This is a genomic window from Pantoea brenneri (assembly GCF_038594305.1).
Lineage (GTDB): Bacteria > Pseudomonadota > Gammaproteobacteria > Enterobacterales > Enterobacteriaceae > Pantoea > Pantoea brenneri.
Genome location: NZ_JBCGBG010000002.1, coordinates 1 through 57,671, shown reverse-complemented (window position 1 = coordinate 57,671; position 57,671 = coordinate 1). Strand labels below are relative to the sequence as shown.

General features: G+C 55.0%; 44 protein-coding genes, 1 pseudogene and 1 riboswitch (1 of these 46 running past the window's edge). Of the genes and pseudogenes, 22 read left to right on the top strand and 23 right to left on the bottom strand.

Translation table 11 applies throughout. The features are described 5' to 3' along the window. Both AABB92_RS11090 and AABB92_RS11085 read left to right on the top strand, forming a co-directional pair. Positions 1 to 59 (top strand): annotated as a pseudogene (locus AABB92_RS11090) (NADH:flavin oxidoreductase/NADH oxidase); it begins 1,036 nt to the left of the window's first position. Between the two features lie 109 nt (positions 60 to 168). Next, complete coding sequence (locus tag AABB92_RS11085; protein ID WP_031377527.1) at positions 169 to 915, top strand: SDR family oxidoreductase; 747 nt, start codon at positions 169 to 171, stop codon at positions 913 to 915. Between the two features lie 268 nt (positions 916 to 1,183). On the opposite strand, the gene AABB92_RS11080 is transcribed toward AABB92_RS11085, so the two are convergent. Continuing rightward, positions 1,184 to 2,233, bottom strand: a complete 1,050-nt coding sequence (locus AABB92_RS11080; RefSeq protein ID WP_031377526.1) for an NAD(P)-dependent alcohol dehydrogenase — start codon at positions 2,231 to 2,233, stop codon at positions 1,184 to 1,186. 110 nt (positions 2,234 to 2,343) lie between these two features. Here AABB92_RS11080 and AABB92_RS11075 point away from each other — a divergent pair, with 110 nt between their 5' ends. Beyond that, on the top strand, positions 2,344 to 2,736 hold the full coding sequence (locus AABB92_RS11075; protein ID WP_031377525.1) for a winged helix-turn-helix transcriptional regulator: 393 nt from the start codon (positions 2,344 to 2,346) through the stop codon (positions 2,734 to 2,736). A gap of 78 nt (positions 2,737 to 2,814) precedes the next feature. Here the strand turns inward: AABB92_RS11075 and AABB92_RS11070 are convergent, their stop codons facing one another. Next, positions 2,815 to 3,636: a Cof-type HAD-IIB family hydrolase gene (locus AABB92_RS11070; RefSeq protein WP_031377524.1), complete on the bottom strand. Its 822-nt coding sequence runs from the start codon at positions 3,634 to 3,636 to the stop codon at positions 2,815 to 2,817. 255 nt (positions 3,637 to 3,891) lie between these two features. Between AABB92_RS11070 and AABB92_RS11065 the strand changes: the two genes are divergently transcribed. Continuing rightward, positions 3,892 to 5,154 carry a DUF1479 domain-containing protein gene (locus AABB92_RS11065; protein WP_031377523.1) on the top strand — a complete coding sequence of 421 codons (1,263 nt, stop codon included), beginning with the start codon at positions 3,892 to 3,894 and terminating at the stop codon, positions 5,152 to 5,154. Between the two features lie 75 nt (positions 5,155 to 5,229). Continuing rightward, complete coding sequence (locus AABB92_RS11060; protein ID WP_031377522.1) at positions 5,230 to 5,979, top strand: DeoR/GlpR family DNA-binding transcription regulator; 750 nt, start codon at positions 5,230 to 5,232, stop codon at positions 5,977 to 5,979. Here AABB92_RS11060 and AABB92_RS11055 read toward each other — a convergent pair. Then, positions 5,976 to 6,995: a LacI family DNA-binding transcriptional regulator gene (locus tag AABB92_RS11055; RefSeq protein WP_031377521.1), complete on the bottom strand. Its 1,020-nt coding sequence runs from the start codon at positions 6,993 to 6,995 to the stop codon at positions 5,976 to 5,978. The two genes, AABB92_RS11060 and AABB92_RS11055, sit on opposite strands and share 4 nt — an antisense overlap. Positions 6,996 to 7,248: 253 nt before the next feature. Here AABB92_RS11055 and ascF point away from each other — a divergent pair, with 253 nt between their 5' ends. The 6 genes from ascF (at position 7,249) to AABB92_RS11025 (ending at position 13,624) form a co-directional block, all read left to right on the top strand. Continuing rightward, a complete protein-coding gene (ascF, locus tag AABB92_RS11050; protein ID WP_031377520.1) occupies positions 7,249 to 8,703 on the top strand; it encodes a PTS cellobiose/arbutin/salicin transporter subunit IIBC in 1,455 nt (484 codons plus the stop codon). Between the two features lie 31 nt (positions 8,704 to 8,734). Beyond that, complete coding sequence (locus tag AABB92_RS11045) at positions 8,735 to 10,165, top strand: 6-phospho-beta-glucosidase (protein WP_031377519.1); 1,431 nt, start codon at positions 8,735 to 8,737, stop codon at positions 10,163 to 10,165. Positions 10,166 to 10,288: 123 nt separating this feature from the next. Beyond that, positions 10,289 to 10,391: riboswitch (TPP riboswitch) on the top strand. An 81-nt stretch (positions 10,392 to 10,472) separates the two neighbouring features. After that, positions 10,473 to 11,168 (top strand): thiaminase II, encoded by a 696-nt coding sequence (tenA, locus tag AABB92_RS11040; protein ID WP_031377518.1) that lies wholly within the window; start codon positions 10,473 to 10,475, stop codon positions 11,166 to 11,168. Continuing rightward, positions 11,165 to 11,905 carry an ABC transporter ATP-binding protein gene (locus AABB92_RS11035; protein WP_046289330.1) on the top strand — a complete coding sequence of 247 codons (741 nt, stop codon included), beginning with the start codon at positions 11,165 to 11,167 and terminating at the stop codon, positions 11,903 to 11,905. The genes tenA and AABB92_RS11035 overlap by 4 nt, the downstream gene beginning before the upstream one ends. Beyond that, entirely contained in the window at positions 11,902 to 12,666 is a 765-nt protein-coding gene (locus tag AABB92_RS11030; RefSeq protein ID WP_031377517.1) for an ABC transporter permease, read from the top strand. The genes AABB92_RS11035 and AABB92_RS11030 overlap by 4 nt, the downstream gene beginning before the upstream one ends. A gap of 22 nt (positions 12,667 to 12,688) precedes the next feature. After that, the gene (locus AABB92_RS11025) at positions 12,689 to 13,624 is read left to right on the top strand and encodes an ABC transporter substrate-binding protein (protein WP_031377516.1); all 936 of its coding nucleotides are present in this window, start codon (positions 12,689 to 12,691) and stop codon (positions 13,622 to 13,624) included. A 36-nt stretch (positions 13,625 to 13,660) separates the two neighbouring features. Here the strand turns inward: AABB92_RS11025 and AABB92_RS11020 are convergent, their stop codons facing one another. Continuing rightward, positions 13,661 to 15,433 carry a sensor domain-containing phosphodiesterase gene (locus AABB92_RS11020; protein ID WP_031377515.1) on the bottom strand — a complete coding sequence of 591 codons (1,773 nt, stop codon included), beginning with the start codon at positions 15,431 to 15,433 and terminating at the stop codon, positions 13,661 to 13,663. Between the two features lie 165 nt (positions 15,434 to 15,598). Further along, positions 15,599 to 16,810, bottom strand: coding sequence for an FAD-dependent oxidoreductase (locus AABB92_RS11015; RefSeq protein WP_046289331.1), 1,212 nt, complete (start codon positions 16,808 to 16,810; stop codon positions 15,599 to 15,601). Between the two features lie 165 nt (positions 16,811 to 16,975). On the opposite strand from AABB92_RS11015, the gene AABB92_RS11010 reads away from it, so the two are divergent. Both AABB92_RS11010 and clcA read left to right on the top strand, forming a co-directional pair. After that, positions 16,976 to 17,275, top strand: a complete 300-nt coding sequence (locus AABB92_RS11010) for a YicS family protein (protein WP_180217262.1) — start codon at positions 16,976 to 16,978, stop codon at positions 17,273 to 17,275. A 107-nt stretch (positions 17,276 to 17,382) separates the two neighbouring features. Beyond that, entirely contained in the window at positions 17,383 to 18,783 is a 1,401-nt protein-coding gene (gene clcA, locus AABB92_RS11005) for a H(+)/Cl(-) exchange transporter ClcA (protein WP_031377514.1), read from the top strand. 9 nt (positions 18,784 to 18,792) lie between these two features. Here clcA and AABB92_RS11000 read toward each other — a convergent pair whose 3' ends face one another. Beyond that, positions 18,793 to 19,317 (bottom strand): phenolic acid decarboxylase, encoded by a 525-nt coding sequence (locus AABB92_RS11000; protein WP_031377513.1) that lies wholly within the window; start codon positions 19,315 to 19,317, stop codon positions 18,793 to 18,795. 449 nt (positions 19,318 to 19,766) lie between these two features. Between AABB92_RS11000 and aspT the strand changes: the two genes are divergently transcribed. Further along, positions 19,767 to 21,458 carry an aspartate-alanine antiporter gene (aspT, locus tag AABB92_RS10995; RefSeq protein ID WP_046289332.1) on the top strand — a complete coding sequence of 564 codons (1,692 nt, stop codon included), beginning with the start codon at positions 19,767 to 19,769 and terminating at the stop codon, positions 21,456 to 21,458. A 45-nt stretch (positions 21,459 to 21,503) separates the two neighbouring features. Then, a complete protein-coding gene (locus tag AABB92_RS10990; RefSeq protein WP_031377496.1) occupies positions 21,504 to 23,108 on the top strand; it encodes a bifunctional aspartate transaminase/aspartate 4-decarboxylase in 1,605 nt (534 codons plus the stop codon). A 59-nt stretch (positions 23,109 to 23,167) separates the two neighbouring features. Here the strand turns inward: AABB92_RS10990 and AABB92_RS10985 are convergent, their stop codons facing one another. Further along, complete coding sequence (locus AABB92_RS10985) at positions 23,168 to 23,683, bottom strand: SRPBCC family protein (RefSeq protein WP_031377497.1); 516 nt, start codon at positions 23,681 to 23,683, stop codon at positions 23,168 to 23,170. Positions 23,684 to 23,851: 168 nt separating this feature from the next. Here AABB92_RS10985 and AABB92_RS10980 point away from each other — a divergent pair, with 168 nt between their 5' ends. Continuing rightward, positions 23,852 to 24,778: a LysR family transcriptional regulator gene (locus AABB92_RS10980; protein ID WP_046289333.1), complete on the top strand. Its 927-nt coding sequence runs from the start codon at positions 23,852 to 23,854 to the stop codon at positions 24,776 to 24,778. Between the two features lie 324 nt (positions 24,779 to 25,102). Here AABB92_RS10980 and AABB92_RS10975 read toward each other — a convergent pair whose 3' ends face one another. Both AABB92_RS10975 and AABB92_RS10970 read right to left on the bottom strand, forming a co-directional pair. Beyond that, the gene (locus AABB92_RS10975; RefSeq protein ID WP_031377499.1) at positions 25,103 to 25,282 is read right to left on the bottom strand and encodes a con-10 family general stress protein; all 180 of its coding nucleotides are present in this window, start codon (positions 25,280 to 25,282) and stop codon (positions 25,103 to 25,105) included. 2,106 nt (positions 25,283 to 27,388) lie between these two features. After that, on the bottom strand, positions 27,389 to 28,069 hold the full coding sequence (locus AABB92_RS10970; protein ID WP_031375547.1) for a type 1 glutamine amidotransferase domain-containing protein: 681 nt from the start codon (positions 28,067 to 28,069) through the stop codon (positions 27,389 to 27,391). 161 nt (positions 28,070 to 28,230) lie between these two features. Here AABB92_RS10970 and AABB92_RS10965 point away from each other — a divergent pair, with 161 nt between their 5' ends. Next, entirely contained in the window at positions 28,231 to 29,148 is a 918-nt protein-coding gene (locus tag AABB92_RS10965) for a LysR family transcriptional regulator (RefSeq protein WP_031375548.1), read from the top strand. A 106-nt stretch (positions 29,149 to 29,254) separates the two neighbouring features. Beyond that, complete coding sequence (locus AABB92_RS10960) at positions 29,255 to 29,470, top strand: YdgH/BhsA/McbA-like domain containing protein (RefSeq protein ID WP_031375549.1); 216 nt, start codon at positions 29,255 to 29,257, stop codon at positions 29,468 to 29,470. 63 nt (positions 29,471 to 29,533) lie between these two features. Here the strand turns inward: AABB92_RS10960 and AABB92_RS10955 are convergent, their stop codons facing one another. The 7 genes from AABB92_RS10955 to pdxR form a co-directional block, all read right to left on the bottom strand. Continuing rightward, complete coding sequence (locus AABB92_RS10955) at positions 29,534 to 30,736, bottom strand: MFS transporter (RefSeq protein ID WP_031375550.1); 1,203 nt, start codon at positions 30,734 to 30,736, stop codon at positions 29,534 to 29,536. Positions 30,737 to 30,915: 179 nt separating this feature from the next. Then, positions 30,916 to 31,656, bottom strand: a complete 741-nt coding sequence (locus AABB92_RS10950; protein ID WP_031375551.1) for a nitroreductase family protein — start codon at positions 31,654 to 31,656, stop codon at positions 30,916 to 30,918. 83 nt (positions 31,657 to 31,739) lie between these two features. After that, positions 31,740 to 33,104 carry a glycoside hydrolase family 10-like protein gene (locus AABB92_RS10945; RefSeq protein WP_425343577.1) on the bottom strand — a complete coding sequence of 455 codons (1,365 nt, stop codon included), beginning with the start codon at positions 33,102 to 33,104 and terminating at the stop codon, positions 31,740 to 31,742. Positions 33,105 to 33,210: 106 nt separating this feature from the next. Continuing rightward, positions 33,211 to 35,358 carry a glycoside hydrolase family 3 C-terminal domain-containing protein gene (locus AABB92_RS10940; protein ID WP_046289334.1) on the bottom strand — a complete coding sequence of 716 codons (2,148 nt, stop codon included), beginning with the start codon at positions 35,356 to 35,358 and terminating at the stop codon, positions 33,211 to 33,213. Positions 35,359 to 35,656: 298 nt separating this feature from the next. Further along, positions 35,657 to 35,881, bottom strand: coding sequence for a hypothetical protein (locus AABB92_RS10935; RefSeq protein WP_152659110.1), 225 nt, complete (start codon positions 35,879 to 35,881; stop codon positions 35,657 to 35,659). Between the two features lie 33 nt (positions 35,882 to 35,914). Next, positions 35,915 to 36,256, bottom strand: a complete 342-nt coding sequence (locus AABB92_RS10930) for a hypothetical protein (protein ID WP_031375554.1) — start codon at positions 36,254 to 36,256, stop codon at positions 35,915 to 35,917. Positions 36,257 to 36,682: 426 nt separating this feature from the next. Then, positions 36,683 to 38,173 carry a MocR-like pyridoxine biosynthesis transcription factor PdxR gene (gene pdxR, locus AABB92_RS10925; RefSeq protein ID WP_031375555.1) on the bottom strand — a complete coding sequence of 497 codons (1,491 nt, stop codon included), beginning with the start codon at positions 38,171 to 38,173 and terminating at the stop codon, positions 36,683 to 36,685. Positions 38,174 to 38,283: 110 nt separating this feature from the next. On the opposite strand from pdxR, the gene gabT reads away from it, so the two are divergent. Together gabT and gabP are read left to right on the top strand one after the other, a co-directional pair. Next, complete coding sequence (gene gabT / locus AABB92_RS10920) at positions 38,284 to 39,570, top strand: 4-aminobutyrate--2-oxoglutarate transaminase (protein WP_046289335.1); 1,287 nt, start codon at positions 38,284 to 38,286, stop codon at positions 39,568 to 39,570. 81 nt (positions 39,571 to 39,651) lie between these two features. After that, positions 39,652 to 41,067 (top strand): GABA permease, encoded by a 1,416-nt coding sequence (gene gabP / locus AABB92_RS10915; protein ID WP_031375556.1) that lies wholly within the window; start codon positions 39,652 to 39,654, stop codon positions 41,065 to 41,067. Positions 41,068 to 41,399: 332 nt separating this feature from the next. Here gabP and AABB92_RS10910 read toward each other — a convergent pair whose 3' ends face one another. Next, positions 41,400 to 41,711 carry a hypothetical protein gene (locus AABB92_RS10910; protein ID WP_031375557.1) on the bottom strand — a complete coding sequence of 104 codons (312 nt, stop codon included), beginning with the start codon at positions 41,709 to 41,711 and terminating at the stop codon, positions 41,400 to 41,402. Positions 41,712 to 42,132: 421 nt separating this feature from the next. Then, a complete protein-coding gene (locus AABB92_RS10905; RefSeq protein ID WP_046289357.1) occupies positions 42,133 to 43,017 on the bottom strand; it encodes a LysR family transcriptional regulator in 885 nt (294 codons plus the stop codon). Positions 43,018 to 43,218: 201 nt separating this feature from the next. Here AABB92_RS10905 and AABB92_RS10900 point away from each other — a divergent pair, with 201 nt between their 5' ends. Then, positions 43,219 to 44,070: a Vmh family MBL fold metallo-hydrolase gene (locus tag AABB92_RS10900; protein ID WP_046289336.1), complete on the top strand. Its 852-nt coding sequence runs from the start codon at positions 43,219 to 43,221 to the stop codon at positions 44,068 to 44,070. An 81-nt stretch (positions 44,071 to 44,151) separates the two neighbouring features. On the opposite strand, the gene AABB92_RS10895 is transcribed toward AABB92_RS10900, so the two are convergent. After that, positions 44,152 to 45,570: an amidase gene (locus AABB92_RS10895; RefSeq protein ID WP_031375558.1), complete on the bottom strand. Its 1,419-nt coding sequence runs from the start codon at positions 45,568 to 45,570 to the stop codon at positions 44,152 to 44,154. Positions 45,571 to 45,679: 109 nt separating this feature from the next. Between AABB92_RS10895 and AABB92_RS10890 the strand changes: the two genes are divergently transcribed. Beyond that, entirely contained in the window at positions 45,680 to 46,243 is a 564-nt protein-coding gene (locus tag AABB92_RS10890; RefSeq protein WP_031375559.1) for a TetR/AcrR family transcriptional regulator, read from the top strand. 88 nt (positions 46,244 to 46,331) lie between these two features. On the opposite strand, the gene AABB92_RS10885 is transcribed toward AABB92_RS10890, so the two are convergent. From AABB92_RS10885 to AABB92_RS10870, 4 genes are all read right to left on the bottom strand, one after another. Beyond that, complete coding sequence (locus tag AABB92_RS10885) at positions 46,332 to 47,522, bottom strand: beta-barrel domain-containing protein (RefSeq protein ID WP_082097619.1); 1,191 nt, start codon at positions 47,520 to 47,522, stop codon at positions 46,332 to 46,334. Continuing rightward, positions 47,519 to 49,729: a type I secretion system permease/ATPase gene (locus tag AABB92_RS10880; protein ID WP_046289337.1), complete on the bottom strand. Its 2,211-nt coding sequence runs from the start codon at positions 49,727 to 49,729 to the stop codon at positions 47,519 to 47,521. The genes AABB92_RS10885 and AABB92_RS10880 overlap by 4 nt, the downstream gene beginning before the upstream one ends. Positions 49,730 to 49,760: 31 nt before the next feature. Continuing rightward, positions 49,761 to 51,083, bottom strand: coding sequence for a TolC family outer membrane protein (locus tag AABB92_RS10875; protein ID WP_238585851.1), 1,323 nt, complete (start codon positions 51,081 to 51,083; stop codon positions 49,761 to 49,763). A 281-nt stretch (positions 51,084 to 51,364) separates the two neighbouring features. After that, a partial coding sequence (locus tag AABB92_RS10870; RefSeq protein ID WP_342560937.1) for a BapA/Bap/LapF family large adhesin occupies positions 51,365 to 57,671 on the bottom strand: 6,307 nt, incomplete at its 5' end.

Here is a 57,671-nt window from a genome sequence, read left to right as displayed (position 1 = left end):
CACCGGAATCAGTTTTACCTGAGCCTTACGCTTACTGGTTAAAGGAGTGGGCAGAATAAGTGATTGCCGCTAAACCTGGTTATAACCAGGAAGTGACAGCGCAAAACACCTGCTCTTTAAACTGCGCCAGCCAATGTGCCCTGTTTTATCTGAAGAAGAGGAAATTCCATGACTGACAATATTAAAGATAAAGTTATCGTTATCACCGGTGCGTCAAGTGGCATGGGTGAAGCTGCCGCGCGTCACCTTGCGCAAAAAGGGGCTCGGGTGGTACTGGCTGCCCGTCGGTCTGATCGCATCGATGCTGTAGCGAATGAAATTAATGAGCTCGGCGGATCGGCGATAGCGATGGCCACCGACGTCACTCTTGAAGAAGATGTTAAGGCTCTGGTTGATGCCGCCGTTAAGCAATGGGGCCGTATTGATGTGCTGATTAATAATGCCGGTGTAATGCCTCTATCTACGCTTGATCAGGCTAAGGTCAGTGAATGGAATCAGATGATTGATGTTAACCTTCGCGGTGTTTTACATGGCATTGCGGCCGCGTTGCCTTATATGAAAGCGCAAAAATCGGGTCAGATTATCAATACCGCTTCTGTCGCCGCCCATCTGGTGTTTCCGGCATCGGCAGTTTACTCGGCGACTAAATATGCCGTTCGTGCGCTGACTGAAGGATTACGTAAAGAAGCCAGTGAGTATAACGTCAGAGCAACCCTCATCTCTCCGGGCGCTGTTTCAACAGAGCTGCTTGACCATATCAGCGACAAAGACGTCCAGTCGGCAAATCAGGCCTACGTGGGTAAAGTCGGCATTCCCGCCGAGACTTTTGCCCGAATGGTCGCATTTGCGATAAACGAGCCTGAAGATGTCGGCGTGAACGAAATTATATTTCGGCCCACCGCTCAGGACCTGTAAGCAGCGGAGCGGGCAAGTCAGGTATGATTTCGCCCGCAGTTGATGTGCTGAATAAATAACAGTGAGCGGCCTGTTGTACTGCTGAAATGATGTCAGCACTGAAGCTGAAGTATGAGTTACTTGATCGATTAAAAGTATGTTGTAACTATTGCTGTTAACGATTTAAACTCATTCACTGCCCCTTCCTTCAGCAGTACTTGTCTGTGACCCACTATGCGAGCTGCCTACCCAAAACTTACGGCCTGCCCACAGGCAGACCGTATTGCCGTTACCAGCCGGTTTTCTGCATATCAATCACAAAGCGATATTTCACATCGCTGGTCAGCATACGCGCGAAGGCGGTTTCAACCTCTTCGCCGGTAATCATCTCGACGTCAGCGGTAATATTGTGCTGACCACAGAAATCGAGCATCTCCTGCGTCTCTTTAATGCTGCCAATCGAGGTGCCGCTGATGCTAAGCCGACGAAATACCATCGGTGTGACGTTCGGTGAGGGGTGCGGTTGATCGGGGATGCCTACCAGCACCAGTTGGCCATTGGTTTTTAACGTCGCCAGATAAGGATCAAGATCGTGCGGAGCCGCAACACAATCCAGAATGATATCCAGTGAAGTCTGGCACTCTGCCATCTGCGCGGCATCACGTGAAACGACGACCTGGCTGGCGCCAAGACGACGCGCATCAGCTCCTTTCTCAGGCGAAGTGGTAAATAAAGTGACCTCTGCGCCCAGCGCGCTGGCCAGTTTAACCGCCATATGCCCTAACCCACCCAGACCGACCACGCCAACCCGATCGCCGGCTTTGACATTGAAATGACGCAGCGGCGACCAGACGGTAACGCCGGCGCAAAGTAACGGAGCCACCGCGTTCAATGCCAGGTTATCGGGCACCGAAACCACAAAATTCTGGTCAGCGATCACCTGTCCGGCATAACCGCCAAAGGTAGACGCGCCGGTATATTTATCGATGCCGTTATAAGTCGGCGTGAAGCCCGCCTCACAATACTGCTCTTCCTGCTGCTGACAAAAATGACATTGCCCGCAGGCGTCAACCATCACACCAACCCCGACAGTCTGCCCCATCGCAAACAGTGTTACATTGTCACCTACTGCGGCTACCCGACCGACAATTTCATGGCCAGCAACTAATGGATAGCGGCTGACGCCCCATTCGTTGCGTGCCATGTGCAGGTCTGAGTGACAAACGCCACAGTAAAGTACCTCAATCATGACGTCGTTCGGCTGTAAATTGCGAATCTCAACCTGCCCTGCTCGTAACGGCTGGCTGGCCTGTGATGCAACCAGTGCATTAATTTTCATCTGTCGCCTCCTGGTGGCTTATAGCGCTAAAGAAAGCGGCACACTATAGACACCAGGTTACCATTTTGGTAGTAGTTACCTTTTGGTAACCATGCTAATGGAGAAAGGTTATGCCGGTCTGGGTTGATGGAAAACTCTGCTTTTATGCCGATTCACCGCCGCGCCGCCTGCTGGAATTGTTTGCGGTAAAATGGAGCACCATGGTGCTGCACGCGCTTTATCACTGGCCAGAAAACCGTGCCAGGACGGGTGAACTGGAACGCAGCCTGCAGGGTATTTCGAAGAAGATGCTGATTCAGACGCTGCGGGAACTGGAGCAACGAGGGCTGGTTTCACGTCAGGTGTATCAGGTGATACCGCCAAAGGTCGAATATAGCCTGACTGCGCTGGGTCGCCGGTTCGCGGAACCGATTGAACAGATGTATCAGTGGGGACTGGAAAATCAGGCAGCGCTGGATGAGATGGAGCGCCATGCGCGAGAAAGTCAGGATACCGCAGGGTAACGATATCGCCGCTACCCTGCCGTTAGTGCAAAGAATCACGACCAGATGCCATGCGTTGATTCTTCGCACTGATGAGAATCAGTCGAAGGGGAATTCGCGAGCCAGTACCCGGGAAATAACGTTCAGCGCGCCTTCGTCATTGTTGCTCTGGGTCTGATAGCGTGCGACGGCAGCCACCGAATCAACCGCATTCGCCATTGAAAAACTGAAGCAGGCCTGTCGCAACATCTCAATGTCGTTAGCGCTGTCACCAATCGCCAGCACTTCGCAATCGCTGATGCCCCATTTTTCCTGCAGCAGCGCAATGCCGTGCGCCTTGTGACAGCCGGGAATAATCAGGTCGATAAAACCAAAGCCACTCGAAACCGGATGCATGATGTTCTCCAGTTCGCCCAGCTGGTTGTGCAGCCGTTGCAGCAGCGCATCCACATCTTCATGCGCCAGGTTAAGGGAGAATTTGAAAATGGTGTCGTCGATGTCATATAAATCATCACGCTTTTCCAGCCGGTGATAATGATTCGCCAGCATCGCCAGCACCTCATCCGAGGCGGATGAATGCACATAGGCACCGTTACGGCCGCAGACCACTACTGCAATATCCGGTTCGTGCGCCAGGATATCGAGGATCTGATGGACTTTTTCATTGGCTAATTCGCCACAAAAAATCTCTTCGTTGCAGTCAGAGACCCACGCCCCGTTTTCCGCCACAAAGGCAATTTCATCTTTAATGTCGGGAAAATAGCGCTGCAACTGGTAATACTGATTCCCGCTTGCGACCACAAAGCGGATCCCCTTCTGCTTCAGCAATGCATACTGACGTGAGAACCGCTGGACATTGTACTGCTTGTTGTCATCCAGAAAGGTGCCATCCATATCCACCGCAATCATCTTAACCGCCATCTTGCCTGCCCCTATACCTGCGCCGTCGTATCCTTTCGGCTGATTGAATTGATTCATAAAGCTTACTCGCTGTGTGGATTATTGAGAATGCTAATAGTGAGATTGTTAACGGCTTTCAGAGCGTTCCGGTTTGGAACATGTGTTACAGCGCACGTTTTTAATGGTTACAAGGATGTTAATCTCAGCCGTAATTTACGAACGAAGGTTAAATAATTTTCACTCGTAACTCAACCCTGACAAGTTAAGGAGCATGAGATGACGGTTAATTCCCGGGCTACCCCTCTGCCTGCTGACGTAAAAGCAGCGATTCGCCAGATGAAACAGCAGTTGCGCAGCCAGATTGGTGATGTGGAAGCGCTGTTCCGCCAGGTGTGTGACAAAATTGAAGCGGCAATTGCCGACGCTAAGGCTGATGAGCAGCGAACAGGCAGTGCCTGGCCCATGGTGGAGATGCAGACTCTGGCCAGAGGTGAGGTTTCAGATGAAACCCGGGCGCAGATCAAACGACGCGGCTGCGTGATCATCAAACAGCATTTTGCCCGCGAGCAGGCTCTGGCGTGGGATAAGTCGATGCTTGATTACCTCGAGCTGAACCACTTCGACCAGCAGTATCGCGGTCCTGGCGACAATTTCTTTGGCAGCCTGGAAGCATCCCGGCCAGAAATCTACCCGATTTACTGGTCGCAGGCGCAGATGCAGGCGCGTCAGAGTGATGCGATGATCAAGGCGCAATCCTTCCTCAATCGCCTGTGGACCTTCGATTCACAGGGACAGCAGTGGTTTGATCCGGATGTCAGCGTGATCTATCCCGACCGTATCCGTCGCCGGCTGCCGGGCACCACCTCAAAAGGGCTGGGTGCGCATACTGATTCCGGCGCGCTTGAACGCTGGCTGCTGCCCGCTTATCAGCAGGTCTTTGCCAGACTGTTCAGCGGTGATTTCGCTGCATACGATCCGTGGGATGCCGCGCATCGTACTGAAGTGGATGAATATGACGTGCCAGATACCACCAAATGCTCGGTGTTCCGCACCTTCCAGGGCTGGACCGCCCTGTCAGATATGATTCCGGGCCAGGGTCTGCTGCATGTGGTGCCGGTACCAGAAGCGATGGCCTATGTGCTGCTGCGTCCGCTGTTATCCGATGTCCCGGAAGATGAGCTGTGCGGCGTAGAGCCAGGCCGGGTTTTGCCGATCAATGAGAAATGGCACCCACACCTGATTGCCGGACTCAGTTCCATCCCCGCTTTAGAGGCGGGCGATTCCGTCTGGTGGCATTGCGATGTGATTCACGCGGTGGCGCCGGTTGAGAATCAACGGGGCTGGGGCAATGTGATGTACATCCCGGCCGCGCCGATGTGCGACAAGAATCGGGCTTATGCCCGGCAGGTTGCCGAGGCGCTGGAACAGGGCCGTTCGCCCGCTGATTTTCCACCTGAAGATTACGAAGCGAACTGGCAGCAGCGCTTCACGCTGGCCGATCTGAATCAGAATGGCCGCCGGGCGCTGGATTTAGCCTGATTTATCACCGCGTCGGCTCCGGCGCGGTCCTTTCCCTGTTAAACTGCGGCGATTATTATTCTGCGAAGCGGGCTTATGAATCCACGTCATCATCAGATTATTCAACTGGTTAATACCCGGGGCACTATTGCTGTCAGCGAACTGGCGCAGCTAACGGGCGTCTCAGAAGTCACGGTGCGTCAGGATCTGACCCTGCTGGAACGCGATCGCTTATTGCGGCGGATCCACGGCTCTGCGCTGGCGATCGACAGTGACAATGTGGGAACCCGGATGAATACCCGCTACCCGATTAAACAGGCGCTGGCCGATCGTGCCGCCAGCCTGGTGAAGGCGGGCGAGTCGGTGTTTATTGAAGGTGGCAGTACAAATGCTTTGCTGGCGCGCGCGCTGGCGGACCGCAGTGATATCACCCTGATTACCGTCAGTCACTACATCGCCCAGTTACTGCGCGATGCCACCTGCGAAGTGATAGTGCTGGGCGGCCTGCTACAAAAAAGCAGTGAGTCGATGGTCGGTCCGCTGACCCGTTACTGTATTCAGCAGACGCATTTTCATAAGGCGTTTGTTGGGGTCGATGGCTGGCACCCGGAAAGCGGCTTTACCGGTCGCAATATGCTGCGCTGCGATGTAGTTGATGCGGTGCTGGCAAAAGGTGTTGAAAGCTATGCACTGACTGACAGCTCGAAATTTGGTCAGATTCAGCCCTATCCGCTGTCGCCGGGTTACCAGGTCCGTCAGGTCATTACCGACGATCAGCTTGATGCCGCCACCCTGTTGCAACTGCAGGAGCAGCAGATTGAGGTGATTCAGGTCAGCACGGGCTAAGCCCTACGCCCAGGGCCGTCAGCAACCGAATCACGCAGTATCAGGCTGCCGTTAAACGGCGGCCGCGGTCGCCACTCACCGCCATCCAGCATGGTGACCAGCCGGCCAATGGTTTCGTTGATCATTTCGGTGACCGGCAGTTTGATGCTCGACAGCGAAGGCGTGATGTAGGGTGCCAGCGGAATATCATCAAAACCCAGCACCGACACCTGCTGCGGAACGGCAATACCGCATTCGGTCAGCCGCTTGATGGCACCGATCGCCATCTCATCGTTGCTGGCAACAATCGCAGTAAACGCCACCTTGCGCGCCAGCAGGCTATCGACCGCCGCCATGCCGCTCTGTGCTGTCCACTTCCCTTGCACGATCCGCTGCGGATCAAGCGCAATCTTCGCATCTTTCAGCGCGGCCTGATAACCCGACAAGCGTTCCATACCGGTCGGTGAATCCAGCGATCCGGTTATAAAGGCGATCTCACGATGTCCACGGGCCAGCAACTGGCTGACAGCATCGGCGCTGGTGGCGTGCTGGTCGATGTAAATGCAGTAGCTGTCGTTAACGCGCAGGCGGCGATTGATCACCAGGATCGGCTGGCGATGCTGGGAGATGATGGCATCAAGCGCATCGATAGAGAGAAAGCGCGGATAGATAATAATCCCGTCACAGCGCAGATCGAGCAGGAACTGGATCGCCGCCCGCTCCTGCTCCGCAGTATGCTTGCCGTCGGCCAGAATAAGCTGACGCCCCTGCTGCTCCATCATCCGCGCCGAGTGGGCCATCAGTTCAGTGAAGTAACTGCCGCTGTAGAGCGTGTTGGTAATCACCAGGCCAATCGTCTGGCTGGATTTGGTCGCCAGGTTACGCGCCAGCAGATTCGGCCGGTAGTCGGTTTCGGCTATCGCCTGCAGTACCCGTTCGCGCTTCTCCTGCCCGACATAGCCGTTGCCGGACAACACCCGCGACACCGTGGCTTTTGAAACGCCTGCCCGCGCGGCTACTTCCTGAATCGTTGCCATTTCACTGCTCCTTCACTGCGTCGGTTTCCAGTCTACCTAAGCCTCTCATTATTGGAAATATTTTCACCGGCACGCCGCCGCTTGTCATCCACTCGCGTGGTGACATCCATCACAAAACCAAAAATTGAGTATTTTTAGCGCTTGTCGCATCCAATAAAGATCTTCATGATTTTGTGAAACCGGTTTCCTATTCGCCGCTTAGTCAGGGCATAAAACATAACACTGACCGATTACCCTACAGAGAAGATCCATCATGCCCAGAAACTATGCCGAGGTTTCACGCGCTATCGTCGACGCGTTAGGTGGCCTCACCAATATTGACGCGCTCACCCACTGCATGACTCGCCTGCGCTTTGTGGTTAAAGATCAGACGCAGGTCGATCTTGTGCGATTAAAAGCCATTGATGGCGTGATGGGCGTGGTGCACAACGACAGCCAGTGCCAGGTGATTATTGGCAACAATGTGTCGCAGGCTTATCAGGCGATAATGCAACTGGGTTCGCCTGGCGGCGGCGCCTCTGCGCCGGTGAAGCGTAAGCTGACCTTAAAAGGGATTGGCGCAGGGATTCTCGATGCGCTGGTGGGCACCATGTCACCGTTAATTCCGGCTATTATCGGCGGATCGATGGTCAAACTGCTGGCGATGATCCTCGACATGGCTGGAGTCTTTGAAAAAGGCTCATCAACCCTGGTGATCCTGAATGTGATTGGCGACGGGGCGTTCTTCTTCCTGCCGGTGATGGTGGCGGCGTCGGCGGCGCTGAAATTTAAAACCAACATGTCGCTGGCGATTGCCATTGCCGGGGTGCTGGTGCACCCCAATTTCATCGAGCTGATGGCTAAAGCGGCGCAGGGCCAGCCGGTAGAATTTGCCTTCATTCCGGTCACCGCGGTGAAATATACCTACACGGTTATTCCGGCGCTGGTGATGACCTGGATCCTGTCGCACATTGAACGCGGCGTCGATCGCATCACCCCGGCGGTGACAAAAAACTTCCTTAAACCGATGCTGATTGTGCTGATTGCTGCACCGATCGCCATCGTCCTGATCGGGCCGATTGGTATCTGGATCGGCAGCGGGATTTCGGCGCTGGTGTATACCGTTCACGGCTATCTCGGCTGGCTGTCGGTGGCAATTATGGGTGCCATCTGGCCGCTGCTGGTGATGACCGGAATGCACCGGGTGTTTACGCCGACCATCATCCAGACCATTGCTGAAACCGGCAAAGAGGGAATGGTGATGCCGTCCGAAATCGGTGCCAACCTGTCACTGGGTGGCTCGTCGCTGGCGGTGGCGTTCAAAACCAAAAACCGTGAACTGCGTCAGACCGCGCTGGCCGCGGCGGCGTCGGCGATTATCGCTGGCATTTCAGAACCGGCGCTGTATGGCGTGGCGGTCCGGCTGAAACGTCCGCTGATAGCCTGTTTAATCAGCGGCTTTATCTGTGGCGCAGTAGCCGGTATTGGCGGCCTGGCCAGTCATTCGATGGCCTCGCCCGGCCTGTTTACCAGCGTACAATTTTTTGATCCCGCTAATCCGATGACTATCGTCTGGGTCGCGGCGGTGATGGTGCTGTCGGTCGTGCTGTCATTTGTGCTGACGCTGATTTTAGGTTTCGAGGACATTCCTGAAACCGAGCCAGCCACAGCGGCCGCATCAGCACCGGCTGCGGTAACCGAGCGAACCAACGCGATTAACGCCAACTAACGGGCAATGCTGACCCGAAACAGAGGATTTCATGTCTGAATCAAGATTCCCGCAAGGATTTTTATGGGGCGGCGCGTTAGCCGCCAATCAGGCTGAGGGTGGCTATCGTGAAGGCGGAAAGGGCTTAACCACCGTTGACATGATCCCCCACGGTCCGCACCGGATGCCGGTAAAGTTAGGCCTGGAGCAGCGCTTCACCCTGCGTGACGATGAGTTTTACCCCAGCCACGACGCAATTGATTTCTATCATCGCTATCCGGAAGACATCGCACTGATGGCGGAAATGGGATTCAGCGTATTTCGTACCTCCATCGCGTGGAGCCGTCTCTATCCGAATGGGGATGAGCTGACGCCTAATCCGCAGGGGATCGCTTTTTACCGCGCGGTGTTTGAAGAGTGCCGGAAATACAATATCGAACCGCTGGTTACGCTCTGTCACTTTGATGTACCGATGCATCTGGTTACTGAATATGGCTCGTGGCGCAACCGCAAGATGATCGACTTTTTTGCCCGCTATGCTCGCAGCTGCTTTGAAGCGTTTGACGGTCTGGTGAAGTACTGGCTGACCTTTAATGAGATCAATATTCTGCTGCACAGTCCGTTCTCGGGCGCCGGGCTGGTGTTTGAAGAAGGTGAAAATCATGAGCAGGTTAAGTATCAGGCAGCCCATCATGAGCTGGTGGCAAGCGCGCTGGTGACCAGAATCGCCCATGAAATAAATCCGGCCAATCAGGTCGGTTGCATGCTGGCAGGCGGCAACTTCTATCCGTGGTCAAGCAAACCGGAAGATGTCTGGGCAGCGCTGGAAAAAGACCGGGAAAACCTGTTCTTCATTGATGTGCAGGCGCGCGGGTACTATCCCGCCTACGCGGCCCGCCTGTTTCGTGAAAAAGGAGTCAGCCTGCAGATTGATGACGGCGATGCGGAGATCCTGAAAAACAGCGTCGATTTTGTTTCGTTCAGCTACTACGCCTCGCGTTGCGCGTCGGCGGAGATGAACGAGCTTAACAGCAGCGCCGCCAACGTGGTGAAATCTCTGACCAACCCGCATCTGACGCGCAGTGAATGGGGCTGGGGCATTGACCCTCTTGGCTTACGCATCACCATGAATATGATGTATGACCGCTACCAGAAGCCGCTGTTTCTGGTCGAAAATGGTCTGGGCGCACGCGATACCTTCAATGATGCCGGTGAGATTGAAGATGATTACCGCATCAGCTATCTGCGTGAACATATCCGGGTGATGGGCGATGCGATTGCCGACGGAGTACCGGTGATGGGTTACACCAGTTGGGGCTGCATCGATCTGGTTGCCGCCTCGACCGGCGAAATGAGTAAACGTTACGGATTTGTTTATGTCGATCGTGACGATCTGGGCAACGGTACGCTGGCGCGCAGCCGGAAAAAATCGTTCTGGTGGTATAAAAAAGTCATCGCCAGCAATGGTGAAGATCTGGAGTGACGCTGTCACCTTGTATCGACAGAACAGGCTATTCTGGTCAGCCGACCCGCAGCAACAAGCGGGCTGCTGGTTGAGCTGGCCTGCGGCCTGCCGTTGTATTCAGCTAACAATTATCGTATAACAAACGTCTCCGAGGGGTGTCCTGTAATGGGCTGAGATGGCGCAAGCCGAACCCTTTGAACCTGATCTGGGTCATGCCAGCGAAGGGACGGGTCGGCAGCGTTTCTGCACCATCTTCTGCGTTTTTGCCTGTTCTTCATCGTATGCCCGGATCTCCTTATGTTAACGAACCGTTAATGGGGATCCTATGTCACTTGCACTTTTCGAGACCGGCTTTTATGGCCGCCTGCGTCAACAGGCTGGCGATCACTGGCACGCCTACGTGTCGCACGATTTTGTGCAGCAACTCGGTCAGGGTCAGTTGCCTCCCGCCGCTTTTCGTCATTACCTCACCCAGGATTATCTGTTTCTGCTGCACTTTGCCCGCGCCTATGGACTGCTGGTCAGTAAACTGCAGGACCCGGCAGCACTGCGCGCGGCTACGGCTTCTCTCAACGCCATCGTCAATGAACTGCCGCTGCATGTGGCTTACTGCCAGCAGTGGGGAATCAGCGAAGCTGCGCTGGCCCGCCAGGCCGAAGCCGTTGAAACAATCAACTACACCCGTTACGTGCTGGATGTCGGCCACAGCGGAGATGCACTTGAATTGATGACCGCGTTAATGCCATGCGTTGCCGGCTATGCTGAAATCGGCCTGACGCTGTTACATCATCCCGCGACGGTGCTCGCAGACAATCCTTACGCCGACTGGATCCGCAATTACGGCGATGCCGATTATCTGGCCGGCGTCAGCGCCGCGCTGAATCTGTTTGAAACCCTGGCCCACCAGCGCGCCGGGGCTGAACGATTCGATCAGCTGGCGACGATATTTACCACCGCCACCCGACTGGAATCTGCCTTCTGGCAGATGGGCCTCGACCCGCAACTGACGTCATCCCAATGAGCCGTTCAACGCTGTTATCACCGCCGGGCATCTCTGTCCGTCAGCTCAGGCTGGATTTGGGATCGCATCGGCTATTCGACTCACTCAACCTGGAGATCCCTGCGGCGGCCTGCACTGCGCTGCTGGGTGCCAGCGGCGTCGGGAAAAGTAGCCTGATGCGGGTCATTGCTGGCCTGACGCCGCCGACTTCCGGCCAGATCAGCGGCAGTGATGGCCTGCCGCTGGCCGGTCGGATCGCCTGGATGGGCCAGCAGGATTTGCTCTATCCGTGGCTGAACGTGGAGCAGAATGTTTGCCTCGCCAGCCGTCTGCATGGCGAAAAACCGGACCGCGACTGGGCGCATCATCTGCTGGCACGGGTCGGTCTGACTCGCTACGCAACGGCGCGGCCCGCCACGCTATCTGGCGGCATGCGGCAGCGGGCTGCGCTGGCGCGCACCTTATATGCACGAAAGCCGATCGTCCTGATGGACGAGCCCTTTTCCGCGCTCGACGCGCTGACCCGCAGCCAGATTCAGACCCTCGCCGCCGGGGTGCTGGCGCAGCATACCGTGTTGCTGATTACCCACGACGCGGCGGAAGCCTGCCGACTCAGCCATCATATGCGGGTGCTTACCGGCTCAGGCATTGAACCCTGCCCGCCATTAGCGGGTCAGCCGCCGCGCGCGCCTGATGATGCTGGCGTGATGCGCAGCCAGGCCGCTTTACTGCAACAGCTGGCTAAGGTGGCGCTATGAAACACCTCAGCCGCTTTGCCCCGCTGTGGCGTGGTATCACTCTGTTCTGCGGCCTGATTGCGCTGTGGTGGCTGGTGACGTTGCTGCCGGTGCCGGCGTTTTTGCTGCCTTCGCCAGCAGCGGTCGCGCAGGCGTTATGGACCAGTAAGAGCTGGCTCGGCTATCACAGCCTGATTACCTTCACTGAAATTCTGAGCGGTATGATGATTGGCGTGGCGCTGGGTTGCCTGCTGGCGCTCGGCATGACTTTTTCGTCGCGTCTGCAGCGCTGGATGATGCCGCTGGTGCTCACCAGTCAGGCGATCCCGGTATTTGCGCTGGCACCGCTGTTAGTACTGTGGTTTGGCTTCGGCATGAGCGCCAAAGTGGCGATGGCGGTACTGGTGATTTTCTTCCCGGTGACCTCGGCATTTTACGATGGCCTGCGCCGCGTCAGTCCGGGTTATCTCGATCTGGCTCGCACGCTGGGTGCCTCGCACGGATCGCAACTGCGTCATGTCCGGTTGCTGGCCGCCCTGCCGGCGCTCGGCTCTGGTCTGCGAATGGCGGCGGCCGTGGCACCGATTGGCGCGATTATTGGCGAATGGGTCGGTTCGGCCGAAGGGCTGGGTTACGTAATGCTTAATGCCAACGCCCGGATGCAGAGTGATATCTGTTTTGCCGCGCTGTTTATTCTGGTGCTGATGACGCTGGCGCTGTGGCTGGCCGTCGATGCCCTGCTTCGCCGCCTGATCGACTGGGCGCCGGAGAGTTCCTCATGACCTCTACCCTGCGAGAAAACTGATGCTTAAACCTTTTCTGTCGACGCTGATCATCAGCGCCGCACTCACCAGCCCGCTTCATGCAGCAGAAAAACTGACGCTGATGCTCGACTGGTATATCAACCCAGACCATGCGCCGATTATGGTGGCGCAGCAAATCGGCGCATTTAAAGCGGAAGGACTGGATGTCACCCTGGTTCCACCGTCCGACCCGGCGCTACCTCCACGGCTGGTGGCGGCGAAGCAGGCAGATTTAGCCATTACCTATCAACCGCAGCTGCATTTCTTTGCTGACCAGGGATTACCGCTGATGCGGGTCGGCACCCTGATAAACACACCGCTGAATACCCTGATTACGCTGGATAAGACGGTAAAAAAACCGGCAGACTTAAAGGGTAAACGGATCGGCTATTCGGTCAGCGGGATTGAGCAGGCCACGCTGGAGGCGATGCTGCAGCATGACGGGGTGAAGGCCAGCGAGGTGAAGCTGATTAACGTCAATTTCCAGCTGACCAGTGCCCTGCTGACCGGCCAGGTGGATGCGGTAATTGGCGGCTATCGGAATATTGAAGCGCTGGAAATCAGGCTGCAGGGTAAAGTTCCGGTGGTGTTTAAGGTCGAGGATTATGGCGTGCCGGCCTATGACGAGCTGATTATTGTCGCTAACCGCGATGAAGCGCACGCAGAGAAAATCAAAAAGTTCCTGCGGGCGCTTAAACGCGGCAACGCGGAATTGCAGGCTCATCCTGAAGCCAGCTGGCAGACTTTTGCCGCCCGGCATCCTGAACTGAATACGCCGCTGAACCATCAGGCGTGGCAGGCTTCGCTGCCGCTGTTTGCTGCCGATCCGGCGAAGCTGGACCGTGCCCGTTATCAGGCCTATGAGCAGTTTTTGTTTGATAACCGGCTGATTAAAAAGATTACACCGGTTGAGCGTTACGCTATCGACGGGCAGTGATCGGCTAAGCCCGCAGCGATTGCTGCGGGCTTAGTATCACAACGGTTTCTGATAGAGCCAGTGTTCGATGTCGCTGGCAGGCAGTGGTTTAGAGAAGAAGTAGCCCTGAATTTGATCGCATCCGTACTCTTTCAGTAATGACAGCGTCGCCTCGGTCTCCACCCCTTCCGCCAGCACGGTATAATTCAGCTCTTTCAGCATCTGAATAATCCGCTTAACGATAATTTTTGATGAGTCATCTTCAGCCATACGGGATATCAGCGACATGTCGATTTTGATCACGTCCAGCGGGATATCCTGCAGATAGCTGATGTTGCTGTAGCCGGTACCAAAATCGTCGAGCGAAATAACAAACCCGTGCGATTTCAGCGCTTCCAGACCGCGGATAGCGACGTTGCTCTCGGTGATCAGCTCATTTTCCAGACACTCAATGCCAATCACCGAAGCTGGCAGTTGTGCCGCCTGCAGTTTCGCCAGCAGCGAATCGGCAAACTCCACTTTAGAGAAGTCCCGCTCACTGACGTTAATCGACACCGGAATCAGGCTGTACTCGCGGTTCCAGCGCGCGAGTTGCTCGATAAGATGATCGATGACCCAGTTAGTCAGGTCGGAGATCAGATTGGTTTTGCCGGCTAAAGGGACAAACTCAGACGGGAACAGCTCGCCACGTTCGGCATGATGCCAGCGAATCAGCGCCTCCAGCCCGACAGTTTTACCGGTTTTAAGGCAGACTTTCGGCTGATACGCCAGATAGAGGCCTTCATCCTTTTTCAGCGCCTGCGCCAGATCGTTCATGATCATAAAGTCGTCGGTACGGCGGGTGTCGTAACTTTCATCAAAAGACATCGCGCTGATGTTTTCATCTATCGCTTCATGCAGCGCGCTGACCGCCTGACGGACCATCTCATTGGCGTTAATCTGGCCGGGCACGAACCCGGTTTCGCCGGTAAAGATATCCAGATCGAGGGTAATGTTTTCCGACAGATCGGCTTTCATTCCCTGCAGCACGTCGATCATATTGTGTGCCGTATAGCGGCCCGACCACGGCTGAATCAGCGCAAAACGACCGGGGGCAAAGGAATAAAGCGTATCCCCGGCGGGCAGGTTGAGTCGGGCGGCTACCTGCTCAGCCATCTGCCGCAGCAGTTTTTCCATCGGCGCAATGCCGACGGTGCGGGAGAGTTCATAAGCGCGTGGAATATCGATGCAGTCGATCAGAATCAGGCGGAAACGGCTGTGCGGCGCAGTAACCGACAGCTGCTGGATATCACGAATTAACCGTGGGCGATTGGGCAGATGGGTAATCACATCGGCGAAACCAGCATGGTTCCAGGCATCCAGAAACGACGTGACCAGTCTGGCCAGCAACTTCAGGGTGTCGAGTTTCTCTGAGCAAAAAGTGTGTGGCTGGGTGTCGGTCACGCAGAGTGTGCCCAGTACGGCACCGTCGAGATTCTCCAGAGACACACCCGCATAAAAGCGAATATGCGGTTCGCCTTCGACAAACGGGTGCACGGCAAAGCGTGGATCCAGCAGCGTATCAACCACCACCAGCTGCCCCTCACCATCAATGACGTGGCGGCACAGGGATTCATCGCGGGTCGACTGCTTAAGATCGAAGTTACGTGACGCCTTAATATATTGATTGTGGTCGTCAATAATCGAAATAAAACTGCCCGAGATCCCTAACACCTGGCTGGCAAGATGAACAAACTTCTCCAGCACTTCATCCCTGGCTTCATCAGGCGTCAGAAGTGCTTTAATCGCATTGAGACGTTTTTCGTCACTGCCATTTTGTTCGTTATGCACTGAAATCTCCCCTCTACAGGCGCAAAAACTGAAAATAATTTAGTTTAATAAGACTTAATTAGCGCCCAAATTTCAGATAAGTAGCGACACTGGCTGACATTAATTTCAGCGTGAAACAGTGTCGCATGATATCTGATCGCTGTCGAAATCATTTACGTCTTTCCTTTACTTGTGCAACATCGGCGATTCGGGGCGGAAGCCCAGCCCAATCAGCCGGCCAAAGACAAAACGCAGAAACGGAAGGCGGCGGATGATGGACGGAATTTTGCTGCCGCGAGTGGATTTTCGTCTGGCTTTGTTGCTGCTCATTTTGATTTGCAGGAACTGCGTGGCAACCGTCGGGAATTGACGGCGCTGCTGAACCTTTTCCAGATCGCCGAGGCTCAGCTCACCGGCCAGCAAAGGTGCCGTGAGAAGGTTGGCGGTCGCTACCGCATCCTGAATCGCCAGATTGACCCCGACCCCGCCAATCGGCGACATCGCATGGGCAGCATCACCGATACACAACACGCCCGGTTTCGCCCATTTATCCAGCCGGTCGATGCGTATCGACAGCAGCCTGAACTGCTCCCAGCTGCTGATTTCGTCCAGACGCTGCGCGCCAAACGGCGAGACGGCGGCCACCTGCGCAATGAAGGCCTTAAGCCCTGCCGCTTTCTGCGCCTCAAATTCGCCTTTCGGGATCGTCAGGCCGCACTGCCAGTAGTCACCCCGGTCAATCACGATGAAGTTTTGCCGCGGTCCTTTGTGGCCCATGCCTGAGACCGGATCGTCTGGCTGTTTGCTCAGCCGGAACCAGATGACATCACGCGCTACGCCGAAAGTCTGGCTGGTGAGGTTGGCTCGCGCCCGGACCTGCGAGTGACGGCCATCTGCGCCAATCACCACTTTGCAGCGGATATGGAGTCGCTGGTCGCCGCGGCTGGCAATCACGCCGCTGACGCTGTCGTTATCGTAGATAAAGTCCTCAAACGCCGTCGATTGCAGCAGCGTGAAGCCCGGATAGCGGGCGCTTTGACCGGCGAGGAAATTAAGGAAGTCCCACTGTGGCATAAAGGCAATAAACCGGCACTGCACCGGCAGCCGCGAAAAATCTGCCATGGTAATGCTCTGACCGGCGATCTCCGCTTCCAGTTTTTCCGCGCGCTGGTGCGGCAGTTTCAGCAATCCGTCCAGCAGACCAAGCTGATGCATGATCTCCAGCGTGGAGGGATGAATAGTGTCGCCGCGAAAATCGTGCAGAAAATCGCCGTGCTTTTCAATGACGACCACCCGCAGGCCAGACCGGGCGAACAGATATCCCAGCATCAGTCCGGCTGGGCCGCCGCCGACAATACAACAGTCTGCGGCGAGAATTTCAGTGGAATGTGGCTGCATCTCAGCTCCCTCTGGCACCAGTATTGCTATGATTAGTGAGTCATTCGTGGCGCGTTGGCCGTCAGCCCTCAACGATTCAGCTGTCAGACTACGCACTCATCGCGATTAATTCTAACTGAAAACGACGCAGGACCCGCTGTAGGTCGACCGTCGCTGGAGATCATCATGATTAACGTTGTCCGCAGTGCCCTGGTCATTTCGCTGCTGTTAAGCCCGCTGGCCCAGGCAGACTCCGCTTACGAAACGCTGCAATTTGCTCTGAGAGAGCAGCAGATCACCAACGATCTCCGTGAAAAATGCCAGCTGCCGCCGTCGCTGTCGGATGAAGCGCTGCGCCAGACCTTTCTGAACGATAAAAACGATAAAGCGCCCTTGATTGCAGCGGCGCAGGCGCTCAAAAATAACGATAACTCAGCCTACCGCGAACGGATGGCGCAAGTGGTATGTCCACCGCAGGCGGGCTAATCATCAAACCCGAAGAGTTGAGATATTCATTGATCTGAGGTTTTGCTTTACGGACATCCCTCAGTACACTGTGTGGCCTGGTCCGATTCAAACAAGAACTCTCCCGCATGAATGAAGAAACACCGCAAACGGTGTATGTTCCCCGCACGCTGGCTGCTCGCAGCCGGATGTTCCGCGCTCTACTCTATCGCGATAAAACCCCGCTGGCGGTGCTGTTCTGTGCTGCACTGGTCGGTACGCTGGTGGGCCTGGCTGGCGTGGCGTTTGCCCGCGCCGTTGAGGCGATCCAGCAGTGGCGTGCCGTCACAATTTCTCCGGCGTTGATTCAGGGCTGGCCGCTTTATGCTGCTGCGTTTGCTGTCTCTGCCCTGCTGGCAATGGTTGGCTATCTGCTGGTGAAGCGGTTCGCGCCTGAAGCAGGTGGCTCAGGGATCCCTGAAATCGAAGGGGCACTGGAAGAACTCAGGCCGGTGCGCTGGTGGCGGGTGATTCCGGTTAAGTTTTTTGGCGGCATGGGCACGCTCGGCGCCGGTATGGTGCTGGGACGGGAAGGCCCTACCGTTCAGTTGGGCGGAAATATTGGTCGTATGGTGATTGATATCATCGGCTTACGCAGCAACGAGTCGCGCCATACGCTGCTGGCGACCGGGGCGGCCGCCGGGCTGGCTGCGGCATTCAACGCGCCGCTGGCTGGCATTCTGTTCATTATTGAAGAGATGCGTCCCCAGTTCCGTTACAACCTGATTTCCATAAAAGCGGTGTTCACCGGGGTGATCATGGCGAGTATTGTTTATCGCTGTTTCAACGGTGAGCAGGCGGTAATCTCGGTCGGCAAACTGGCTAATGCGCCGGTTCAGACGCTGTGGCTCTATCTGGTGCTGGGGATGATCATCGGCCTGGTGGGCGTATTATTCAACCGCCTGATATTCCTGACCCAGGATCTGTTTGCCCGTCTGTATGCCGGTAAAACGGCTCGTGTAGTGCTGGCAGGCGCTCTGCTCGGCGGCGGATGTGGGGTGATGTCGCTGTTGTTTGCACCTGGCGCGGGCGGCGGGTCAGAACTGATACCGCAGGCGGTACACGGGATGTTCCCTCTCGCCCTGCTGCTGCTGATCTTTATCGTCCGGCTGATAACCACCCTGCTTTGCTTCGGCTCCGGTGCGCCCGGTGGCATATTTGCGCCGATGCTGGCACTCGGCACGCTGCTCGGTACCGCATTTGGCGTGGCAATGACGCAGGTTTTTCCACTCTACCAACTCGATCCGGGCACCTTCGCTATCGCCGGTATGGGCGCGCTGTTTGCTGCATCGGTGCGTGCGCCACTGACCGGCATTGTACTGGTGCTGGAGATGACCGATAACTATCAGCTGATCCTGCCCATGATTATCACCTGTCTCGGTGCCACGCTGCTGGCCCAGTTTCTGGGCGGCAAACCGCTTTATTCCTCGATTCTGGCCCGAACGCTGGCTCGTCAGCAACAGGTTACCCGCCCGCAACAAGGCGGATAACCTGACCCGCTATTTCCCGTCAAAAAAGTCGCTGGGCAACTGGCCCGGCGCTTTATCGATGACCGCGTCGTTATCCGCGCCCTCATTTTTCATGTAAGTCACCTGAGCAAATTCAGGAATAATTACATAAGGATAGGCGGGGCCTTCATCGCGGAAGCGATGCTTATCCTCGATAAAATCGTTCTGGTAGCAAATCGTCTTCTCCGGATGCTGGCCTTCACCGGCAATCCACTGCGGGAAGAAAATGGTGCCGTGGACGATCTTCCGTGACAGATCAAATAGCAGGCTGACGCAGGTTCCGGTGGGTTCGTGCCAGTCGACCTTATAAATTCCCGGTGCAAACTGAACCGCGTTCATTTTCTGGTTAGTGACCCAGCGTCCTCCTACCAGCCCCTGATGAATGCGATAATCGCAGGTGGTTTCGTTACGCGCATACCATTCATATTTCCAGCCATTATCGTAGGTATAGACAAAATGTGTGCCGACAAACTGTGATAAATCGTTGGATATATCGTTAACAGATTCAGTGGTCATATTAGTCCTTTACATCATCAGGTATTTAGAAAATAACAGGAAAGAAACAGGCATAAGTCATAAAACAGGCTGTCCGGACCGGAGTAATTAATATGGACCAGGAATTTTTTTTTGCCATTCGAAACCGATAAAAGCGTAAAAATACAGTTGTCAGATTATTTCTTCACACACACTCTGCAATGCGCAATACATTTACAACCTCTTGTTTTTTAAGAGTTGCGTAATATTTTTACTGTTAACAACGATTTTACATTGCTGACCATCTTCGCCACCCTACTACATAATTAATTATTATAAATCATAGAGATAAAAATATAATTTGCATTAATCCTGATTGCGACCAGACTTTTTTATGCTTTTTCCATAACGGGCTCCGCCATATTTTTTTACTCTGATGCAGCTGCCTTTGCTGTTGCTGTCCGTTCAACCTGACTTCAGGATACGTTTCTATGGATTTGCTTCATGAACTTTTCCGACTCTCGCCTGAACTGGCTCTGTTTCTTTCTCTCGCGATAGGGACCTGGATTGGTAAATTCAAACTGGGTGCGTTCCAGCTTGGCGGTGTCGCAGGCGCGCTGCTGATTGCCGTCATTATTAGTCAGGTCGGCGTTACAATTGACAGCGGAATTAAAAACGTGCTGTTCGCAGTATTTATTTATGCAGTTGGTTTTGAAAGCGGACCTAAATTTTTCTCCTCGCTGGGGCGGCGCACGTTGCGCGAGATCGCCCTGGCGCTGATTCTGGTGGTTACTTCGCTGGCAACGCTGTTGGTGATGGCGCGGCTGTTCTCGCTGGATAAGGGAATAGCGGCCGGGATCGCCGCGGGTGCGCTGACCCAGTCGGCGATAATCGGTACCGCCAGCGCGGCGATCGCCAAACTCAACCTTGATCCCGCCCAATTACAGCAAATGCAGGGGAACGTCGCCGTTGGTTACGCCGTGACCTACATTTTTGGTTCACTCGGCGCCATCATCATCTGCGTCAATATCCTGCCTAAAATCATGGGCCGTTCGATTCGTGAAGATGCGATTAAAGCTGAGCTGGAGCAGATGCGGGGCGCGCCGGTGCTGGCGCCAGGACAGCAACCCGCGCTGCCGGGTCTGGTCGGGCGGGTGTTTCTGGCCGGACCGGCGGCCGGTAAACGCGTTGCCGAAGTTGAAGCCGGTGCCGATCCGCATTTCCCGGTCACCGTCGAGCGGCTTAAACGTGACGACAAAGTGATCGCCGTCACCCCGGGGATGCAGCTTAACGAAAACGATGCGCTGCTGCTGGTTGGTCGTCGTAAGGGCATCATCGCGCTGGCCGCATCACTCGGTAAGGAACTTGATGCTGCGGAAGGGCCGGAAATGACGATGCAGACCACCGAGGTGCTGCTAACCAACCCGGCGCTGGTCGGTAAGCGCATTGATGCGCTCCGTAAGGAAATTTCAGGTGACGTGCGTCATGGCATTTACATCGCCACCCTGAAGCGTGGCGATCTGCCGGTGCCCGTCACCGATGACACGGTCATTCAGCACAATGATGTGGTCACCCTGTACGGCAGTGAGCAGGATATCCAGCGAGCGGCCGCGCTGGCCGGTCCGGTGCTGATTAAAAGCCTGAAAACCGACCTGATGTTTCACGGCCTCGGCCTCTCCTTCGGTTTGCTGATCGGCCTGCTGGTGCTGCGTATCGGTTCCGTCCCACTGACGCTTGGCAGCGGCGGTGGCGCGCTGCTTTCCGGCCTGCTGTTCGGCTGGTATCAGGCCCGTAAACCGCTGAGTGGAAACATGCCGCTGGCAGCCTCCGGCCTGCTGCGCGATCTGGGACTGGCCGGCTTTGTCGCCGTGGTCGGTCTGCAGTCGGGATTGCAGGCCGTCGAAACGGTGCGCCAGAACGGTCTCTCTATTTTCCTGATCGGTATCGTCGTCACCGTGGTCCCTTTAATGCTGACCTTGCTGATTGGACGTTACCTGTTGCGTTACGACAACACCGCTATTTTTGCGGGCGCCCTGTCTGGCACCCGCAGTGCGAACCCTGCCTTTGGGGAAATCCTCGACAAAGCAGGTAATGCCATCCCGACCGCACCCTTCGCGGTGACCTACGGTCTGGCCAATGTATTTCTTACCCTACTGGGCCCGCTGATTGTCGCGCTGGTCTGATAGCGACCTGCTAATCGATGCGTCCTTATCCGGAGAACTATTCCTATGTCGAATCCTTACGAAAAATACGCCGCGCTGAGTCCGTTTGAACTGAAAGATGCGCTGATTACGCTGGCTTCAGGCAAACCAGACCGCATGATGCTAAATGCCGGACGCGGCAATCCCAATTTTCTCGCCACCCTGCCGCGCCGTGCTTTCTGGCGGCTGGGACTGTTTGCCACTGAAGAAGCCGAGCTTTCATATTCCTACCTGCCGCACGGTATCGGTGGTCTGCCGCGCATTGAAGGGATTGAGGCACGTTTTGACGCCTTTCTCTCCCGTGAGCATCAGCAGCCTGGCGTCGCCTTTTTATCGCGTGCGGTGAGCTATGTTCGCGATCAGTTGGGCCTTTCGGCCTCGGCATTTTTACATGAGATGGTAGAAGGAATCCTTGGCGCCAACTATCCGGTTCCGCCACGCATGCTCCATCTGAGCGAGAAAATCACCCGTGAATACATTGTTAAAGAGATGATTGGCGGCCTGATATCGGCAGAAGATGTTGACCTGTTTGCGGTGGAGGGCGGCACGGCGGCAATGACCTATCTGTTTAACACCTTACGCACCAACGGCCTGGTGACCGCCGGTGACAAAGTGGCAATGGGCGCGCCAATTTTCACCCCGTACATCGAAATTCCCCATCTGGAGGATTACCGGCTTGAAAGCGTGATGATTAACGCTTCTCCCGAGGAAAACTGGCAGTATCCGGGCCACGAACTGGATAAGCTGCTCGATCCGGCGGTTAAGATCTTTTTCTGCGTCAATCCGAGTAATCCGGCATCGGTAAAAATGGACCAGCGTTCGCTGGACAAGATGGTCAAAATTATCGAGCAGCGGCCCGATTTGATTATTCTGACCGACGATGTTTACGGCACCTTTGCGCACGATTTCAAATCGCTGTTTGCGACCTGCCCGAAGAACACCATTCTGGTCTACTCCTTTTCAAAATATTTTGGTGCTACCGGCTGGCGGCTGGGGGTGATCGCTACCCATCAGCAAAATATTCTGGAGCAGCAACTGAGTGACCTGAGTGCGGAAGAGAAGCAGCGTCTTGAGCTGCGTTATGGCTCACTGACGCCAGACGTGCCGGGCCTGAGCTTCCTCGATCGCGTGGTCGCGGATAGCCGCAGCGTGGCGCTTAATCATACGGCGGGCCTCTCTACGCCCCAGCAGGTACAGATGGTGCTGTTCAGCCTGTTTGCCCTGATGGATGGCGAAAATGGCTATAAGTCTGCCGTCTCAGAGATCATTCGCCGTCGTCAGGCGGTGCTTTATCGTGAACTCGGCATTCCTCATCATGAAACTGAAGAGGCGGTTGACTACTATACCCTGCTGGATCTGGGGGCGATCTCGCGTCAGGTGTACGGCGATGAGTTTGCTAACTGGGTCAACGCTACCCTTAATCCCACCGACCTGCTGTTCCGTATTGCGGAAGAGACCGGCATCGTGATGTTGCCCGGCACCGGATTCGGCACACAAAAACCTGCGGGCCGGATCTCACTGGCTAACCTCAACGAATATGAGTATGCGGCCATTGGTAAAGCCTTGCGGCAAATGATGGAGCATTATCATGACGAGTTCATTGCGCGTGGCAAAGATCAGCCCAGCGCGTAGTGACTGGACGGAGTAATGTCTGACGGTCTGGCACCGCGCAGAGTGCCAGACCATTCGCCTCAGGCTCTGGCCGCTTTCGCTGCTGCCACCAGCCCATCCAGCCAGTCCTGATGACCATTGATCATCGGATTCGGTTTGGTGACCGCCAGCTCGCGAGCCGGTTGTCCGTTTTGCGTCTCCTGAGTCAGGATACGTACCCGGTTACCCGGCAGAGCCTCAATCAGCCAGGCATGCAGAACATCAAGGCGATCGGCGGCACCCGCTTCACCCGCCCAACCGTGCCAGGCCAGGCGTGCAGCCTCGCCTTCTGCCGGTGCAATACACTCTGTCACCTGAGCCTCAACCGGGAAGCCAAAGGTCTCGAAATAGAAGCGTACTCCCTGCTCCAGTACCGGACCTTTGTTGTCGTGAAAGCGCGCATTGGCTGAGTTAGCGTAATAGTCAGACCAGCGTGCGGGTTCACTCAACAAGCGCCAGATTTCCTGCACCGTCAGGTCGGCGACAATCACTTCATTTGAGCAAAAATTATCGGTATAGCCCGGTACAAAACCTTCCGGCCAGTTAATCGCGTTCATTTTCATTTTATCCTGCCTTATCTGATTAAGTGGTACATCACGCCTGTGCAGCGAACAGGGGCAGTATCATGCCGCTGCTGAAATAACGCCAATCGCAATATTTTATCCGTGATATCATTCCAGCTAATATCAAATCCACATTGTCCGCTGGTCAGCCGCGAGAATAAAATGAGCACTCTTCACAACGTAGACTTGAATCTGTTGAAGACGCTGGACGCCTTACTGGATGAGCGCAGCGTTACCCGGGCTGCCGAGCGCTTATCGCTGACCCAGCCTGCGGTGAGCGGCATGTTAACCCGGCTACGTGAGAGTTTTGACGATCCGCTGTTTACCCGGGCGCAGCGCGGTATCGTGCCGACTTTGCGGGCGCTTGAACTGGCTGCACCGGTTAAAGCGATACTGGCAGAAGTGGAGGGGTTGCTGCAGCCACAACAGTTTGATCCGTTGACGGCCGATATGACGTTGCACATCGCCGCGACAGATTATGCGTTGCGCGCGGTGATCGTCCCGTTTATGGCCCGGTTACGGCGTGAGGCTCCAGGCATTCGGGTGGCGGTGGTCCCGGTCAATAATGAAACCTTGCAGGATCAGTTTGAACGTGGAGCGGTCGATTTAGCCTTGCTGACGCCGGACACTACGCCGCAGGAGTTGCATACCCGCCGCTTATTTGATGAGGAGTATGTCTGTTTGCTGCGCGACGATCATCCGCTGATCAGCACCGGACCGCTGACGCTGGATGCTTTTTGTGCGCTGGAGCATGCCCTGGTTTCCTATCCTGGCGGTAATTTCAGCGGTGTGACAGATACGGCGCTGGCTGCACTGGGCCGCAGCCGCCGGGTCACTCTGTCAATATGCAGCTTCCTGGTGTTGCCCGAGATCCTGCGCCTGAGTGATTTAATCAGTGTGGTACCACGTCGTCTGGCGATTGCTGGCGCGGGCCTGACTCAACTTCCGCCGCCGCTGACCATACCGGGCTTTACCAAAACGCTGGCCTGGCATGAACGAACCCATCGGCATAAAGGTCATCAATGGTTGCGTCAGTTGTTAATCACCATTGCTGATGAGACGACAAATCCTGTTACATCTCTACCCTGACTGGGTTACCTGAGCGAGCCGGCTGCGCATTTTTTGTCCCTCCGCGCAGCCGCTGGCAATAATCAGCGAATGGATAATACAAACTACAGGCAAGGCGTTTTATATCTGGAAGTTAGATAAGAAAATTTGCACAGCATTATTCTGCTTTCAGCGGATTGATATTATTCAGAGATAGGTTAGAGGGAATATATAGCAGGAATGAAAATCAATAGATATCAGCGTAACCAAAGAAGAAACCACAGCGCATTAACTTTTAATATTGGTTATAACAGGCCCCGGCAAAATGCCGGGGCTGATGGTTAAAAAGTCCGCATCAGTGACTTTCTATTCGGACTTACGTCCACCACCATGGCTGTTTTGGCCACCTTTCTTACCGGCTTCTGAAGCCTTTTCACGGTCATTAGCGAAGTTACCGCCGCTGTTTTGTCCGCCTTTTTTACCTGCTTCAGATGCTTTTTCACGATCTTCTGCGAAGTTACCGGAACCACCACGATGTTCGGCCATAATTTCCTCCTGAACATATTGTCATTTGATTAATGGCAACCAGCATAATTCTATTACGCCAGCCGTTTTCGTGTTGCAGTGATAAGTCTAGCCGGGCCTTTTCGGGCTGCAAGTCTATTACAACCTTCTGGTCCTGATTTATATTTAGCCGAAGCGAGACAGCGCCATGAATAAGCAAAACGGTAAACGGGAAAAATTTATTGAGGCTAATCACTTACCCAGGGCGATCAATTATCGCCCCCTCGCCTGGCGATTAACATTTTTTTACTTTTGATTAAAAAGTTAAATGCCATGTAAAACGCAGCGGCCTGATGTTCAGCGGTTGGCTTAGTCTTGCAGCGCGCAGCCCGGCTGCGGCATCAGCCTGTTAACCCGCTGATCATCAGTCTGAACCCACCTGACAAGATGAAGATAAACGCCGTTCTGAGGCGCTTTCCCCGCCAGGCAACAGCGCCCGGGCGCGTTAAACGTCTCGTTAAATGTCTCATTAAGCGTGAGGGCTGATTCCGTTACTTCATCTCAACAAGCTTTGGCTCTGAGGTATGGCAGCGATAAGAAGCTTCAGCTGAGTACACGCCTGGAGAAACGATTGTGAGCAAAGGATTGATGTCAGCGGAATGGCCTTGTTTTGAGGTGGACTGGGTTGCCGGACTGATTGGTTAGGGGGGGCGATTGCCGGGCTGGTTCTTTGGGTTGGCGGTTTGATTAGTTAGCTGCGGGACTGCCGGGCTGATTCCTGGGATTCGGCGGTTTGATTAGTTAGATGCAGGATTACAAGCCGGGTGCTGAAGAGTGGCGGATTTCTTAGGTAGCGGGTGGGATTGCCTGGCGGGAGCTGTGGATTTGCCGGTTGATTTGTAAGTTGGTGATATTGCCGGGCGGTTGCCCTGGAGTGGAAGGTTGTTGGGTTGTTGGGTTGTTGGGTTGTTGGGTTGTTGGGTTGTTGGGTTGCTGGGTTGCTGGGTTGATGGGTTGCTGGGTTGCTGGGTTGCTGGGTTGCTGGGTTGCTGGGTTGCTGGGTTGCTGGGTTGTTGGCTTGGTTAGCCGTATTAAGCAAAATTTTTTCCTCTCTTGCTGATCCTTTCTGTGCCTATCCCTTTCTGTGCCTATCCCTTTCTGTGCCTATCCCTTTTTGTGCCTGATGGTAATCCAGCAAAAATGTCACCTGGCCAGCTACTTCCGCCCTGCGCGCAATGATAAAAGCCCTGACTGAGATAGCCAGGGCTTTTAAGTTACTACCGATTTAACATTTACCATTAAGGAACTTAATTGAGATTTACTGCTTGGGTACTGCTATTTATGAACAGGTCCTGCGGATAATAATGAACACCAGAAGTCACTCATTATCATTAGCGGTTTTCACCACCTGATAGTCTTTTATGAGACAAAGACAGGTCAGGCCCGGATAAACCTGCACACCCCCATCGCGATATATACTCTTTGATGCGTTGCCTTACTTTCATTACGACGTTTAAACCGCAATCGTATCCTGTCGTAACGTAAACGTTCAGAACTACGAGGCCTTACATCATCGCGAATACTTTTTACTGCAATAACATCTACTTACTAAAGATGCTTTACTGACTACAGGTTACTGCTTTGTTACTAACGATACTCCATTCAACAGTGCTATTAATACATAACTCAATTTAACAGGAGTGCTTACTAATTTAACTGAAACTTCAACTTCATATTACTTTATCAGTGACGTCTTGTTTGCCGCTGATGTGTCTTACTTTACGGTTTTAAATTTCAAAGTCAACACTGTTTTTAAAAACATGTTTATATCTTCAGTAGCTTAGCAATAGCGTTAATAATCATTCTCAGGCAGGATGAGAACCCCCGCTGTTTTATTATCACTACGACTAAAAATAGATTTCTAATCTATTTATACTGAATAATTAGCCTGGTGATTATATCATTATTACCCCCCTGCCTTCGGGTACGAACCGTCGAGACATTCTCCGTTCAGGGACTGCGCGCTTAGCCATTCTGGTGCTCAGCGAAGTGAACAGAGCACTGTACAATAAGCGACCTGTGAGACACGAAAAAAGGCACCTTATCGGTGCCTTTTAGCGGTCCATCTTTAGTAATACAATCAGCGAATTAGTTCGACAGCTGGGTCATCAGCAGTTTAGCTGTCTCAACCGAGGAACCTGGGTTCTGACCGGTAATCAGCAGACCATCCTGCACCGCATAAGATTGCCAGTCATCACCGCGAGAGTAGATGCCGCCATTCTGTTTCAGCACATCTTCCACCAGGAACGGCACCACGTTGGTCAGGCCAACGCCCTCTTCTTCAGTGTTAGTAAAGCCGGTCACTTTCTTACCTTTTACCAGTGGTTCGCCATCGGCGCTTTTGACATCGCGCAGTACGCCCGGCGCATGACAGACCAGCGCTACCGGTTTACCCGCCTGCAGAGTCTGTTCAATCAATGCAATTGAGTTTTTGTCGTTGGCCAGATCCCACAGCGGACCGTGACCGCCAGGATAGAAAACAGCGTCAAACGCATCCTGCGAAACTGAATCGAGGCGGACGGTAGCAGCCAGTACTGCCTGAGTCTCTTTGTCGCCATGGAAGCGACGTGTCTGTTCAGTTTGTGAACCAGGCTCATCACTTTTTGGGTCGAGCGGCGGCTGACCGCCTTTTGGTGATGCCAGCGTGACCTCAACGCCCGCATCGGTAAAAGCGTAATAAGGGGCGGCAAACTCCTCCAGCCAGAAACCAGTTTTCTTGCCGGTGTTGCCGAGTTCATCATGCGAGGTGAGTACCATTAAAATTTTCATATTTGCTCCGTCTCTGTGTATCGGTTCAGGCTAAAGTTTAGGGTTCGGAACCGGCCGCTGTTCAGCCGTATTCTCTGTTGACCGGACCATCATTACCTGGCTGGACATATTTCTGAAATTTATTTCTTCAATTCCAACTATTCACATAGCATTATAGCTCAATGAAATACGATCTGAATTTACTGCCTGTCCTGCTGGTGATGATGGAGGAGCGCAACGTCACCCGCGCTGCGGAGCGGCTCGGGATTACCCAGCCGGCGCTTTCCAATGCGTTAAACCGGCTGCGGGAAACGCTCAACGATCCGCTATTTATTCGCGAGCGCTATGGTATGCGCCCAACGCCAATGGCGGAACAGCTGGCCGAAGTGGTTGCGGCTTCGCTGGGCGCTATTGATAAAGTTATCCTCGGTCAGCAGGATTTTGACCCACGCCACGCTACCCGGCTCTTTACACTGGCCCCCAACAGCTACGTTGAATTCGTCATGATGCCGACCATCGTGGCACGCCTGCGCACCACCGCCCCGGGCATTCGCCTGCGACTGACGCCGTTTGGCAATGACATTGCCGAAACCGGGGTGATCTCCGGCAACACGGACATGGTGCTGGGTCGTATCGTTGAGCCGCCGGATAATCTGGTGGTACAGCATCTGATGGATGAAGGACTGGCATGCGTAGTCCGGGCCGATCATCCTGAGGTTACTGACGAGCTGAGCGCGGAACAGTATGAGCAACTCCGGCATGTCAATGTACTGCCGCCCGGCCGGATGCGAGCCGGTTTATACCAGGCACTGGAACAGCGCGGACTACGCCGCCAGGTCGCGGTTTCAGTGACGCATTTTCTGGCGGTGCCGGAGATGATTGTGGTAACCGATTACTGCGCGACGCTGCCCCGGCTGATCTGTCAGCAACTGGCAAAAGATCCGCGGCTTAAGGTACTGCCTGCCCCGGTCGATCTGGGCACTTTTCCGGTTGAGATGGGCTGGCACGCACGTTATCGCGACGATCCGGCTCACCGCTGGTTGCGCAGCTTAATGATGGAAGTGGCGCAGACGCTCTCATCCGGCCAGTCATTTAGTTAGCGCGATCATCATTACCGCACTAATTGTCACTATTGATATGGTAACTATGGTTATCATTATTCCCATCGGAGGCAACAACCTCCTCACAACCAACAGGAATATGACCATGAAAACCATTAAAGCTACTTCAATCGCTGCGCTTGCCGCTCTTTCGCTGATTTCATTCGGCAGCTTTGCACAGAGCGTCTCTGTCACCTCTTCTACGCTGGATGGCGCAGAAGCGAAAATCGCCGCACAGGCTCAGGAACAGGGCGCGCAGTACAAAATTACCGAAGCGAACACCAACAATCGTGTTCACATGACCGCTGAACTGTATAAATAACGGATGGTCGCAAACGGATTTGCCAGAAACGGCTGCCCACTGGGCAGCCTTTTTTGTGTCTGCTCAGGCAAGGCGGGTGTCAGAGGTTGAGCCGCCGCGCCACCAGAGAATGAATGCGCAGAGTGCAATGGCACCCAGTACGTAAAATGCGATGCTGTAGGAGTAACGAGCGGCGATCGCGCCAGTCAGGGCCGGGCTGAGTGCAGCGCCTGTTCCCTGCATCAGCATAATCACGCTCTGGCCAGCGTTGACATGGCCGGTACCGCGTAACAACGAAACAATATAGCCCGGCACCGCCACGCCCAGTATTCCGGCGGCAATGCCGTCCAGCATCTGCACCGGTATCACAAATATCGGTTCGGAGTAGCTGGCGGCCAGCAGCGCGCGCAGCGGCAAAATCAACAGCGCCGCCATAATCAGTGGGCGATAACCGACTGTCCCAACCCGCTTTGATACCCATAGCGCAACCGGAATCATCACCCGTTGTGATATCACCACCGTTGCCGCCGCATACAGACCTGGACAGACCGCCGCCTGCGTGCCCGCAGACGCGACACGCATGCTGAGCATCGGCAATAACGCGGCATTAGCCAGATGAAACAGCAGCAGAGTAATCCCGGCGATCAACAGCACGGGTTGCCGCATCAGCATCCATAAACCCTGAGCCGGAGACGCTTGTTGATGCTTTTCAAAACCACGCGCCACCTGATGATCCATCTCATCGCCACGGATCGCCAGCGTAGCGACGGCGGCAAATATCGCCATCATTGTCATCAGAATAAACACCGCAGCCATTCCCCAGTACCAGGCCGAATAGCCAGCCAGCAGCGCAGCAACGGTATTACCGCCATGGTTAAAGGCTTCGTTACGGCCCATCTGCCGGTTAAACCCTGCCTGACCGCTTAGTCCCAGAGTGATACCGGCTACCGTAGGGCCGATAAACGCCGCAGCAATGCCCGCCACGATTTGCGATCCCATGACGGTCCAGCTCTGATCGCTGTACCACAGCAGCAGCGTGGCGAGCGTAATGACCAGACATCCCAGCAGCACGATTGTTTTTTTATACCGGCTGGCATCCGCCGCAATCCCGGCAGGCAACGTGGCCAGCAGCCCGGCAATGCCGCCACAGGTCATCACCAGCCCGATTTCGTCGGGCCGCCAGTGCCGCCCGGTCAGAAAGATACCCAAAAACGGGCCGAGGCCGTCACGTACGTCGGCCAGAAAAAAACTCATCAGACAGAGAGCGGTGAGAGAACGCTGTGACATAGAATTTCCCTGAAAGCGAAGTCACGCGTTTGCGCTTCGTTTAAAACAGGAATTATGGTTTAGCGCCAGAAAAGTTACGGCGAGTTATAGTAACAAAATAAAAAAGGCCAGCCGTATACCACGTTACGGATGGCCCTGAGAAGAGCTGGCATAGGCCAGCTACGCTTTAGCTAAGCGGCTTATTTATCGTTGCCGAAACCCTGTTTAATCAACGCGGGCAGCACGTTCGGGAAGTAGATGTTTTTATAGTAACCGCTGACGCTTTCGCTCCAGCTTTCGCCATCACTGCGTCCGATGTTTTTCCAGTGCTGGACCATCTCATCGTTATAGGCAGCGATGTGTTGCGCCATTTGCTCAGTCCGATAGGTCTCTTCATGGCGGAAGGTTGCCATCGGCAGACGCGGTTTCTGATGCGCAGGCTGATCAACGTGGCCGATAACCACACCGGCAATCGGGAAAGTCAGAGCCGGTAACTCCAGCAGCGAAATCATCGCCTGCGGATCGCGACGAATACCGCCGATTGGTACAATACCCAATCCTTCCGCCCGCGCGGCTGCCATTACCGAGCCCAGCGCAATGCCAATATCGGTGGAGCCGGAGACAATACTTTCAATGCTCTGATGGGCAATCTGCTGCTGATCGATGGCAGATATGGCCAGATCTGATTTATGCATATCGAGCACGAAGGTAATAAATACCGGTGCTTTGGCAATCCACGGCTGACCGCCAGCTATGGCAGCGATCTGAGCGCGTCGGCTGGCGTCACGCGTCACCACCACTGAAACCTGCTGCGAGTTCACCGACGTCGGCGCGCGATAGGCGGTACTGATTATCCGATCCAGAACCGCATCATCGACCGGTTGCTCTGTAAAACTACGTTCACTTTTGTGGCTGGTAAAAATATCGATCAGGTTGCTCATAGTTCTCCCCTTATAAAGCCCAAGAATAACAGTTAACTGCGGGGAAAAACTTAACCGCACTGGCCTTACACTCGCGCCTTCTGCTACCTGCCCCAGCGGCTTCTCAGATACTCCACCGCCTGGCGGGTCTGAGGCTGATTAAGGTAATTCTCGCGAAACAAAATGGTGCCATCGATATTGGGGTTCGATTCATTCAAATCGAGCTGCTTTTTCAGCTCAGGCACGCCACCCTGTCGGGTCCAGTCAGGTTCAATCTTTGACGGTTCGCCCACTTTATACAGCGCCAGCCCGATATAAAGCCGGGTTTTGGTCGGTTTCACCACCTCAGCCCACCAGTTAGCCAGTACGTCATACCGTGCGGCCTGGCGCGAGAACGGCCAGTAGAGCTGGGGCGCGATGTAATCCAGTAGCCCCTGCTGCACCCAGCGCCGGGTATCCGCATAGGCTTCGTCATAGGCGGCGGCTCCACGGGTATCAGAACCGGCAGGATCGTGTGACAGGTTGCGCCAGACGCCTGCCGGGCTGACGCCAAATTCGACCTCTGGCTTCAGTTGCTTAATGGTGCGGGATACCTGCTCAATCAGCAGCTGGGTATTGTGTCGCCGCCAGTCTGCTTTAGCAGCAAATTCCTGGCCGTAGCGGCGGAAAGTCTGGCTATCGTTGAGCATCGAACCGGGCGATTCAGCATAGAAGTAATCATCAAACTGCACCCCATCCACCGGATAACGCGCGACAACTTCGGCCACGATGCTGGTGATCCAGTCACGCGCCGCCGGTATGCCAGGGTCAAGCACAAAACGGTCGCCGGCCGTACGTATCCAGTCCGGATGCAGCACAAATACGCTGGCCGGATGCAGCGACAGGGTGCGATTCAGCGCACTGACTGTCGAAGGTTTGGTGTTCACCGCGACGCGGTAGGGATTAAACCAGGCGTGTACCTTGATGCCGCGCTTATGCGCTTCATCCAGCATAAACTGCAGCGGATCGTAGCCAGGGTCCTCACCGATTTTGCCGGTCAGCATATCTGACCACGGCAGAATTTTTGATGGCCACAGCGCGGTAGCATCGGGTTTAACCTGAAAGAATACCGTGTTGATACCGAGACTTTTTAGATTTTCCAGCTTAGCGATCAGCGCATGCTGCTGGCTGATACGTAGCGCGGGTGCATCGCCGTTGACCGATTCAACCGGCGGCCAGTCGAGACGTGAAACGGTGGCGATCCAGACGCCGCGCACCGGCTGTTGAGTCTGCGGCTTTGGGGTCACCGGCAACGGCTGTTTCGTGACCGGTGGCAAAGGGGTCACCAGCGAGCGCGGCGGTTGCGAGGCGCAACTGACCAGCAGCAGTGCGGTGGCCAGCGCCACGCCTCGCCTGATAAAGGTCCGTGTCGGGCCGGGACGGTGATAAACGGCGATGATGAACTCCGGTAAATTCTGGTCGGGTCGCAAAAGGGACATTCTCGATGACCGGGATTAAAAGTCAATGCGTTACGACGATGAAACCGCCGCTGTCCCGTCCCTGCTTGCTGCATCACCGCCGCCTGATGCCGGTTGGCTAGTGGCTGCGCCACGCTGACAAGGTGACGGTCTGGCTGATGCCATTGTCAAGCGCATGGTCAGCCAGCCTGAACTGATAATCGCCAGCGGCGAGTTGCCAGTATCGGCTTGCGGGATCAAACACCGCCAGACAACGGGATTCAATCCCGATCGGGATCGTCCGCTGTTCGCCCGCCTCCAGCATCACTTTGTGAAACCCCACCAGACGCCACGTCTGGCCGGGCTCTCCAGTCCGTCGGCCATACAGCTGAGCCACCGTTGCGCCGGCCCGCTCGCCACTGTTTTTTACCACCACGCTGGCATGTAGCTGATCATCCTGCAGGGTGATCTGCAGACTGTCGGCAGAAAAGGTGGTGTAGGAAAGACCGTAACCAAAAGGAAACAGCGGGCTCAGTCGCTGCCTTTCAAACCAGCGATAGCCCACATCAGCGCCTTCAATATTGTAATCGACATGAAACACGCCACCGCGCAGCGGTTCACCCGGATTGGAGGTAGTGACTGACGGATCGGTCATCGCCGGGCGCGGCAGTTGGTTTTCATCACGCGGGAAGGTTACCGGCAGGCGTCCTGATGGATTCACCCGACCAAACAGCACTCCGGCAATCGCTTCTCCCCCACCCGAGCCCGGATAAAATGCTGCCAGCACGCCGCTGACCTGCTCCAGCCAGGGCATCTTAACCGGGCCGCCCGACTCAATCACCACAATAGTATGCGGATTGGCACGCGCCGCCGCGCTAATCAGGCGGTCCTGTTGATCCTGCAGGGCCAGATCGGGCAGATCCTGTCCTTCGGTATTCCACGATTCAACAAACACAATCACTGCATCAGCTCCGGCGGCCTGCGAGGCAATCGCGGCGTGATCGCTGCCGTCGAGATAATCCACCCGGGCCGCGCCCGACTGGCAGCGGATGGCGTGCAGCGGCGAGGAAGGATGATAAACTTTCGGTACCGCCACGCCCATGATGGCAGCACCCTGTTCCGCATAATGCCCAATCGGCGTGACTGAAGAGGAGCCGCCGCCGGATAACACGCCCTGGTCAGCGTGGCCGCCAATCACCAACAGTCGTGGCAGATTCAGTGCCAGCGGCAAACAACCAGCGTGGTTTTTCAGCAGCACGAGGCCATTTTCTGCCGCCCGCTGCGCAATCAGCCGGTGCGCGGTGTAATCTATTGGCACGCCAGGCCGGGCCGGGAAGTCAATCGCCCCGACCGCAAACAGGCTTCTTAACTGCCGTCTGACCATCTCATCCAGCCGCTCAGCCGGGACCCGTCCCTGCTCCACCGCCCGCCTCAACGGCTCGCCAAAAAACGGCTCTGGGTCCATATTGCTGCCGGACTGAACATCTAACCCGGCCAGCGCCGCCTTTTCGGTTGAATGGGTCGCGCCCCAGTCGGACATCACCCAGCCTTTGAAGCCCCACTCGGTTTTCAGAACCTGCTGCAATAGATGGTGGTTTTCACTGGCCCATTCGCCGTTGACCAGGTTGTAACCTGGCATCACCGCACCCGGTTCTCCCAGTTCAATAGCTATCCTGAACGCCAGCAGGTCAGACTGCTGCATCGCCTGTTCATCCAGATCGGAACTGACCAACACCCGTCCGGTCTCCTGCGCATTGAGCGCAAAATGTTTCACGGTAGAGACCACATGCTGTGACTGAATGCCTTTTACCGCATGTCCGGCGATGATGCCGGTCAGCAGCGGATCTTCTGCGATATACTCAAAATTTCGACCGCCACGCGGTTCGCGGATCAGATTGGCACCGCCCGCCAGCTGCACGTTAAATCCTTTTGCGTGCGCCTCCCGCCCCAGCATATTGCCGGTGGTTTCCGCCATCGCCGGATCAAAGCCCGCACCCAGTAATAGTGAAGAAGGCAGCGCGGTGGCATTGTCGCCGGGCCGCACATTAGCCAGGTTGCCGACGCCAAGACTGGCATCCGATTGTTGCATTGCCGGTATGCCTAGCCGCTCAATTGCCGGATAACAGGCAGCCGAACCTAGTGCGCCAGGGGTTCGGGCTTCACCCGGCGCGGGAATCGCCATCGGACCACTCAGCCAGCGCATTTTTTCATCCATCGTCATCTGTTCCACTACGCTTTGGGCGCGTTGATCAGCGCTCCGCGTCCGGTCCTGCCAACGGCTTGTCATGATATTCTTCCTGAAGTGGGTGAGAGTTATTCAAGACTAGCGTTAAACGGGACGGTTAGCCCCGAAACGGTAATCAATCCAGCTCCGGGTACCCGTTCCACCGGCGAGTTACAGTCCATGCAAAGACGATAAAAGTGCTGAGCTGGCATAACATCTGTACCTCTTTGGGCCGTTACAGATACCATTGGATGACAATCACTACTGCTACAACCTCGTGGTCAGTGACCGCTACCGTTATTATGACGGAAATAAAAAAGCCCGACGATGCGGGCTTTTTTATTTACTTTTAATGCGGAAACTAAGATTTACTTTCTTTACTACTGTTCGGATTGGTAAAAAAACGTGATGTTAAAAATAAAAACACCTTAACAAACGCTGCAAGCGTTGCGACTGTTACCACTGCCTTTGAAATTGTTGCTGGCATAGAATACCACTCTAAATATGATACGCCAGCGCCACTAAGGAAAGCGGCACCTGTAAGCACTCCTGCCATGGCAGCTAAACCGCAGATTAATTTTGCCATCTATTCCCTCAGCTATCGTTGCTGCTAAGTACTTTACCAGGTGCACTGGCCACCAATACTTCCTCCAGCATTATTTCTGCCGGTATTGTTATTACAGGAACCGATACCACCACCGATAGCACTGGCTACGGCCGTACCTGCGCCACCTACCGAACCCGCAACCATTCCGCCCAAAATACCATTGAGACAGTCTTTCAGTTCAGGATGAGCGGCGACCAGCTGAAGAACGCCATTGTCTGGAACAAAGATATTATGGTGACTGCCAGAACTGCTACCGTGCTGACTGGTTCGGGCGCCTGCGCCAGCATAAGCAGGATCATAAGCTCCACTTGCACCTGCGATAAACGTCAACTGCATTTTATTTAACATTTCCATTTTCAATCCTCTTAAATATTTATTCTTACCTGAAGAGAACTTTACTGCAGAACAGGTATATCAATTAAGTGAAGCATAATCAAAACGTGTCTCAGCTAATATTTTAAAGTGACGTAGTTGAAACAAAAGAAGATTGTGATAAAGCAGGCCCAATTGGCAATGAATTAATAATAAATAAAGCTGAAATGCCCTGATGCTTTTTAAAGATATGTGCGTAATTTCACATTCCCCATTAAATGCAGACCCGTATGTGGCTCTCCCATATTTCTGTCGCATTTAATAATCAAATTCAATGTGTGATGCCTTCTATGCAGCAGGTAATAGCACCAGACTACCCTCTTATGGGGTAAAAAAGATAGGCTGGCACGTTTAACCTGATATCGCTCATCTGGCAACCTGCCGACCGTTGAAAGCGCTCCAGACCTTTTAGCGCGGCGGACTGAATTCGATGCCAGCCGAGGTCAGGCAGGCTTTCAGCGTGCCGAACGCATCCTGGCATTGCCGTTCGTTAACGCAGGCATAGCCGAGCAGCAGACCGCGTTGGTCCTGCGGATGCATATAGTATTGCGATAACGGCCGGACTTTGACGCCGCGCGTTAACGCCTGCGCCGCAATCGCCACATCATCTGTTCCGGGCGGCAGCGGCATGACCAGATGCAGGCCCGCTTCATGATTGACCGGCGGTAAGAACGAAGCTCCGAGATAGCGCTCGATCAGCTTACATAAAAACTGACGTCGCTGACGGTAGAGCAGCCGCATGCGGCGGATATGATCCATGTAATGGCCCAGCCGGATGAACTCCGCCAGCGCCCGCTGAATCAGCAAATGTCCGCCGCGATACAGCTCCGCCGCTGCGATGCGTAACGGTTGTGCCAGCGGCTTAGGCACCACCAGATAACCAATCCGCAATGCCGGATAAAGCGTTTTGCTGAAGGTGCCCATATAGATTACCGGTGCGTCCGCTTCCAGCCCCTGCAGCGAAGGATAAGGCTGGCCTGAGAAGCGAAACTCACTGTCGTAATCATCTTCTACGATCAAGCTATGATGACGACGAGCCAGCGCCAGCAGTGCCTGACGTCGTGCCAGACTGAGATGCACGCCCAGCGGATACTGATGTGACGGTGTCACAAATACCATTTTAGGCGCCGGTCCGCTGTCCGGCACGATGCCCTGCTCATCAACCGGCATCGCCCGAATATCCAGACCGTTCATCCGCAACAGATTACGGGTGCCCCAGTAGCCCGGCTCTTCCATCCATACCCGGTCGCCCGGATCGCACAGCACTCTCGTCACCAGATCCACCGCCTGATGCACCCCTTCGGTAATTAAAATCTGGTCGGCATCGGCCCGCACCGAACGCGCCACCCGCAAATAGTCCACCAGAGCATGACGCAGATCGGGGCAGCCACCGCCGCTGCTATACACCAGCCGGTGAACGTCCGGTTCCCGGTTCAGTCGGGCCTGAATCTGACTGAATAATTTATGGGGGAACTCGGTAACGTCCGGCGCGCCGGGCACAAATGCCCCCCACTGATAGGGTGAAGCGGTGGCATGTCCGAGCAAACTTGCGCCGCGTTTTGACAGCGTTGCCGGCAGCGGTAACGTCACCGGCTGAGTATCAAGCACTGCATCACTTTGCAGGCAGTTTTCTGGCAGCGTTTCAGCAATCCAGGTGCCGCTGCCGGTACGCGCAGTGACATAGCCCTGCGCCATCAGGCTCTCATAAACATGCATCACAGTATTGCGCGACACCCCGAGTTCACGCGCCAGATCGCGGGTCGGTGGCAGTTTTCCGCCGCGCGGGAACACCTCTTCAATAATCGCCGCCTGCATACAATTCAGCAGACGCTGATGCAAAGAGCCGGCGGGTTCAAACTGTAACCGCGCTAATAGATGATCTGCGTACAACAGTTGCAATTGGCTCCACCTTTCCTTCAACAATTGGCTCTGGCAACTCACCGCGCCTCACGCATAAATAAGCGTGTTTGTCGGGAATTGTAAATACGCAATACAGCGAGGTGGATCAAATGAGCGAAAAAAATAGTCTGATGCAGCAACGCAAAGCACAGGCGCTGCCTAAAGGTATCGGTACGCTTTGCGACTGGTATGTCGCCCGGGCCGAGAACGCCACCTTATGGGATCAGGCTGGCAACAGCTGGATCGATTTCGCTGGCGGCATCGCGGTGCTGAACACCGGTCATCGCCATCCGCGCATTGAACAGGCGGTCGCCGATCAGTTAACGAAGTTTACCCATACCGCTTTCCAGATCACCCCATATGAAAGTTACATCGCCCTTGCTGAGCGCATCAATCAGCGGGTACCCATTGCCGGGCCGGCGAAGACGGCATTCTTCACCACCGGCGCGGAAGCGGTAGAAAATGCTGTCAAAGTGGCGCGAGCCTATACCCGTCGTCACGGCATCATTACCTTCGGCAACGCGTTTCACGGCCGGACGTTTATGACCATGGCGATGACCGGCAAAGTGGCCCCCTACAAGCGGGATTTTGGCCCGATGCCGGCCTCAGTCTGGCACGCCCGCTACCCCAGCGAGGTACAGGGGATCAGTGTTGCAGCGGCACTCAGCAGCCTTGACGACATTTTTAGTCAGGACGTTGCGCCGCACGACGTCGCCGCCATTGTGCTGGAACCGGTACAGGGCGAAGGCGGATTCCACGCTGCGCCGCTGGCCTTTATGCAGTCGCTACGCGAGCTGGCCGATCGCCACGGCATCCTGCTGATTGCGGATGAAGTTCAGAGCGGCTTTGCCCGTACCGGCAAGCTGTTCGCCATGGAGCATTATCCGGTGAAAGCGGACATCATCACCATGGCCAAGAGCCTGGCAGGCGGGATGCCACTGTCCGCCGTTGCCGGTCGGGCCGAGGTAATGGATGCGCCCTCACCCGGCGGCCTTGGCGGCACCTACGCTGGTAATCCGCTGGCAATTGCCGCCGCACATGCGGTGCTGGATGTGATTGAAGAGGAACAGCTGTGTCAGCGCGCCGTCAAATTAGGTGCCTGGCTGGAGGCGGAACTGCAAAAACATCATGCCACTTATCCGGCGATTGCCGACGTCCGCGCGCTGGGATCGATGGTCGCGATGGAGTTTCATCAGCCCGGCGATGCACAGGCGGTGCAGCAGGCGGCAATGGCGAATGGCCTGCTGCTGCTGACCTGTGGCGCGAAAGGCAATGTGATCCGCTTCCTTTATCCGCTCACCATCCCCGATGCGCAGTTCAGCCAGGCGCTGGATATTCTGAACGCGGTGCTCAGCCAGGCTCTGACGCCCGTGACTCAGGGTAGCGTTCCGGCCTGATTCCCCCCCGGCTGATTCATCCGGGCTCTATCCCCCTGCTCGTCCGGGCCACATCCCGGACGCAGCGTCGGAGACGATGACATGACAATGACTCACAACGCGAATGATGATTCGCTGGCGCAAAACCTGAAGCCTCGCCACGTAAGGATGCTTTCCATCGCCGGGGTAATTGGTGCTGGATTGTTTGTGGGTTCCGGCCACGCCATTTCAGAGGCAGGACCGGCAGTATTAATTTCCTATGCGGCGGCCGGAGCGTTGGTGGTGCTGATTATGCGAATGCTGGCTGAGATGGCGGTCGCATCGCCTGATTCCGGCTCGTTTTCGACCTATGCCGACAAGGCGCTCGGCCGCTGGGCGGGCTTTACCATCGGCTGGCTCTACTGGTGGTTCTGGGTGCTGGTGATCCCGCTGGAGGCCAATGCGGCCGGAACGATACTGCATGCCTGGTATCCACAGGTGGCTATCTGGCAGTTCACTCTCGCCATCACACTTATTCTGACCGTGACCAATTTGCTGAGTGTGAAAAATTATGGCGAGTTTGAATTCTGGTTTGCGCTGATCAAAATCGCCGCCATTATTCTGTTTCTCGGCGTGGCGGCGGCGGCGGTGTTGGGGTGGTTGCCCGGCAGCGGGACTCAGGGACTGTCACATCTGTATGATACCCACGGCTTTATGCCGAACGGAATGGGCGCGGTGATGGCCGCGATCCTCACCACCATGTTCTCCTTTATGGGCACCGAGATTGTGACTATCGCCGCCGCCGAGTCGAAGAATCCTGGTAAGCAGATTACCCAGGCAACCAACTCGGTCATCTGGCGTATCGCGCTGTTTTATCTGCTGTCGATATTCTTTGTGGTGGCGCTGGTACCGTGGAATACGCCGGGCCTGGTGCAACAGGGTTCCTGGCAGACGGTGCTACAGGCGATGAACATCCCGCACGCCAGGCTGATCGTTGATCTGGTGGTGCTGATGGCGGTGTGCAGTTGCCTCAACTCGGCGCTCTATACCTCATCGCGGATGCTCTATTCACTGTCACGCCGTAAAGATGCGCCCGCGGCCGCCTCCCGCACCAACCGCAGCGGCACGCCGTGGATTGCGGTGCTACTCTCTACGGGTGCCGCCTTTCTGGCGGTGATCGCCAACTATCTGGCCCCAAGCGTAGTATTTGAGTTTTTACTGGCGAGTTCCGGTGCTATTGCGCTGCTGGTTTACCTGGTGATTGCCGCCTCGCATCTGGTACTGCGTAAAAAGCGCGAAAAAGCGGGTGAAGTGCTGAGCTATCGGATGTGGCTGTTCCCCGGCCTCACCTGGTTTACCATCCTGTTTATCGTTACGGTGCTGGTGGTGATGCTGTTTGATGACCGTCATCAGGCGGAACTGCTGGCAACCGGCGGGCTGACGCTGGTAATCATCGCCACCAGCTACCTTTTGCACCGCAAAAGAGAGAAACGGCTAAGCGCGAAGTTTTATCCCCTGCACTCTTCCGATCACTCCTGATTATAAGCTCTCCATCAACACGCCCAGGGAGGGGCGCTGTTCAATAACTCACCATTTCTTCCGTTCCGGCTTCAGGCTGCATTATTCTGGCGGCGAGCCTGACGAAATTATTAACAGGCCGTTTATTGCGTGACAGCTCCCATTCAGCCGTAATGAAGACTGAATTAACCCGCGTGGCGAACAGGTTGATAAAAAGCTGATTCAACTTTGCCGATTTACATTAAAAAATCAGTAAAAAGCGAGGATCTATCATTTATAACAACCGGCAAAACGGGACAGCGTCATTCACAGCGCTGACCCGCAGTTGTTTATAACCTCAACAGTGGCGTCATTTAAAGATAAGTGACCGAAATAATCCCTTTACGTTTAGCGGCATCAAGCCAGTGCGTCGCCACAGTCACGGGCAGAGAGTCGAGTGACTGCGACTTCATCAGGTCAGCGGTGCGGACTACCGTCTGGCCATTCTGCGGATCGGAGCAATAAAAAGTCGCAGGATTGTGGATCACTTTCATATTACAGGAGGCCGTGAATATTCCTCCACTGAAGCCGATCGCACCTGAAGATGACGCCATCTCTGCGCTGGCAGACGGGCCGGCCAGGGTAAATAGCAGTGTCGCCAGACAAGCATACCGATATGATTTCATTGTGCATTCTCCTGGATGTGTTTACCTGTTATCGGCAGCTGCACCGATACATTAAGCTCAGAGATAAAAACACTGGGAAAGAAACGGTTTGATGCGATAAAGAGCCAGAGATTCAGACGACCGCTGGCGTGCAATATAAAACAATGAAAATGGCTGAACAAAATCAAGTATAGCGTAGCCGCTGATTTTTTGACGCGATCTGAAATTTACTTATTCATGCAGTCCATAAAATGCCGGTTTACTGACTGGTCTTCTATACGAGCATCTAAATAAACGCATCATGAAACAGGCAGAAATTACCGACAGCATTTCCACATCGCATTCTGGTAACGCACCTGCTGACTTTATTAATTATCAGGCGTTAATTGTTTAACCTTACGCTGGCCAGCACGCATAAACACATGATGACAGCATCAATGAATCAACTTACCTGAGCGATACTTTTGTACAGCTCATCAAGAAACAGCCGCAGCGCGGCGGACTGGTGCTCGCGCGACAGATAAAGTCCCCAGATACCCAATGTTTGTGGCCGGTAATCAGGGAGCAACTGCACCAGCTTGCCGCTAGCAAGGCTGCTGCGGGCTTCCTGCTCGGGCACCATTGCCACACCGCAGTCGGCAATGGCGGCATCACACAACAGCGATGAGATGCCGGCACTGAAATTCCCCCTGACCGCCACGGCGATCTTTTCACCCTGTGGTGCCGTAAAATGCCAGCTTTGTCCGGCAAATCGGCTGTAATAAAGACAGTTGTGCGACGATAACGCCTCTGGCGTCTGTGGCGTTCCCTGTTTCGCCAGATAACCCGGCGAGGCACAAAGTACCGAACGACATTCGCCCAGACGACGCGCGATCGCACCCGGCTCCGGCGCGTCTGTGATGCGGATCGCCAGATCGATGCGCTCGCCTATCAGGCTGACCGGTTGATTATTAATTTCCAGCTCAATACGCAGCGCCGGATAGCGACTAAGGAAATCAGGAATGGCCGGGCCGACCAGGTGAGTCGCGGTAAAATGCGCGCAGGCGATACGCAGCGTACCGGCGGGCATCGCCTGCGTCGATTCCTGCTCAATCTCTTCCGAAAGCCGCGCCAGCTGACGGGTTCGCAGCAAAATTGCCTCGCCGGCGGGGGTGATAGTCAACCGACGCGATGAACGGTGCAGCAGGCGCGTCCCGGCCCACTTTTCCATCTCTTCCAGATAGCGGCTGACCATCGGCCGCGAAATGCCCAGCGCCCGTGACGCCGCGCTCAGGCTGCCCAACTCACATATCCGGTTAAACACCGCTGCGGCTGTCACGCGATCCATCTCATCACCTGTACGATTTATGAAACTCAGCATCTCTGATTGCGGGAATTCTATCAGATAACAAAAGCCGTAAAATAGCGCCCGGTGATGTGCAGATAAATAAAGCGCCAGCGGATGAGCGAGCAGTAACGCCTGCATTCTCCACCGGTGACTGCGCTGAAGTTCGTCAGGCAACCTTTTCCGCTACTCTGAGGATTAATAATGAAAACCACGCTGTTACCGTTAACGCTGATTCTGGCCTCGGCCGCCGCCACGGCGGCCCCGCTGCAATTCGAAACCTACAACCCGCAGCACGACGGTATTTTTGCCGTTTCCTCAACCCTGGTGAGCGGACCGAAAGAAGCCATTCTTTTCGATGCGCAGTTCAGCACCATTGACGGTGAAAAACTGGTTGAGATGATTAAACGGAGCGGTAAAACGCTGAAAGAGATCGTCATCACCTCTGGCGATCCTGATTTTTACTTTGGTCTGGAACCGATTGTGAAGGCCTATCCTGACGTGAAGGTGGTTGCGACGCCGGGCGTGGTGAAACACATTCAGCAGACGCATCAGGCCAAGCTGAAATACTGGGGACCGCAGATGAAGAAGGGCGCGCCGGATAAACTGACCCTGCCGAAAGTCACCGATCAAACCCGCTTCAGCGTCGATGGAGAAGTGCTGGAGCTGCGTCATCCGGATGAATATGCCGCTTACGTCTGGGTCCCGTCGGAAAAGACCATTCTGGGTGGAACGGCGATTTCATCCGGCATTCATGTCTGGACCGCCGATACGCAGACGGTGCAAAGCCGCACCGCCTGGCGCAACGTGCTGACTGAAATGCAGGGGCTGAAGGCGAAAAATGTCATTCCGGGGCACTACCTCGGCGAACGCCCGGCCGGGAGTCAGGCGGTAGATTTCACCCTCAATTACCTCAAAAGCTTTGACGCGGTTCTGGCGCAATATAAAACCTCATCGCAGGTCATCAGCGCGGTTAAAGCTACCTGGCCACAGCTGGCAGAAGAAGGGTCACTGGAACTCAGTGCCAAAGTGAATACCGGCGAAATGAAATGGTAAGCTGAACGCATTGTTCACGCGCCCTGACCCGCCGTCTCTCCCGGGACGGCGGGTCGTCAGCCGCGTTGCGGTGCTGTGGAATTATTCTGCAGTCAGCTGTCTGGGATGCAGCCCCGCAACCGGACTTAATGCTTCAAGCCGGGCAGCAATAGCCAGAATTGTCGCTTCATCGTGCCATTTCCCGGTGATCTGAATGTTGATCGGCAAGCCTTCACTGCTCTGACCAAAGGGTAAGGCAATACCTGGCAATCCGGTCACGTTAAGCGGGACCGTGGCCGCCTGCAGCCAGCTGACATCCACCGTCTGCCCATCAATCACCAGCTGTTCAATCCCGTGCTTATGCGCCGGCGTCGGCAGTACCTGGGTAATCAGTGCATCATAACGTGAGAAGTAATCGGCGTAGCCATCGCGGATACGCTCTGCTGCCTGTTCCGCTTCGATGTACGCCTGCAGCGGCGTATCGGGCAGTGACAGCATGGTTCTGGCCATTTTATAGATTTCCGCCGGCTCCCGGCCCGCCACGGCTGCCGCAAAAGCAGGCTTCATCTCCATCACGTGCAGACGGTTGAACACGTCCAGCGCAAAGTCACGTTCCAGCGCGGCAATCTCCACCTCCTCAACCTGCACCCCGCTCTGTTGCAGTGCCGCGGCCGCCGCTTTCACCACCGCCGCCACTTCCGCATCAACCGGACCGAAGCCGGGTCCGGTCATCCAGCCAATCCGCAGCGGACGAGGCTGGACACCATAATCGGGTAGCGGATGGGCGGCACGGGTAGCAAAAGCATCCTGCCCATCCGGGCCCGACAGCAATGAGAAAGCGAGCGCTATGTCGCGTACGGAGCGCGCCATCGGGCCGACATGCCAGAAACGACGCGGTGCGCGCGGCCAAATACCGGTCATCGGTATGCTGCCATGGGTGGCTTTGATTGAGGTGATACCGGTCTGAGACGCCGGACCACGGACAGAAATGGCCAGATCGGTGCCCAGTCCAAGTGGCGACATCCCGGCGGCGATGGCGGCAGATTCGCCCCCGCTAGAGCCGCCGGGCGTGCGCGTCAGGTCCCAGGGATTGTTCGTGCGGCCGCTGAGTAAATTGTCGCTTTCGATCCAGTATGAGAATTCAGGCAGATTGGATTTAGCCAGCAGAATGCCGCCGGCCGCTTTCATCCGCGCCACGCTGGTAGCATCCTGCGACGGCATACGATGCCTGAAGATTGGCGATCCGCGCTGCGTCATCACACCAGCGGTATCAATCGAATCTTTGACGGTAAAAGGTACGCCGTGCAGAGGTCCCAGCGGCTGACCTGAACGGACAGCCTGCTCAGCCGCTTTTGCCTCACTCAGTGCGTTCTCCGCCAGCGTGACAATCGCATTAACCTGCGGATTAGTTTGTTCAATGCGATCAAGGTGTGCTTTAACCACTTCCACCGGTGAAACGTCGCCGTTGCGAATCAGTTGAGCCAGTTCAGTCGCGTCGTTAAAAAAGAGTTCATTTTGCATTTTCATTCCCCTACCTGTCAATTGGTAGGTAAACAGTAGATCGCTTATTTTACGCTGTCAATAACTACCTGCCAGATGGTAGGATAATGACTTCACCGGAGGAGACACTATGAGTAAGAATGCAAAAGAAGCGATCCTGTCGGCGGCACGTAAAAGTGCGCAGGCCCATGGCTATGTCGGCCTCAACTTCCGCGAACTGGCGAGTGAAGTCGGCATCAAAGCCGCCAGCATCTATCACCATTTTCCTGGCAAGGCGGAATTAGGGGCGGCGGTTGCCCGACGCTACTGGGAAGATACTGCCGCCGATCTTGACGCACTGCGTGAATCAAACCCGGATGCAGCGGCCTGTCTGCGCCAGTATCCGCATATTTTCCGCCGTTCGCTGGAAAGCGAAAACCGGCTCTGTATGGGCAGCTTTATGTCCGCAGAATATGACGATCTTCCCGAGGCGGTGAAGACCGAGGTGCAGCATTTTGCGGAAGTGAATATTGCCTGGCTGGCTGCGCGATTGCAGGAAACCGGCATGACCGACGTGGCGCAGAGTCAGGCACGGGCGCGGGCCATTTTTGCCGCCGTGGCCGGGGCACAGTTGCTGGCCCGCAGCCGTTCCGACATTTCGCTGTTTGATGCGCTGATAACCGATTATCAGGCTGCCGGTCTGCTGCCGGCTTAAGCGCCGGGTTATCGGGCCTGGCACGTCCCGATCGGGTTTCTCACCCCCACCACCAACCCGGTGGGGGATTTCTGCGTTACGGCTTTGCTTACCGTTCGCGCAGCGCTTCGCGGGCCCGGTTAAGCGGCTTGAGCAGATACTCGATGATAGTTTTGCTGCCGGTATGGATCTCCCCCATGGCGATCATTCCCGGATAAACCGGAAAGTGCTTCCCTTTTTTGTTCACCAGATAGTCTTTATCGGTCCGGATATAAACACGGTAAAAATATTGGTCGCGATGAACCTCATCCTGAATCGTATCAGGCGATATCGAGGCAACCTCTCCTTCCAGCCCGCCGTAAATGTTAAAGTCATACGCGGTCAGCTTGACCACGGCGCGCTGACCCGGGGTGATAAAAGCCACATCACGCGGCGCGATCTGCGCTTCAATGATCAGCTGTTCATCCAGCGGCACGATCTCCATCAGGTTGCCACGTTGCGGGATAACGCCCCCCACCGTGTTCACTTCAATATCTTTCACAATCCCTCTCACCGGCGCGACCACAACGGTTCTCTTCAGCGTATCGGCCCGCCCGATAATAATTGAGCGCTGCGAGGCCGCTTCCGCGTTGGCTTTCGCCAGCTCCTCACGCGCCCGTACGATATACTGGTTTTCGGCATCGCTGAGTTTGTTATTCAGTTCATTAGCCTGGCGCTTGAGCCGCAGAACTTCGACGTTACTGGCCGCCCCTCTGGAAACCAGTGACGACGTCAACTGCAGCTCGCGGTTAACCAGGCTTAACGCTTCACGCAGTCCGCTTACCGTCTTCTCCAGATTTTCACGACGCGAGTGATAAAGCGCGGTTTCGGCTGCCACCAGCGCCGGATCCTCGCCCACCTCAGCAGGAAATGTCAGCTCGGTACCGGCGGTTTCCGCCTGTAAGCGCGCGGCGGTTGCCAGCGCAGCGCGCAGTCGTGAGGTACTTTCCTGCAGGCCGGAGTCGATCTGGGTCGGATCCAGCAGCGCCAGGACCTGGCCCGCCTCGACCACATCCCCTTCGTGCACCTTAAGCTCTTTCAGGATCCCGCCTTCCAGCGACTGAATAATCTGCTCATGCGAACTGGGAATCACCTTACCTACCCCGACGGTGACTTCATCCAGCTCAAAATTTGATGCCCAGATAAAGAACAGCAGCAGCATCACCATTACCGCCATCACGATCATGCCGCCAGCAGAGAACCACTGCCGGAAGCGTACCGTTTTGTTTTTCTTCAAAGCAGAAAGAGGAGTGGTGATCATTTTGCGGCTCCTGAAGTGTTCAGATTGACTCTGCCGTGGTGAGGCGTCGGTTCAGCGCTGGACGGCCGGCTGACCAGCATGGCTTCTTTGCTTCCGTCCCGGACAATCTTACCGTTCTCAATCAGCAGGATACGGTCCACCAGCTGCAGCGCCGCCGGGCGATGAGTGGCAATGATCAGCGTCCGGTTACCCATCCAGACCTTCAGTTTTTCAATCAGGTGCTTCTCTACTCCATCATCCAGCCAGGCGGTTGGCTCATCGAGCAGCAGCACGCTGGGCTGACGCAGGATGGCGCGCGCCAGCAAAAGCTGTTGCCGCTGCCCGCCGGAGAGCCCTTTTCCGCCTTCCTGCAACGGGTAATCCATTCCCTCTGGCAGCTGGCGAATAAACTCAATCGCCCCGCTGATCTCCAGCGCCTGTAACATCTCTTCCTCGGTCGCCAGCGGCATACCTAACCGCAGGTTTTCCCGAATCGTGCCGTAGAACAGCGAGGACGTCTGGCTGACCAGGCCGACATCACGGCGTACATCCAGCGGATCAATCGAAGAGAGACGAACCCCGTCGAGCAGCAGCGCACCTTCGCCTGGCTGTAACAATCCGGCCATCATCTGTAATAAGGTTGATTTGCCTGAGCCGTTGCGGCCCAGCAGCGCAAGCTTCTCGCCCGCCGCGATGGTCAGTTTGCTGACCGCAATAACCGGATTGGGCGAATTGGGATCGTAGCGATAGCTCACCTCAGAGAAGCTGTATTCGCCATAAATTCGCGGCCGATGGATCTGCACGCTGCGCTCAGGCTGATCGACCTCGCTTTTCAGCAGGTTTTCGAGGCCTTCGCGCGCGACTTTGGCTTGCTGCCAGCGGCTGAAAATCATCGTCAGTTGCCCGAGCGGGGCCATCATGCGTGACGCCAGCATTGAGCAGCCGATCAGCACGCCGGTGGAAAGATCGCCGCTCATCGCAAAGAAGGCCCCCACCAGCACCACCCCGATATACGCCACGGTCTGGACTTCACTGGTCCAGCTCATTAGCAAGCTGCTGATAAAGCGCTGCTTCTTCGATGATTTACTGATCGCCTCGTTCAGATGATTCCACTGATTCTGAAAGTAAGGCTCAGCGCGCAGCAGTTTGATGTCATCCATGCCCTGAACCGCTTCAACCAGCATGGCGTTGCGTACCGCCGATTCACGCATCGTGGCTTTAGAGAGTTTCGCCAGTGAAGATTGCGCCAGCAGTCCGGGAATAATGATCAACGGCAGAGCCGCCAGCGGGACCAGCACCAGCCAGCCGCCCAGCAGCCAGAGAATAAACAGAAAGATGATCAGAAACGGCAGATCGGCGATAGCAGAGATGGTGGTTGAGGTAATCAGTTCACGGATCTGTTCCAGCTCACGGATTTGAGCAATAAAAGAGCCGGTCGATTTTGGCCTCAGATCGTTGCGGATGCGCAGCGCATGACCAAACACCCGGTCCGAGATCCGCAAATCAGCGCTCTTGCCCGCCATATCTGAAATATGAGTGCGGATAATCCGCATGATAAAGACGAAGGTCAGGGCAATCATCACCCCGCCGAACAACACCCACAAAGACGGAACCGACTGTGAGGGGATGACCCGGTCGTAAACCTGCATGGTAAATAACATCGCCGACAGGCCGAGCACGTTGGAAATCAGCGAGGCGAACATGACGTGCACGTAAGCAGGCCACTCTTTCAGAATGGTTTGCCACAGCCAGTCGGCGCGATGCGGTTTGATATAGTCATCTACCCGCGCATCCGGTACCGAGGTCTCCGGTTTGGCTAACAGCACACGCTGCGCATGTTCCGCCAGTTCATCAAGGGTAAGCACGGTCTGCAATTGCTGCTCGCCATTCAGCATCAGGCTGACTTTGCCCTCTTCGCCCAGCGTGGTAAGCACCCCAACGCCACGCGGGCCGAAATCGACGATCAGCGGCAGACGCCACGGGTCCAGCAGGTCCGGATGAAAATCATCAAAAATGACCAATAATCCCAGCTGGCGCGCCATGTTTTCAATCAGTTGCTCCTGGCTAAGCTGGTGTAACTGCCACTCCGCCTCGCCTTTAACCCGCTCCGGCGAGCCATCCAGACGATAATGTTTTGCCACCAGCAGCAGCGCTTCCAGCCACGGCGTATAGGTTTTTTTAGGTTGCCGGGAGGATGAAAAATCCTCGTTGCGTTCGGTTTTTATCATAATAATTTTCTCTTACTCACTGCGAGGCGTATTAAGACGTGATACGCAAACCCTGGATAAGCTGGTTATCAAAATTAAATGCTTCCCGGGCCAACCCGGCCAGCACCACATAATTAACCGATGAAGCCCATAAATCGCAGCGGGCATTAATAAGATCCTGTTCGGCCCGGCTAATTTCCTGTTCGGCATTCAGTAAATCGAGCACGTTACGGGTACCTAACGATAAATATTGCTCACGGTAGAGTGAACGCGTTTCCAGAATAGTTTTCATTCTGCGGCTGAGTAATGAAATATTACGCTGCAGGCCGTTGACGCTCTGAAAATAGTTGCGTTGCTGATCGGTTATGTCCAGTTTTTTACTGGCAATGGCCGATCTTGCCGCTTCAAGCGCCCGGGCGCTGGCACTTTCCTGAGCAACCAATGCGCCACCCTGATAAAGGGTACTGTTCACCGATAAATAGACGTTCTGATACTGACTGTGACGCTGGCTGCTGGCGATATCACCCATATATTTGTTGCTGTTCGCTTCCAGCGACACCGTGGGATAACGCTGCGCTTTATAGCTGCGTAATTCAGCCTGGGCGACGGCTGCATCTGCCTGCGCCATAAGAATCTCTGGATTACGGTTGAGATCGATATGGTTGCGCTGGCGCTCAATTAACGGCAGCAGCGAGACGGGCGCAGAGAGGCGAGTGGAACCCAGCGGCTGGCCGATCAGTGACTGCAGGTGATACTTCTGCTGCTGCAGTTTGATCTCAATATCCTGCTGTTGCGCCAGCGCGGCTTCCACACGCGCCTGCGCCTGGACCGGATCAACCCGGGTACTGGCGCCCGCGTCGGCCCGCATCTGCGTCAGCGCCAGGATGTTGCGTAATGCTTTGACTTCTTTTTTTGCATTATCAAGCAGCTGCGCGTATCGATACACTTCATTCATCGCCAGCGCAGTTTGCTGGATAATAGTATCGATCTGTGCCAGTACAGCGGCCTGCTGGCGCAGATATTTCGCGCTGGCCTGATCCACTGCGCTGCCGGTTTTGCCAAAGTCATACAGCATCTGAGAGAGGCCTACCGTGGCGATCTGCCCATTGCCTTCATCCTCCTGGCGACCTGAGGTGATGCCAGCTTTTATAGCCGGCAGATAGCCTGCACTGGCAGCATCAATACTGAAGCCAGCTGATTCAAGCGTGGCGATGCTGCTGCCAATTGAGGGATGATAATTAACCGCCTGCTGAATAGCCTGCTGCCAGTCGGTGGGCCATTCAGCAGGTAAATGTGGATTACGACTGGCCTGATTTTTTTCGGCTGGCTGCATCTCAATCTGAGCCGGTTTGATCTGTAGTTTGTCCGCCAGCACAGCACTGCCTGCTGGCGTAGTCGCTGGATCCGGCGTATCAGAAAAAGCGCCCCAAAACCCTGCCGGCGCTTCTTTTATTTCAGCCTGGGTAAAGGGATTGCGCCCCTTTTCCGCTGAAAAAGCGCAGGGCATGCTTATTACACAATAAAGGGTAATAAATAATTTTCTCATATTTATCTGAAGCACTCTGGTGTAAATGAATATAAGTGTTATTAAAAAGAGGCAGGAATAACGGGCTGGAAATAAAAACCCAGCCCGCCATCATTACTAATTACTTTTTATTAACCAATATTGACATCATCTTCGACATACAACTGCACGACAGAACCATCGGCGGCCGCACTGGTATACTGGTGATAACTGACACCGTTAACCAATAGATCGCTCGACTGATCCCAACTCCCTTTCAGCGTGACGGTATCCCCATCAGCCCCTCTGACATAAAGCGTATTATTGTCATCAGTCACTTTCAGCAAACTTTCCGCGCTGATAATCAGTTTGTCGTTTTCACTGTCGTTCAGCAGGTTGATGGTTTCAATATTATCGACCTTCGCCGAAATATCGCTGAGGTTCAATGGCGCGCTGCCGTGCCACGCCAGCGTGTCCTGACCGTCTGCACCGTTAATGGAGGTGAAACTGGTGTCATATACCTCGAAAATATCGCCGCCTTTGGTGCCGCTGAACAGAATCTCGCCACCGGCGCTGCCATCAACATCAATGCCCAGATTAAAACTCAGTGCAGCATTACTGCCGTCTGACAGGGTATAGGTAAAGGTATCGGTCAGCCCGCTTTGCGCATGTGTGACATCCGCAACATAGTTGTAATGCCCTTCACCGTCGATCGTCAGGGTGCCATAAGCGCCTTTGAAGCTCACCGCATCATCAGCAACGGTCATCACTTCTCCATTCTGGCTGACCGACACTACCGACGCATCTTCAGACAGCGATCCGGTTATGCCCTCAGCCACTTCGTTGAAAGTCAGCCCCTGCTGGACGTAGAGCGTGATCGGCGTGCCATCAAGCGCCGTGCCGGTGTAGAGGGTGTAGGTAATGTTGTTGAGCGTTTCCGCCCCATTCGCCTGCCAGACCCCTTGCAGCGAGAGTGAATCTTCGCTGCCGCCGCGCACATACAGCACGTTACTGTCGTCGGTGATGTTTTTAATATCATCGGCATCAAGCATCAGCACCGTTGCTACCGCGTTGCTTTGCAGATCGATCGCTTCAATATTGCTGACCTTGCCGGCAATTTCGCTAAGCTGCAGGTCACCTTCACCGTTCCAGATCAGCGTATCCTGACCCGCTTTTCCATCCACCGAGGTGAACTGGGTATCGTGGATCATGAAGCTGTCATTGCCCACCGTGCCAGCAAAGATCAGCGCCCCGCCTTCTGAGCCATCCACGGCGACACCCAGCGTCATGACCAGGTTTTTAACCGTACCGTCAGCCAGCACATAGGTAAATGTGTCTTCGCTGCCGGACAGTTTTATCACCGAGTTACTGTTCAGTTGATAAGTGTAACTGCCGTCGTTATGGATGGTCAGCGTACCGTAGGTCCCGGTAACGGTAGTGCCTGCGGCGGCAATCAGCGTATAGCTTGCTGCTCCGGAGACGATCCCGGCGGCGATCGATTTCACCAGAAGTGCGCTGTCACTGGCGCTGTCACTGGTAAAGACCGAGCCCGTCACGCTTGAGCTGGTACTAACTTTGTAATCGGTGGTGCTGACAATATTGGCCGCCACCCGGACAGTCAGCGCATTATAGTTGGTTGTCCAGAACAGGCCTGGATAACCGGACTGGGTGCTGTCCACCACCACGCGATAGGTGCCTGCCGGCTGCCCTTCCAGCGAAACGTTCAGCCCGATGCCTGCAGTAATCGGCTGAGACCCTTCAGTCACGGTATCCCAGCGCAGTGTCTGGCTGTTGTAAACCTGTAATGACCAGTTGATCGATACGAGATTGCTGGTATCGATCTCAGCACCGGAGACGCTGATACTGATTTCCTGCAGATCGCTGATGTTGTTAATCGTGAAGCTTTCACTGCTAAAGTGACCAAACGCCGTATTTAAGGTGGTGGTCTGGTCGATGCTGTCGCTAAGCAGAGAAACCTGCCCGGTAATATCAGCCGCGTTATCTTCAGCCAGCGTAATGCTGCTGCTCTGCTTAATATCGCTGTCGACATACAGATTAACGACCTGACCCTCCGCGGTGGTGCTGACATAGTGCACGTAATCAACGTTATTGAAGACTTCGTGACCACTCAGCGCCCAGCTGCCTGACAGGGTCAGCGTGTCGGTTATCGCACCTTTCACAAACAGGGTATTTTGATCATCGGTGATCTGCGCCACGTTTTGCGCGGTGATCACCAGATTATTCACACTGCTGTCGTTGACCAGATCAATTTCTTCGATATTGCTGATTTTACTGGCGATATCACTCAGGGTCAGGGTGCCGGTACCGCTCCACACCAGCGTATCGAAGCCTTCACCGCCATCAATACTGGCAAAGCCGGTATCGCTGAGGCTGAACGTGTCATCACTGGTCGTCCCGGTTGCTGCTTGCGACGCCGCCACGTTGTACGCCGTACCGTCCTCGCTGTTCTGATATTCGACCGGGGAGAGCGTAAGGCCCTGCTGCAGGTAAATATCAACCGACGAATTGTCTGCAGCCGTGCCGGTATAGTGGGTATATAAAACATTCTCGACCACCACCGTGCCGCTGTTTACCCAGACACCTTCCAGCGTAACGCTATCGCCTGCCACTCCTTTGATGTACAGCGCATTGGCGTCGTTGGTGACATCAGCCACACTCTGCGCATCAATGACCAGGTTGTCGCTTCCATCGGTCGAGGTCAGACTGATTGCTTCAATATCGCTGACCTTAGCGGCGATGCTGCTTAGCACCAGCTGACCGTTGCCATGCCACGCCAGCGTATCGTTGCCGTTGCCGCCTTCGACAGCGGTAAAATTGACGTCATGGATATCAAACACATCGTCTGCTTCAGTACCGTGGAACACCAGTGCGCCTCCGTTGCTGCCGTCAACTTCGACGCCAAGATGAATGGTAACCGTCGCGGTAACCACTTCACCGTTAGCGCCCTTAAGCGCATAGGTGAACACATCTTCCGAGCCAGCCGGCAAGGTAGTGGTGCCTGGCGTGTAGGTGTAAGCGCCGTTGTTGTAAATCACCAGGGTGCCATACTGGCCAGTAATGGTGACGCCACTTTCGGTAACGTGGGTATAGCTATCATCAATTGCGCGATCGCTGCTGCTGTCGCCGGCTTTGACAAAGATGCGGGTATACACCGAACTCAGTTTATCGGCGGTGCCGTCCGTTCCTTCGTCGGTCAGAATGTTGCCTGTCGCGACGTCGCCGGTGGTAATCACATAATCACTGGCGCTGACCGTCTCTACCGCAAGATCGAGTTTCACCACATTTTCCGCGCCGGTAGTGCTGATCGCCACACGGTAGGTGCCTTCACCTAAACCCTCGAGCAGATCGGCCATCGCCACATCCTGAATGACTTCAGCATTATGTTGTCCGGCCGCTACCACTGCGTTTTGGCTCTTCACCGTGCTCCAGCTTCCGTCACCGTTCTGCATCTGAACGGCATAAGTGATGTTCAGATCGGTGGCGAAGTTGTTGCCAAATAATCCCCATTCGGTGGTTAGCGTCAGCGAACCGGTGACAATATCGTCCGTGCCGGTCAGGCTGAAGGTGGAAGAGTAGTTCTCGGTACCACCGGCAGTGAGCTTAACGTCGGTATCACTGGCGCTGGAGGTTTCATAGATCACCGTAATGCTGGCATTCGCTTCGTTATTTGAGGCGATATCGGTGACTGCATTAGCCGCCGGATCGGTAGCATTCCAGCTCAGCTGCAGTGCGTCGTTGGTGCTACCAATCTGCACATGCAGCTGCGCTGAGGCGGTCTTACCGGTTGCTGAGTCGGTAATGGTATAGGTAAACGAATCCACTTTACCGATGCTGTCCATTGACGAATCAGGCGTGTACTCATAGCTGCCATCGGCATTAATCACCAGCGTACCGTAGCGGCCAACCAGAGTGGTTTTAGGCGATGCCTGGTTCATTTCAGCGGAGGTCACTATGCCTTCGCTGTTGGTCACGCTCACCGACGTCACTGAGGTGTAAGCGCCGTGCGGAATCCCATCGGTGCCGTAAGCGCTATCGACGTCAGTAATGACGTTGCCGATCGCCGTGGTGTAGTCGGTAGGCGTACCCTGTTCTGCCAGGGTGTAAACCGTCTTCGAGGCTTCGAGGTCAAAACTGGCCCCCAGGTTAATCCCTGAAGTGGTATAGACCAACTGATACTGACCGGCGGTTAATCCCGACAGCGTAATGGAGGAGGTCGATGCGCCCATGCCAAACATCCCGAACAGGTTACCGCTCTCCTCCTGCGATACTGTGACCCACTCTCCGGTAGAGGGATCCAACTTCTGCAGTACCAGCGTCGAGTTACTGGCGACGTTAACGAATGAGGAAGAGGTCGCGTTAACCTGCAGATCCATAATGGTGCCATCTTCAACCACAATCGGATCGCTGGATATCTGGTTGTTAAACGCGATCAATCCCCCATCGCTAAGCACGGTCCCCAGATCCTGCTCCACACTCACCGGATAGGTGAAGCCTACCGCAGCGCCTGAACTGATGTTATCTGACGCGCTCAGCTCAATGGCCTGAACATTCAACGGCAGCACGGCAGAAGGATCGCTGCTGTTGCCTGCGGCATCGGTAGTGACAAACGTCAGCTCGTGACTGCCGTCATACAGCCCTGCTTCGGCTGTAAACTGCCAGCTTCCGTCTTCAGCAACCGGGGTTTCACCGATCGCTTCGCCTTTATCGTAGAGGGTCACCGTGGCACCTGGTTCGAGATCGCTGCCACTGAACGTCAGCTTGCTGTCACTCTGCGTTTCTGCCGGATTGGTTATCTCCCCAGCTTCATCGGTGATCACCACTGTGCTGAGGTTGACCGCCTCAGGCGCCACAGAATCCACAACATATTCCACGGCCGCAGATTCACCGCTGCTGTTACCGGCAGCATCTACCGCTTCGAAGGTTAAGCTGTGTTCACCTTCACTCAGCGCCGCGTCTGGCGTAAAGGTCCAGTTACCGTTTTCATTAACCGTCGCTTCGCCGAGTACCACGCCATTATCCCGGACGGTAACGGTGGTTCCCGCTTCCAGCCCTTCGGCGGTGAAGGTCGGGGTCGTCTCGGTAATTTCACTGCCCGCCTCCAGGATTGTGCCTGCCTCGTCGGTCAGGGTGATGTCAGCCAGGCTGATCGGTTCTGGTGCGAGGGTGTCGATAACAACATTAATGGTATCGCTGCCCGAATTACCCTGGTGATCCTCAATCGACACGCTCAGCGCATGATCGCCATCGTCCAGTGGCGCTGCGGGCGTAATGCTCCAGCTGCCATCTTCGGCGACGTCGACCACGCCCAGCACGCTATCGCCATCGGTTAAGGTGACAGTAGATCCCGGTAACTGATCTTTACCGCTGAAGGTTGGTGTGCTGTCGTTGATGAGATTGCCATCAGTGATGATATTACCGTCGTCATCACTAACCACCATACCGGTGTTAATGCCTTTATTGACCGAGATGGCTACATCCAGCGCATCAGAGATTCCACTGCTGTTACCCACCTGATCTGTCACTTCAAAGGTGAAGCTGTGGTCACCATCCACAAGTTTTTCAGATGGGGTGAAGCTCCAGTTCCCGTCTTCGTCAACGGTGGTTTCACCCAACACGGTGTCACCATCGCGAACAATGACGGTGGCGCCAGCCTCAAGGCTCTGGCCGCTGAAGGTAGGGGTATTGTCTGCCATCACATCCGAGGCGATAACGGCATCACCATTATCATCAACAAGGGTTATGCCTGTGATATCAACGCCTGCTGGCGGTGTCGTGTCAACGATGACGTTGAAGCTTCCTTCATTGGTCACTCCTTGCGGATCGGTCACAGTAACATTGATGCTGTGCTCGCCCTCGCTCAGTGGAGACTCAGGGGTAAAGCTCCAGTTACCGTCAGCATCCACTTCGACGTTAGCCAGTACGACTTCACCATCGGCAATAACAATCGTTGAGCCGGGCACGAAATCTTTACCGCTGATTGTCGGATCGTTGTCGTTGACGGTGTCGCCGCTGTGGATCAGGTTGCCGTTATTATCAGTAATTTCAATGACAGGGATTACCGGCGTTTCGACAATGACGCTGACTTCATCACTTACCGCGTTACCGCTGGCGTCGGTGCCGTCCACTACGATGGCGTGCTCACCGTCTGTCAGCGGCTGATCCGGCGTGAAGCTCCATTCGCCGTCATCGCCCGCGATCACTTCGCCGATTACCGTGTCGCCATCGGTGATGGTGACGGTTGAGCCCGGCTGCATGCCTTCGCCGCCGAAGGATGGCGTGCTGTCGTTAGTGGTGCTGCCATCGGCAATCGCATTACCTTCGTCGTCGGTAATTACCGGTCTGGTGATCTCTTCTTCTGATCCGGTCTCGCCTTCAGGTTCACCAGTGCCTTCTTCAGAACCGGTCTCACCTTCTGGTTCGCCCTCAGGTTCGCCCTCA

Excerpts from the sequence above, each read along its gene's own strand:
- AABB92_RS11085 (WP_031377527.1), top strand. The coding sequence starts at position 169 with ATGACTGACAATATTAAAGATAAAGTTATCGTTATCACCGGTGCGTCA.
- AABB92_RS11080 (WP_031377526.1), bottom strand. The coding sequence starts at position 2,233 with ATGAAAATTAATGCACTGGTTGCATCACAGGCCAGCCAGCCGTTACGA.
- AABB92_RS11075 (WP_031377525.1), top strand. The coding sequence starts at position 2,344 with ATGCCGGTCTGGGTTGATGGAAAACTCTGCTTTTATGCCGATTCACCG.
- AABB92_RS11070 (WP_031377524.1), bottom strand. The coding sequence starts at position 3,636 with ATGGCGGTTAAGATGATTGCGGTGGATATGGATGGCACCTTTCTGGAT.
- AABB92_RS11065 (WP_031377523.1), top strand. The coding sequence starts at position 3,892 with ATGACGGTTAATTCCCGGGCTACCCCTCTGCCTGCTGACGTAAAAGCA.
- AABB92_RS11060 (WP_031377522.1), top strand. The coding sequence starts at position 5,230 with ATGAATCCACGTCATCATCAGATTATTCAACTGGTTAATACCCGGGGC.
- AABB92_RS11055 (WP_031377521.1), bottom strand. The coding sequence starts at position 6,995 with ATGGCAACGATTCAGGAAGTAGCCGCGCGGGCAGGCGTTTCAAAAGCC.
- ascF (WP_031377520.1), top strand. The coding sequence starts at position 7,249 with ATGCCCAGAAACTATGCCGAGGTTTCACGCGCTATCGTCGACGCGTTA.
- AABB92_RS11045 (WP_031377519.1), top strand. The coding sequence starts at position 8,735 with ATGTCTGAATCAAGATTCCCGCAAGGATTTTTATGGGGCGGCGCGTTA.
- tenA (WP_031377518.1), top strand. The coding sequence starts at position 10,473 with ATGTCACTTGCACTTTTCGAGACCGGCTTTTATGGCCGCCTGCGTCAA.
- AABB92_RS11035 (WP_046289330.1), top strand. The coding sequence starts at position 11,165 with ATGAGCCGTTCAACGCTGTTATCACCGCCGGGCATCTCTGTCCGTCAG.
- AABB92_RS11030 (WP_031377517.1), top strand. The coding sequence starts at position 11,902 with ATGAAACACCTCAGCCGCTTTGCCCCGCTGTGGCGTGGTATCACTCTG.
- AABB92_RS11025 (WP_031377516.1), top strand. The coding sequence starts at position 12,689 with ATGCTTAAACCTTTTCTGTCGACGCTGATCATCAGCGCCGCACTCACC.
- AABB92_RS11015 (WP_046289331.1), bottom strand. The coding sequence starts at position 16,810 with ATGCAGCCACATTCCACTGAAATTCTCGCCGCAGACTGTTGTATTGTC.
- AABB92_RS11010 (WP_180217262.1), top strand. The coding sequence starts at position 16,976 with ATGATTAACGTTGTCCGCAGTGCCCTGGTCATTTCGCTGCTGTTAAGC.
- clcA (WP_031377514.1), top strand. The coding sequence starts at position 17,383 with ATGAATGAAGAAACACCGCAAACGGTGTATGTTCCCCGCACGCTGGCT.
- AABB92_RS11000 (WP_031377513.1), bottom strand. The coding sequence starts at position 19,317 with ATGACCACTGAATCTGTTAACGATATATCCAACGATTTATCACAGTTT.
- aspT (WP_046289332.1), top strand. The coding sequence starts at position 19,767 with ATGGATTTGCTTCATGAACTTTTCCGACTCTCGCCTGAACTGGCTCTG.
- AABB92_RS10990 (WP_031377496.1), top strand. The coding sequence starts at position 21,504 with ATGTCGAATCCTTACGAAAAATACGCCGCGCTGAGTCCGTTTGAACTG.
- AABB92_RS10985 (WP_031377497.1), bottom strand. The coding sequence starts at position 23,683 with ATGAACGCGATTAACTGGCCGGAAGGTTTTGTACCGGGCTATACCGAT.
- AABB92_RS10980 (WP_046289333.1), top strand. The coding sequence starts at position 23,852 with ATGAGCACTCTTCACAACGTAGACTTGAATCTGTTGAAGACGCTGGAC.
- AABB92_RS10975 (WP_031377499.1), bottom strand. The coding sequence starts at position 25,282 with ATGGCCGAACATCGTGGTGGTTCCGGTAACTTCGCAGAAGATCGTGAA.
- AABB92_RS10970 (WP_031375547.1), bottom strand. The coding sequence starts at position 28,069 with ATGAAAATTTTAATGGTACTCACCTCGCATGATGAACTCGGCAACACC.
- AABB92_RS10965 (WP_031375548.1), top strand. The coding sequence starts at position 28,231 with ATGAAATACGATCTGAATTTACTGCCTGTCCTGCTGGTGATGATGGAG.
- AABB92_RS10960 (WP_031375549.1), top strand. The coding sequence starts at position 29,255 with ATGAAAACCATTAAAGCTACTTCAATCGCTGCGCTTGCCGCTCTTTCG.
- AABB92_RS10955 (WP_031375550.1), bottom strand. The coding sequence starts at position 30,736 with ATGTCACAGCGTTCTCTCACCGCTCTCTGTCTGATGAGTTTTTTTCTG.
- AABB92_RS10950 (WP_031375551.1), bottom strand. The coding sequence starts at position 31,656 with ATGAGCAACCTGATCGATATTTTTACCAGCCACAAAAGTGAACGTAGT.
- AABB92_RS10940 (WP_046289334.1), bottom strand. The coding sequence starts at position 35,358 with ATGACAAGCCGTTGGCAGGACCGGACGCGGAGCGCTGATCAACGCGCC.
- AABB92_RS10935 (WP_152659110.1), bottom strand. The coding sequence starts at position 35,881 with ATGGCAAAATTAATCTGCGGTTTAGCTGCCATGGCAGGAGTGCTTACA.
- AABB92_RS10930 (WP_031375554.1), bottom strand. The coding sequence starts at position 36,256 with ATGGAAATGTTAAATAAAATGCAGTTGACGTTTATCGCAGGTGCAAGT.
- gabT (WP_046289335.1), top strand. The coding sequence starts at position 38,284 with ATGAGCGAAAAAAATAGTCTGATGCAGCAACGCAAAGCACAGGCGCTG.
- gabP (WP_031375556.1), top strand. The coding sequence starts at position 39,652 with ATGACAATGACTCACAACGCGAATGATGATTCGCTGGCGCAAAACCTG.
- AABB92_RS10910 (WP_031375557.1), bottom strand. The coding sequence starts at position 41,711 with ATGAAATCATATCGGTATGCTTGTCTGGCGACACTGCTATTTACCCTG.
- AABB92_RS10905 (WP_046289357.1), bottom strand. The coding sequence starts at position 43,017 with ATGGATCGCGTGACAGCCGCAGCGGTGTTTAACCGGATATGTGAGTTG.
- AABB92_RS10900 (WP_046289336.1), top strand. The coding sequence starts at position 43,219 with ATGAAAACCACGCTGTTACCGTTAACGCTGATTCTGGCCTCGGCCGCC.
- AABB92_RS10895 (WP_031375558.1), bottom strand. The coding sequence starts at position 45,570 with ATGCAAAATGAACTCTTTTTTAACGACGCGACTGAACTGGCTCAACTG.
- AABB92_RS10890 (WP_031375559.1), top strand. The coding sequence starts at position 45,680 with ATGAGTAAGAATGCAAAAGAAGCGATCCTGTCGGCGGCACGTAAAAGT.
- AABB92_RS10885 (WP_082097619.1), bottom strand. The coding sequence starts at position 47,522 with ATGATCACCACTCCTCTTTCTGCTTTGAAGAAAAACAAAACGGTACGC.
- AABB92_RS10880 (WP_046289337.1), bottom strand. The coding sequence starts at position 49,729 with ATGATAAAAACCGAACGCAACGAGGATTTTTCATCCTCCCGGCAACCT.